The organism is Streptosporangium album (genome assembly GCF_014203795.1).
Lineage (GTDB): Bacteria > Actinomycetota > Actinomycetes > Streptosporangiales > Streptosporangiaceae > Streptosporangium > Streptosporangium album.
Window position 1 is genome coordinate 4,258,813 of sequence record NZ_JACHJU010000001.1, and the last position, 57,671, is coordinate 4,316,483.

At 70.9% G+C, this 57,671-nt stretch carries 50 protein-coding genes (2 of these 50 only partly in view); 35 read left to right on the forward strand and 15 right to left on the reverse strand.

Going from position 1 to position 57,671, the window contains the following annotated elements:
* Positions 1-202, forward strand: the end of a protein-coding gene (locus tag FHR32_RS20510) for a glycosyltransferase family 2 protein (RefSeq protein ID WP_312882512.1). It extends 692 nt beyond the left edge of the window; only the last 202 of its 894 coding nucleotides appear in the window; the start codon falls outside the window, past its left edge; it ends in the stop codon at positions 200-202.
* A 3-nt stretch (positions 203-205) separates the two neighbouring features.
* On the forward strand, positions 206-1,273 hold the full coding sequence (locus FHR32_RS20515) for a glycosyltransferase family 4 protein (RefSeq protein WP_184755771.1): 1,068 nt from the start codon (positions 206-208) through the stop codon (positions 1,271-1,273).
* Between the two features lie 76 nt (positions 1,274-1,349).
* Here the strand turns inward: FHR32_RS20515 and FHR32_RS20520 are convergent, their stop codons facing one another.
* Positions 1,350-2,342: a lysylphosphatidylglycerol synthase transmembrane domain-containing protein gene (locus FHR32_RS20520; protein ID WP_184755772.1), complete on the reverse strand. Its 993-nt coding sequence runs from the start codon at positions 2,340-2,342 to the stop codon at positions 1,350-1,352.
* A 189-nt stretch (positions 2,343-2,531) separates the two neighbouring features.
* Here FHR32_RS20520 and FHR32_RS20525 point away from each other — a divergent pair, with 189 nt between their 5' ends.
* From FHR32_RS20525 to FHR32_RS20555, 7 genes are all read left to right on the forward strand, one after another.
* Positions 2,532-3,371, forward strand: a complete 840-nt coding sequence (locus FHR32_RS20525; RefSeq protein ID WP_184755773.1) for a class I SAM-dependent methyltransferase — start codon at positions 2,532-2,534, stop codon at positions 3,369-3,371.
* Positions 3,368-4,294: a lysylphosphatidylglycerol synthase transmembrane domain-containing protein gene (locus tag FHR32_RS20530; protein ID WP_184755774.1), complete on the forward strand. Its 927-nt coding sequence runs from the start codon at positions 3,368-3,370 to the stop codon at positions 4,292-4,294. The genes FHR32_RS20525 and FHR32_RS20530 overlap by 4 nt, the downstream gene beginning before the upstream one ends.
* Positions 4,295-4,436: 142 nt before the next feature.
* Positions 4,437-5,504 carry a glycosyltransferase family 4 protein gene (locus FHR32_RS20535; protein WP_246466234.1) on the forward strand — a complete coding sequence of 356 codons (1,068 nt, stop codon included), beginning with the start codon at positions 4,437-4,439 and terminating at the stop codon, positions 5,502-5,504.
* A gap of 32 nt (positions 5,505-5,536) precedes the next feature.
* On the forward strand, positions 5,537-6,616 hold the full coding sequence (gene manB / locus FHR32_RS20540; protein WP_246466236.1) for a mannose-1-phosphate guanylyltransferase: 1,080 nt from the start codon (positions 5,537-5,539) through the stop codon (positions 6,614-6,616).
* A 33-nt stretch (positions 6,617-6,649) separates the two neighbouring features.
* Positions 6,650-7,561, forward strand: a complete 912-nt coding sequence (locus FHR32_RS20545) for a DNA-3-methyladenine glycosylase family protein (protein ID WP_312882513.1) — start codon at positions 6,650-6,652, stop codon at positions 7,559-7,561.
* Between the two features lie 295 nt (positions 7,562-7,856).
* On the forward strand, positions 7,857-10,442 hold the full coding sequence (locus FHR32_RS20550) for a bifunctional FO biosynthesis protein CofGH (protein ID WP_184755777.1): 2,586 nt from the start codon (positions 7,857-7,859) through the stop codon (positions 10,440-10,442).
* Between the two features lie 350 nt (positions 10,443-10,792).
* A complete protein-coding gene (locus FHR32_RS20555) occupies positions 10,793-11,047 on the forward strand; it encodes a hypothetical protein (RefSeq protein ID WP_184755778.1) in 255 nt (84 codons plus the stop codon).
* 117 nt (positions 11,048-11,164) lie between these two features.
* Here the strand turns inward: FHR32_RS20555 and FHR32_RS20560 are convergent, their stop codons facing one another.
* Positions 11,165-12,484, reverse strand: a complete 1,320-nt coding sequence (locus FHR32_RS20560; RefSeq protein WP_184755779.1) for a coenzyme F420-0:L-glutamate ligase — start codon at positions 12,482-12,484, stop codon at positions 11,165-11,167.
* Positions 12,481-13,476 (reverse strand): 2-phospho-L-lactate transferase, encoded by a 996-nt coding sequence (cofD, locus tag FHR32_RS20565; RefSeq protein ID WP_184755780.1) that lies wholly within the window; start codon positions 13,474-13,476, stop codon positions 12,481-12,483. Before cofD ends, FHR32_RS20560 begins: the two co-directional genes overlap by 4 nt.
* 316 nt (positions 13,477-13,792) lie before the next feature.
* Here cofD and FHR32_RS20570 point away from each other — a divergent pair, with 316 nt between their 5' ends.
* The 4 genes from FHR32_RS20570 (at position 13,793) to FHR32_RS20585 (ending at position 20,777) form a co-directional block, all read left to right on the forward strand.
* Complete coding sequence (locus FHR32_RS20570; RefSeq protein WP_184755781.1) at positions 13,793-15,859, forward strand: PAT1 family protein; 2,067 nt, start codon at positions 13,793-13,795, stop codon at positions 15,857-15,859.
* Positions 15,860-16,082: 223 nt separating this feature from the next.
* Positions 16,083-16,343, forward strand: a complete 261-nt coding sequence (locus FHR32_RS20575; RefSeq protein WP_012888122.1) for a WhiB family transcriptional regulator — start codon at positions 16,083-16,085, stop codon at positions 16,341-16,343.
* Positions 16,344-16,500: 157 nt separating this feature from the next.
* Positions 16,501-19,365, forward strand: coding sequence for a glycosyltransferase family 2 protein (locus tag FHR32_RS20580; protein WP_184755782.1), 2,865 nt, complete (start codon positions 16,501-16,503; stop codon positions 19,363-19,365).
* Positions 19,362-20,777 (forward strand): DUF5719 family protein, encoded by a 1,416-nt coding sequence (locus FHR32_RS20585; protein WP_184755783.1) that lies wholly within the window; start codon positions 19,362-19,364, stop codon positions 20,775-20,777. Before FHR32_RS20580 ends, FHR32_RS20585 begins: the two co-directional genes overlap by 4 nt.
* A gap of 53 nt (positions 20,778-20,830) precedes the next feature.
* Here the strand turns inward: FHR32_RS20585 and FHR32_RS20590 are convergent, their stop codons facing one another.
* Complete coding sequence (locus FHR32_RS20590) at positions 20,831-21,283, reverse strand: metallopeptidase family protein (RefSeq protein ID WP_184755784.1); 453 nt, start codon at positions 21,281-21,283, stop codon at positions 20,831-20,833.
* 168 nt (positions 21,284-21,451) lie between these two features.
* Here FHR32_RS20590 and FHR32_RS20595 point away from each other — a divergent pair, with 168 nt between their 5' ends.
* From FHR32_RS20595 to FHR32_RS20615, 5 genes are read left to right on the forward strand one after another with little or no spacing between them, the layout of a single operon-like run.
* Positions 21,452-21,820, forward strand: a complete 369-nt coding sequence (locus FHR32_RS20595; protein ID WP_043651503.1) for a DUF3499 domain-containing protein — start codon at positions 21,452-21,454, stop codon at positions 21,818-21,820.
* Positions 21,821-21,868: 48 nt separating this feature from the next.
* Positions 21,869-23,221 carry a phosphomannomutase/phosphoglucomutase gene (locus FHR32_RS20600; protein ID WP_184755785.1) on the forward strand — a complete coding sequence of 451 codons (1,353 nt, stop codon included), beginning with the start codon at positions 21,869-21,871 and terminating at the stop codon, positions 23,219-23,221.
* Between the two features lie 5 nt (positions 23,222-23,226).
* Entirely contained in the window at positions 23,227-23,400 is a 174-nt protein-coding gene (locus tag FHR32_RS20605; protein ID WP_184755786.1) for a Trm112 family protein, read from the forward strand.
* Positions 23,397-24,503, forward strand: a complete 1,107-nt coding sequence (locus FHR32_RS20610) for a bifunctional phosphoglucose/phosphomannose isomerase (protein WP_184755787.1) — start codon at positions 23,397-23,399, stop codon at positions 24,501-24,503. The genes FHR32_RS20605 and FHR32_RS20610 overlap by 4 nt, the downstream gene beginning before the upstream one ends.
* A 43-nt stretch (positions 24,504-24,546) precedes the next feature.
* Positions 24,547-25,476: a cation diffusion facilitator family transporter gene (locus FHR32_RS20615; protein ID WP_184755788.1), complete on the forward strand. Its 930-nt coding sequence runs from the start codon at positions 24,547-24,549 to the stop codon at positions 25,474-25,476.
* 106 nt (positions 25,477-25,582) lie between these two features.
* Here FHR32_RS20615 and FHR32_RS20620 read toward each other — a convergent pair whose 3' ends face one another.
* The 3 genes from FHR32_RS20620 to FHR32_RS20630 are packed head-to-tail and all read right to left on the reverse strand — an operon-like array spanning position 25,583 to position 27,809.
* Positions 25,583-26,242, reverse strand: coding sequence for a response regulator (locus FHR32_RS20620; RefSeq protein ID WP_184755789.1), 660 nt, complete (start codon positions 26,240-26,242; stop codon positions 25,583-25,585).
* Complete coding sequence (locus tag FHR32_RS20625; RefSeq protein WP_184755790.1) at positions 26,239-27,384, reverse strand: sensor histidine kinase; 1,146 nt, start codon at positions 27,382-27,384, stop codon at positions 26,239-26,241. The genes FHR32_RS20620 and FHR32_RS20625 overlap by 4 nt, the downstream gene beginning before the upstream one ends.
* 53 nt (positions 27,385-27,437) lie before the next feature.
* Positions 27,438-27,809 (reverse strand): MerR family transcriptional regulator, encoded by a 372-nt coding sequence (locus FHR32_RS20630; protein WP_184755791.1) that lies wholly within the window; start codon positions 27,807-27,809, stop codon positions 27,438-27,440.
* Between the two features lie 195 nt (positions 27,810-28,004).
* Here FHR32_RS20630 and ahcY point away from each other — a divergent pair, with 195 nt between their 5' ends.
* Together ahcY and FHR32_RS20640 are read left to right on the forward strand one after the other, a co-directional pair.
* Positions 28,005-29,432 carry an adenosylhomocysteinase gene (gene ahcY / locus FHR32_RS20635; RefSeq protein ID WP_184755792.1) on the forward strand — a complete coding sequence of 476 codons (1,428 nt, stop codon included), beginning with the start codon at positions 28,005-28,007 and terminating at the stop codon, positions 29,430-29,432.
* A gap of 62 nt (positions 29,433-29,494) precedes the next feature.
* Positions 29,495-30,736 (forward strand): adenosylhomocysteinase, encoded by a 1,242-nt coding sequence (locus FHR32_RS20640; RefSeq protein ID WP_184755793.1) that lies wholly within the window; start codon positions 29,495-29,497, stop codon positions 30,734-30,736.
* Here the strand turns inward: FHR32_RS20640 and FHR32_RS20645 are convergent.
* On the reverse strand, positions 30,731-31,366 hold the full coding sequence (locus tag FHR32_RS20645) for a DUF305 domain-containing protein (protein WP_184755794.1): 636 nt from the start codon (positions 31,364-31,366) through the stop codon (positions 30,731-30,733). The two genes, FHR32_RS20640 and FHR32_RS20645, sit on opposite strands and share 6 nt — an antisense overlap.
* 182 nt (positions 31,367-31,548) lie before the next feature.
* Between FHR32_RS20645 and FHR32_RS20650 the strand changes: the two genes are divergently transcribed.
* Positions 31,549-32,970 (forward strand): LVIVD repeat-containing protein, encoded by a 1,422-nt coding sequence (locus tag FHR32_RS20650; protein WP_312882514.1) that lies wholly within the window; start codon positions 31,549-31,551, stop codon positions 32,968-32,970.
* Positions 32,971-33,154: 184 nt separating this feature from the next.
* On the opposite strand, the gene FHR32_RS20655 is transcribed toward FHR32_RS20650, so the two are convergent.
* A complete protein-coding gene (locus FHR32_RS20655) occupies positions 33,155-34,195 on the reverse strand; it encodes an RDD family protein (RefSeq protein WP_184755796.1) in 1,041 nt (346 codons plus the stop codon).
* A gap of 181 nt (positions 34,196-34,376) precedes the next feature.
* Here FHR32_RS20655 and FHR32_RS20660 point away from each other — a divergent pair, with 181 nt between their 5' ends.
* The 7 genes from FHR32_RS20660 to FHR32_RS20685 all read left to right on the forward strand — a co-directional run bounded on the left by FHR32_RS20660 (position 34,377) and on the right by FHR32_RS20685 (position 41,258).
* Entirely contained in the window at positions 34,377-35,381 is a 1,005-nt protein-coding gene (locus tag FHR32_RS20660) for a LacI family DNA-binding transcriptional regulator (protein WP_184755797.1), read from the forward strand.
* A complete protein-coding gene (locus FHR32_RS20665) occupies positions 35,354-36,880 on the forward strand; it encodes a sugar ABC transporter ATP-binding protein (RefSeq protein ID WP_184755798.1) in 1,527 nt (508 codons plus the stop codon). The genes FHR32_RS20660 and FHR32_RS20665 overlap by 28 nt, the downstream gene beginning before the upstream one ends.
* On the forward strand, positions 36,864-37,832 hold the full coding sequence (locus tag FHR32_RS46745; RefSeq protein ID WP_312882516.1) for an ABC transporter permease: 969 nt from the start codon (positions 36,864-36,866) through the stop codon (positions 37,830-37,832). The genes FHR32_RS20665 and FHR32_RS46745 overlap by 17 nt, the downstream gene beginning before the upstream one ends.
* Before the next feature lie 18 nt (positions 37,833-37,850).
* Positions 37,851-38,798, forward strand: a complete 948-nt coding sequence (locus FHR32_RS46750) for a D-ribose ABC transporter substrate-binding protein (protein ID WP_312882517.1) — start codon at positions 37,851-37,853, stop codon at positions 38,796-38,798.
* Complete coding sequence (locus FHR32_RS20675; RefSeq protein ID WP_184755799.1) at positions 38,798-39,754, forward strand: ribokinase; 957 nt, start codon at positions 38,798-38,800, stop codon at positions 39,752-39,754. Before FHR32_RS46750 ends, FHR32_RS20675 begins: the two co-directional genes overlap by 1 nt.
* Entirely contained in the window at positions 39,751-40,140 is a 390-nt protein-coding gene (gene rbsD / locus FHR32_RS20680) for a D-ribose pyranase (RefSeq protein ID WP_184755800.1), read from the forward strand. Before FHR32_RS20675 ends, rbsD begins: the two co-directional genes overlap by 4 nt.
* 122 nt (positions 40,141-40,262) lie before the next feature.
* Positions 40,263-41,258 carry a stage II sporulation protein M gene (locus FHR32_RS20685; protein ID WP_184755801.1) on the forward strand — a complete coding sequence of 332 codons (996 nt, stop codon included), beginning with the start codon at positions 40,263-40,265 and terminating at the stop codon, positions 41,256-41,258.
* Positions 41,259-41,532: 274 nt separating this feature from the next.
* Here FHR32_RS20685 and FHR32_RS20690 read toward each other — a convergent pair whose 3' ends face one another.
* The 5 genes from FHR32_RS20690 to FHR32_RS20710 all read right to left on the reverse strand — a co-directional run bounded on the left by FHR32_RS20690 (position 41,533) and on the right by FHR32_RS20710 (position 47,064).
* The gene (locus FHR32_RS20690; RefSeq protein ID WP_184755802.1) at positions 41,533-42,900 is read right to left on the reverse strand and encodes a DUF58 domain-containing protein; all 1,368 of its coding nucleotides are present in this window, start codon (positions 42,898-42,900) and stop codon (positions 41,533-41,535) included.
* A 4-nt stretch (positions 42,901-42,904) separates the two neighbouring features.
* The gene (locus tag FHR32_RS20695) at positions 42,905-43,906 is read right to left on the reverse strand and encodes an AAA family ATPase (RefSeq protein WP_184756619.1); all 1,002 of its coding nucleotides are present in this window, start codon (positions 43,904-43,906) and stop codon (positions 42,905-42,907) included.
* Between the two features lie 73 nt (positions 43,907-43,979).
* The gene (locus FHR32_RS20700) at positions 43,980-45,140 is read right to left on the reverse strand and encodes a DUF4350 domain-containing protein (protein WP_184755803.1); all 1,161 of its coding nucleotides are present in this window, start codon (positions 45,138-45,140) and stop codon (positions 43,980-43,982) included.
* Positions 45,137-45,802: a DUF4129 domain-containing protein gene (locus tag FHR32_RS20705; RefSeq protein WP_184755804.1), complete on the reverse strand. Its 666-nt coding sequence runs from the start codon at positions 45,800-45,802 to the stop codon at positions 45,137-45,139. The genes FHR32_RS20700 and FHR32_RS20705 overlap by 4 nt, the downstream gene beginning before the upstream one ends.
* The gene (locus FHR32_RS20710; protein WP_184755805.1) at positions 45,787-47,064 is read right to left on the reverse strand and encodes a glycerophosphoryl diester phosphodiesterase membrane domain-containing protein; all 1,278 of its coding nucleotides are present in this window, start codon (positions 47,062-47,064) and stop codon (positions 45,787-45,789) included. The genes FHR32_RS20705 and FHR32_RS20710 overlap by 16 nt, the downstream gene beginning before the upstream one ends.
* A gap of 344 nt (positions 47,065-47,408) precedes the next feature.
* Between FHR32_RS20710 and mtrA the strand changes: the two genes are divergently transcribed.
* From mtrA to FHR32_RS20740, 6 genes are all read left to right on the forward strand, one after another.
* Positions 47,409-48,086, forward strand: a complete 678-nt coding sequence (gene mtrA, locus FHR32_RS20715) for an MtrAB system response regulator MtrA (protein ID WP_012888151.1) — start codon at positions 47,409-47,411, stop codon at positions 48,084-48,086.
* A 28-nt stretch (positions 48,087-48,114) separates the two neighbouring features.
* Entirely contained in the window at positions 48,115-49,854 is a 1,740-nt protein-coding gene (gene mtrB, locus FHR32_RS20720) for an MtrAB system histidine kinase MtrB (RefSeq protein WP_184755806.1), read from the forward strand.
* Positions 49,844-51,604, forward strand: a complete 1,761-nt coding sequence (locus FHR32_RS20725; protein ID WP_184755807.1) for an LpqB family beta-propeller domain-containing protein — start codon at positions 49,844-49,846, stop codon at positions 51,602-51,604. Before mtrB ends, FHR32_RS20725 begins: the two co-directional genes overlap by 11 nt.
* Positions 51,605-51,638: 34 nt before the next feature.
* Positions 51,639-52,343: a ComF family protein gene (locus tag FHR32_RS20730; protein WP_184755808.1), complete on the forward strand. Its 705-nt coding sequence runs from the start codon at positions 51,639-51,641 to the stop codon at positions 52,341-52,343.
* Positions 52,344-52,865: 522 nt separating this feature from the next.
* Positions 52,866-53,522, forward strand: a complete 657-nt coding sequence (hpf, locus tag FHR32_RS20735) for a ribosome hibernation-promoting factor, HPF/YfiA family (protein WP_184755809.1) — start codon at positions 52,866-52,868, stop codon at positions 53,520-53,522.
* A 95-nt stretch (positions 53,523-53,617) separates the two neighbouring features.
* Positions 53,618-54,322, forward strand: a complete 705-nt coding sequence (locus FHR32_RS20740; protein ID WP_184755810.1) for a response regulator — start codon at positions 53,618-53,620, stop codon at positions 54,320-54,322.
* Positions 54,323-54,374: 52 nt separating this feature from the next.
* Here the strand turns inward: FHR32_RS20740 and FHR32_RS20745 are convergent, their stop codons facing one another.
* Positions 54,375-55,556, reverse strand: coding sequence for a winged helix-turn-helix domain-containing protein (locus FHR32_RS20745; RefSeq protein ID WP_184755811.1), 1,182 nt, complete (start codon positions 55,554-55,556; stop codon positions 54,375-54,377).
* Positions 55,557-56,045: 489 nt separating this feature from the next.
* Between FHR32_RS20745 and secA the strand changes: the two genes are divergently transcribed.
* Positions 56,046-57,671: the 5' portion of a preprotein translocase subunit SecA gene (gene secA / locus FHR32_RS20750; RefSeq protein WP_184755812.1), read on the forward strand. Its footprint extends 1,182 nt past the window's final position; only the first 1,626 of its 2,808 coding nucleotides appear in the window; its start codon is at positions 56,046-56,048; the stop codon falls past the right edge of the window.

The following is a 57,671-nucleotide window of genomic DNA, read 5'->3' on the forward strand; positions in this document are numbered from 1 at the left end:
GGTCATGTACTTCAACCCGCTCAAGGTCCTCATGCCGCCGGCCATCTGGCTGATCTGCATCGGTATGGCCAAGGGGGTCTACGACAACGTCAAGTCGCCCTTCTACCTGGCCAGCAACACCGTCGTGATCTTCATCTCCGGCCTGCTCATCGGGTCGCTGGCGCTGCTCGCCGACCTCATCGTGCGTTCCCGGAGCGAGTAGGCGATGCGGATCGCGATCGTCGGGCCGACCCATCCCTACAAGGGCGGCGGGGCCGCGCACACCACCGAGCTGGCCCACCGGCTGCGCGCCGCCGGGCACGACGTGGTGATCGAGTCGTGGAAGGCGCAGTACCCCTCCTTCCTCTATCCCGGTCAGCAGACCGTCGACACCCCCGACGGCGCCCCGTTCCCGAACGTCCGCCGCGTCCTCGACTGGCGTCGCCCGGACGGCTGGATCCGCTGCGGGCGGCGGCTCGCGAGCGCCGACCTGGTGATCCTCACGGTGCTGAGCCCGGTGCAGGTCCCTCCCTACCTGGGCATCCTTTACGGCCTGCGCCGCCGGACCCGGGTCGTCGCGCTCTGCCACAACGTGCTGCCCCACGAGCGCAAGCCCTACGACGCCCCGCTGATGAAGGCGCTGCTGCGCCGGGTGGACGGGGTACTGGTCCACTCCGAGCCGCAGGCCGCACTGGCCCGCGGGCTCGGGCCCGCCCCGGTGACGACGGCCGAGATGGCGCCGCACCTGCCGGTCAAGGCCATCCGGCGGGGCGAGGTGGCGGAGGTGGCGGACCGGCTGCTGTTCTTCGGCCTGGTCCGGCCGTACAAGGGACTCGACCTGCTGATCCGCGCGCTGCCCGAGGGCGTCTCCCTGCGGGTCGCGGGGGAGTTCTGGGGCGGACTGGAGGAGACCAGGGCGCTGGTCGCCGGGCTCGGCCTGACCGACCGGGTGGAGCTGCGGCCGGGTTACGTGGCCGACGTCGACGTGCCGGGGCTGTTCGCCGACGTGGACGCCCTGGTCCTGCCCTATCGGAGCGGGACGGCCAGCCAGCAGGTGTGGTTCGGTCACGAGCACGGCGTGCCGGTGATCGCCAGCCGGGTGGGGACGCTCGGCGACCACGTCACCGACGGGGTGGACGGCCTGCTCGTCGAGCCCGGCTCGGTGGAGAGCCTGCGCGCCGCGCTGACCGCGTTCTACCGGCCGGGCGAGCCCGAACGGCTCCGCGCGGGGGTCAAGGCCGTCGACCCCGACCCCTACTGGGCCACCTACCTCAAGGCCCTGGTCGCGGACTGAAACCCCGTCCGGGGCCGGCGCGGGGGAAGGCCCACATGGCTCCTTCCGGCGGTGCGGGCCAGGCCGGAGGAGGACGTCAAACCGAAGGGCTCTGATCGGCGGGGGCCGGGACGGGCACGTCCGCGGCGGGCCGCCGCTTCCGGCCCCAGAGGTAGCCGATCCCGGCCCAGGCCAGGTCGGTGAGGGTGAAGGCCAGCCGGGAGACCAGGGCGACGACGACGACGGCGGCGGACGCGGCGCTCGGGACCCCGAGCCCGTGTGTCCCCTCGCCCAGCCCCGACATGAGGGCTCCGGCCATCGCGGCCTCGCGCACGCCCACCCCCGCCGGGACGACCGCGATCAGCAGGCCGGTGGCCCAGGCGACGGCGTAGGCTCCGGCGCCGAGCAGGTAGAGCGAGAAGTCGCCGGTCATGTCGCCCAGGACGAGCCAGGCGTGCAGGCCGTAGACCAGCCAGCCCAGGAGCGTCCAGGCGACGGCGGCGAGCAGCGCGCGGCCGGGCAGCACCCGCTCGACGGGCTCCTTGCGGGCGATCCGCAGCGCCAGGTTCAGTCCCCACGTCAGGACCTTCGGGTGCAGGCACACGATGATCACCGGGATGACCAGGGCGAAGTACCACATCCGCTCGGCCATCGACCGGGCGGTGAACGGTAGCGTGGCGGCGGCGAGGCCGACCGCGCAGCCAAGCGAGATCAGCAGGGCCAGGGAGGTGGCGCTGAAGGTGCGCCGGGGCGGGCAGCCGTGGTCGCGGCCCAGCTCCATCATCGCGGCGTAGGCCCAGACCGATCCCGGGACGTACTTGCCGAGCTGTCCGACGAACAGCACGCGCGCGGCCACCCGCAGCGGCAGCGGCGATCCGAGGCCGGCGACCACCCGCTGCCAGGCGACGAGCATGCATCCCGCCCCGGCCATCACCGCCGCCCAGGCCCCGGCGACCGACCACCACGACAGCTCGGAGAGCGCGGAGCGGGTCGCGTCCCAGTTCCTCGCCAGGCCGTAGGCCAGAAAACCGACGGCGAGGAGGGCGAGGAGCACCCGGAGCAGGCGGCTTGCCCGCAGGCGGCTCAGCATCCGCCCAGGGTATGACGCGGGCCTTACTCGGCGGTAGGGTCCCGGCTCGCCGGTACGCTTGGGCGGCGTACCAGGCGTACCAGGCGGACCCGCCGCGGTGAGCGCGGGGCTCCCGCACACGTCTCCGGCATGACGGACCGTGCGGGACGGGCGGTCCGCGCGGCGAACGAGGGAGTGGCAGGCGAGGCTATGGGCACGAAACGGGTGGCGCAGCTGGCGTACTCCGAGTTCCAGGCGGCGATGCTCGACGAGGCGAAGCGCCGTCGCAAGGCCGCGAAGATCGTGGCGGTGCTCGGCCACTTCCTCGGCCGCGACAAGGACGTCCTCGACGGCCTGACGGTCGCCGACATCGGCTGCTCGGCCGGGTTCATCGCCGACGAGCTCGCCGCCGCGGGCGCGAGGCGGACCTTCGGCGTGGACATCGACGTGCCCGGCCTGCGCAAGGCGGCCGAGCGGTTCGGCGAGCGGGTCGAGTTCCTGTGCGCCGACGGCACCGCGCTGCCCTTCCCCGACGGCTCCGTCGACGTTCTGGTCTTCAACCACATCTACGAGCACGTGGTGGACCCCGACGCGATCATGGCCGAGATGCGCCGGGTGCTCGCCGACGACGGCGTGCTCTACCTCGGGCTGGGCAACCGGCTCGGGGTGATGGAGCCGCACTACAAGCTGCCGTTCCTGTCCTACCTGCCGCCCGCGCTGGCCGACCGCTACGTCCGGCTGTCCGGCCGCGCCGACAGCTACTACGAGCGTTACCGGACCCGGCGGGGCCTGCGCAGGATGGTGCGGGGCCTGCGGGTGTGGGACTACACCTTCCCGGTGCTCGCCACCCCGGCGGCGTTCGCCGGCTCCGAGCTGTTCGGCGGCGTGGCCGGCCGCGTGGCCGGGGGCGTGCTGGCCCGGCTGCCCCGCGTCGTCCTGCGCGGACTGCTGCCGGTGGTGCCGACCTACCTGTGGGTGGCCACCAAGAGCGCCCGCCGCCCGGCCGGGGCGTCCCTGCCCCAGCCGCCCGATCCGGTCCGCCCCCTGTGAAACGGCTGGTCCGCGTCGCCTTCCTGCTCGTGGCGCTGGGGTTCGGCGCGTGGGCGGTGGCGAGCCAGTGGGAGAAGGTCCTGGCCGGGTTCGCCCGGCTGTCGGCGCCGGCGCTCCTGCTCTCCCTCGTCGCCGTGGTCGTCGCGCTGTGCGGCGGGATGATGACGTGGCGGGCGCTGCTGGCCGATCTCGGCTCGCCGCTGCCGTTCCGCCCGGCGGCGAAGGTCTTCTTCGTCGGCCAGCTCGGAAAGTACATCCCCGGCTCGCTGTGGCCGGTGCTCGCCCAGATGGAGATGGGCCGTGAGCTGGGCGTGCCCCGGTCGCGGAGCGCGGCGGCCTTCTTCCTGACGCTGCCCGTGCAGCTCGGCAGCGGGCTGATGATCTCGGGGGTGACACTGCTGGCCGCCCTGCCCGGATCCGCCGCGCCGTACGCCTGGGTGTTCCTGCTGATCCCGGTGCTCGTGGTGGTGTTCGAGCCGAAGGTGATCAACGCGGTCCTCGGGTTCGGACTGCGGAAGCTGAAGCGCGAGCCGCTGGAGCGCCCGCTCACCCGCCGGGGCATCCTCACCGCGCTGGGCTGGGCCCTGCTCGGCTGGACCGCGTACGGCCTGCACCTGGCGGCGATCATCCACGAGTTCGGGCTCTCGGGCGTCTCGATGGTCCTGTTCTCCATCGGGTCCTTCGCGCTGTCCTGGTGCCTGGGGATCATGACGTTCGTGGTCCCCGCGGGGGCCGGTGTGCGTGAGGCCGCCATGGTGGCCGTGCTGGCCCCGGTCCTGGACCGGGGCTCGGCGATCGCCGTGGCGCTCTGCTCCAGGATTGTGATCATCCTTGGCGATCTCGTCTGCGCCGGTGCCGCGGGCCTGTCCGCGCGCCGCGCCGTCGACGCCCGGCGCGACCCCGACCCGCGAAAAGCCGTGTGATTCGCCCCACGTTTCCGGAGGCTCTGGCAATAGAGTGAACAGGAGAAGAGGGACAACCGTCCCGCGATCCTGAGGGGAGCGATCCTTCTTGACGCCCCGAGTGCTCATCGACGCGGCCGCGGTTCCAGCTGATCGCGGTGCTTTGATTAGATATGTCGACGGCCTCGTCGCCGCACTGGACAGGGCCGGCGCCGATCTGGCCGTCGTCTGCCAGCGGGCCGACGCCCAGCGCTACGCCGCGCTCGCGCCCTCTGCCCGCATCCTGCCCGGGCCGGCGGGGATCACCAACCGGGCCGCTCGGCTCACCTGGGAGCAGACCGGTCTCCCGCTCCTCGCCCAGCAGACCGGCGCCCAGGTGATCCACGCTCCCTACTACTCCATGCCGCTCCGCTCCGGCCTGCCGACCGTGGTGACCGTGCACGACGTCACCTGGTTCACCGAGCCCTCACAGCACAGCGCGGTCATGGCCTCCTTCTTCCGCTCGGCGACCCGGACGGCCGTCCGGCACGCGGCCCGGGTGATCGTGCCTTCCAAGGCGACCAGGGACGAGCTGATCCGGGTGCTCGCCGCCGATCCCACCCGGATCGACGTCGCCTACCACGGGGTGGACCCGGTGCTGTTCCACCGGCCCTCCGAGCGGGAGGCCAGGCACGCCGCCGACCGGCTCGGCCTGCACGGTGCCCCCTATGTCGCCTTCCTCGGTCCGCTGGAGCCGCGTAAGAACATCCCCAACCTGATCCGGGGCTTCGTACGGGCCGTCCAGGACCTTCCCGACCCGCCGGCCCTGGTGCTGGCCGGAGGCGTGCGTGACGCCGACGTGGACGCCACGGTCGAGGAGGTGCCCTCCACGGTGAAGGTGCTCCGCCCCGGCTACCTCTCGTTCGCCGATCTGTCCGGGTTCCTCGGTGGCGCGGTCGTGGCGGCCTTCCCCTCGCGGGGCGAGGGCTTCGGTCTCCCGGTGCTGGAGGCGATGGCCTGCGGCGCTCCGGTGCTCACCACGCACAGCACCTCGCTGCCCGAGGTGGGAGGCGACGCCGTCGCCTACACCGAGCCCGACGACGCGGGCATCGCCGATGCGCTGCGGACACTGCTGACCTCGCCGGAGCGCCGCGAGGCCCTGTCGGCGGCCGGACTGGCCCGATCCAAGGAGTTCACCTGGGAAGCCTCGGCCGAAGCTCATCTGCTCTCGTATCAACGTGCTGTCGAATAGTGAGCTAATCTCGCGGGATGATGGAGACCCCTTTGCCGGAACTCGAGGCGATCCTCCTCGTCGGAGGACAGGGGACGCGTCTGCGTCCGCTGACGCTTGGCACGCCCAAGCCGCTGCTGCCCACAGCGGGGGTCCCCTTCCTTGCCCACCAGCTGGCACGGGCCCGCTCGTTCGGCGTCCGGCGCATCGTGTTCGCCACGTCCTACCGGGCGGAGATGTTCTCCGAGGCGTTCGGAGACGGCTCGGCGTTCGGGCTCTCCCTGGAATACATGACCGAGGAGACCCCGCTCGGCACCGGAGGCGCCATCCGCAACGCCGCCGAGGCGCTGACCTGCGGCCCCGACGCACCGGTGCTGGTGCTCAACGGTGACATCCTGTCCGGCCACGACATCGGCGACCAGGTCGCCCGGCATGTCGCCCGGCGGGCCGCCGTCACCCTGCACCTGACCGAGGTGGAGGACCCCACACGCTTCGGCTGTGTGCCGACCGACGACGAGGGGCGGGTCACCGCCTTCCTGGAGAAGACCCCGAACCCGGTCACCAACCGGATCAACGCCGGCTGCTACGTCTTCACCCGCTCGGTGATCGACTCGATCCCGGCCGGCGAGGTCGTCTCCGTCGAGCGCGAGACCTTCCCCGGCCTGATCGACTCCGGTGCCCTGGTGCTCGGTTACGCCGACGCCTCCTACTGGCTTGACGTCGGCACGCCCGCGGCCTTCATCAAGGGCTCCCACGACCTGGTCCTCGGCCGCCTGGCCTCGCCCGCCCTGCCCGGTCCTCCCGGTGAGTTCCTCGTGCTGCCCGGCGCCCAGGTCTCGGCCGAGGCCAAGATCGAGGGGGGTTCGGTGGTCGGTGCCCGCGCGGTCGTGGAGTCCGGAGCCCAGGTGTCCGGCAGCGTTCTGGGCGACGGCTGCGTGGTCCACGCGGGGGCCACCGTGGTCGACTCGGTGATCGGCATCGGTGCCCGCGTCGCCTCCGGAGCGATCCTGCACGGCGCCGTCATCGGCGACGGCGCGATCGTGGGGCCCGGCAACGAGTTGGTGGCCGGCAGCCGCATCTGGCCCGGCGTCGTGCTCCCCGAGTGCTCCGTCCGCTTCTCCAGCGACGTCTGACCCTCGAGCGGCCTGCGCGGGTGCGGTGAGAGCGTGCGCGAGACCGTCGTGAGGGAGCGGCAGTGGCGCTGGGAGGGACCGCTCGACCTTGAGCTGACCCTCCACCCGCACCGTCGTGGGAGCGGGGATCCCGCCTGGCGCAGGACGCCCGACGGGGCGATCTGGCGGACCTCCCGCACACCCGACGGGCCCGCGACGTTGCGGGTGCTCTCCCGGCGTGGGCATGTCGCGGGCACCGCCTGGGGGCCGGGAGCCGGATGGCTGCTGGAGACGCTTCCCGCGATGCTCGGCGTCGACGACGACGTCTCGGGGTTCGTTCCCGAGCACGCCGTGGTCCGCGACGCGGCCAGGCGCTATGAGGGGCTCCGGGTCGGGCGGACCTTCCGGGTTCTGGAGGCGCTGGTGCCCGCCGTGCTCGAACAGAAGGTCGTGACCGGAGAGGCGTGGCGGGCCTGGCGGTGGCTGCTCCTGCGGCACGGCGAGCCAGCTCCGGGGCCCGCGCCCGAGGGGATGAAGGTCTTCCCCGAGCCCGAGGCGTGGCGGTCGATCCCGTCGTGGGACTGGCATCGGGCGGGGGCGGAGGCCGTACGGGCACGGACCATCGTGAACGCCGCGTGGCATGCCGCGAAGCTGGAGGCGGCGGGGGACAGCGCCGAGGTGGACCGGTTGCTGCGGGCGCTGCCCGGGATCGGGGTGTGGACGTCGGCCGAGGTGCGGCAGCGGTCGCACGGCGACGCCGACGCGCTCTCGGTGGGGGACTGTCACCTGTCCTCGCTGGTCGGCTGGTCGCTGGCCGGTCAGAAGACCGACGACGCGGGGATGCTGCGGTTGCTCGCTCCCTACCGGGGACACCGGCACCGGGTCAGCAGGCTGCTGAAGCTGGGCGGTGAGCAGCCGCCCGCCCGGGGGCCACGGACGCCGGCACGCGACTATCGCTCGTTCTGATCCGGCCGGGCTCGGTGAGGGACTCGACGCTCCGCCAGTCACGGCTGTCGCGCGTGTCGGCTCCGACCAGCGGGGCGAGGACGGCGAGCGCGGTGAGGGCGAGAAGAAACCAGATCATTTTCGACTCCTGGCAACACGGGGGATGTCCTGGTGGATGCCTCCAATGTATGCACTTGCAAGTATTTACGTCTATCGAGAGTTGCTTGATGTAACGCTTTAGCAATTCTGAAGTATTGACTCTCGTGAACGGGCACCCGCTGCCGGTTTCGCGGGCGCTGCACCGTAATGTGCCCTCATGAGCGCTAACCCCACCGACACCGCGATGCGACGGGCCCTGGCCCGCGCCCGTGATGGAAAAGCTCTCGACCTGACCGAGGCCGTGGTGTTGCTGCACGCCCGGGACGCCCACCTCGACACCCTCCTCCAGCACGCTGGACGGGTCAGGGACGCGGGCCTTTCGGCGGTCGGCCGGCAAGGGATCATCACCTACAGCCGTAAGGTCTTCATCCCGCTGACCCGGCTCTGTCGCGACCGCTGTGGCTACTGCACGTTCGCGACCGCCCCGCACAAGCTGGAGAGCATGTATCTCAGCCCCGACGAGGTGCTCCAGATCGCCAGGCAGGGCGCGGCGATGGGGTGCAAGGAGGCGCTGTTCACCTTGGGCGACCGGCCGGAGGACCGCTGGCCCCAGGCTCGCGAGTGGCTGCACGCGCACGGCTACGACGACACTCTCTCCTACGTCCGCGCCATGGCCGTCCGGGTGCTGGAGGAGACCGGGCTGCTGCCGCACCTCAACCCCGGCGTCATGACCTGGCAGGACCTGCAGCGTCTGAAGCCGGTCGCGCCGTCGATGGGCATGATGCTGGAGACGACCTCGCGCCGGCTGTTCGAGGAGAAGGGGCAGCCGCACTACGGCTCGCCGGACAAGGACCCCGCGGTACGGCTGCGCGTGCTGGAGGACGCGGGCCGGACGAACGTGCCGTTCACCAGCGGCATCCTCATCGGCATCGGTGAGACGGTCGAGGAGCGCGCGGAGTCGCTGTTCGCGCTGCGCAGGGTGGCGCGTGAGTACGGCGGGCTCCAGGAGATCATCGTCCAGAACTTCCGCGCCAAGCCCGACACCGCCATGCGCGGCATGCCGGACGCCGATCTGCAGGAGCTGGCCGCCACGATCGCGGTGACCCGGCTGGTGCTCGGGCCCAAGGTGAGGGTGCAGGCGCCGCCGAACCTGGTCGACTCCGCGTACGAGCTGATGATCAGGGCGGGCATCGACGACTGGGGCGGGGTCTCCCCGCTGACGCCCGACCACGTCAACCCCGAGCGCCCCTGGCCCCAGATCGACGACCTCGCCGAGCGTACGGCCGCGGCCGGGTTCGCCCTGCGGGAACGGCTGACCATCTATCCCGAGTACGTGCTGGCCGGGGAGCCCTGGCTCGACCCCCGGCTCAACGCGCATGTGGCCGCCCTGGCCGATCCGGAGACCGGGCTCGCCCGCGAGGACGCGATCCCGGCGGGCCGTCCCTGGCAGGAGCCGGACGGCGGCTTCGTCTCCCTCGGCCGCACCGACCTGCACACCGCCGTGGACACCGAGGGCCGCACCAGCGACCGCCGTGACGACTTCGATCACGTCTACGGTGACTGGGACGCGCTCAGGGAGCGGCTCCCGGCGCCCGCCGTGCTGGTCGGGGAGGCGGGAGCGGCCCTGCGGCAGGCCGCCACCGACCCCACCCGGTTGACCGACACGCAGGCGCTCGCCCTTCTCGACGTCGCCGGTGACCACGGCGGCGCGGGGGCGGACGACGCGGCGCTGGAGGAGCTGTGCCGGATCGCCGACGACCTCCGCAGGGAGGCGGCCGGCGACGACGTGACCTACGTGGTCAACCGGAACATCAACTTCACCAACGTCTGCTACACCGGCTGCCGCTTCTGTGCCTTCGCGCAGCGCCGTACCGACGCCGACGCCTACACACTGAGCCTTGAGCAGGTCGCCGACCGGGCCTGGGAGGGATGGCAGGCAGGGGCCACCGAGGTGTGCATGCAGGGCGGCATCCATCCGGACATGCCGGGCAGCGCCTACTTCGACATCGCCCGCGCGGTCAAGGCGCGGGTGCCGGAGATGCACGTCCACGCCTTCTCCCCGATGGAGGTCATCAACGGCGCCAGCCGTACGGCCCTGTCCATCGAGGACTGGCTGGTCGCGGCCAGGGAGGCGGGGGTCGACTCGCTGCCGGGCACCGCGGCCGAGATCCTGGACGACGACGTGCGCTGGGTGCTGACCAAGGGCAAGCTGCCCACCGCCGAGTGGGTCGAGGTCGTCACCACCGCGCACCGGGCCGGCATCCCGACGACGTCCACGATGATGTACGGCCACGTGGACAACCACGCCCACTGGGTGCAGCACATCCGGCTGATCCGCCGCATCCAGGAGGAGACCGGCGGATTCTCCGAGTTCGTGCTGCTGCCGTTCGTCCACCACAGCGCGCCCATCTACCTGGCGGGGATCGCCAGGCCCGGGCCCACGGCGCGGGAGAACCGGGCCGTGCACGCGCTGGCCCGCATCCTTCTGCACGGCGCGATCGGCAACATCCAGTGCTCCTGGGTGAAGCTCCAGGACGATCTGTGCCGGCAGGTGCTCCAGGGCGGGGTCAACGACCTCGGCGGCACCCTGATGGAGGAGACGATCAGCCGGATGGCGGGGTCGGAGAACGGCTCCTTCAAGACGATCAGCGACATCGCGGCCATGGTCGCCCCCACCGGCCGGCCGCTCCGGCAGCGGACCACCTCCTACGGCGTGCCGGACGAGGGCCGGCTGGCCGCGGCGGCGGCGAGCGACGGAGTCTGCCAGAGCGTGCGGAACTTCGTCCCACTGGGGCGGTCGTAGGGCGCGGAGGACGGCCCTGTGGTCCACAGGGGTGGAGAGCTTTTCGGTGGAACCCGGGCCGTTCGGCCATCCCCGCGGGGCGCCCGCCGTACCTCGCGGAAGGCACAGGTAGATCATCGGTGTCTTTCCCGTCCCTCGGCCGGTTCCTGGCGTTTACGTAGTCGATGAACTACTCTTAGTGACGAAATCCTGCTTCCCCTTAGGTAGGAGTGCGTCAATGGACAGCCCGGACGGCCGAATCCTGATGCTCATCGTGATCGCCGCGATCCTGTTCGCCATCAGTCGCTTATAGTAATCGTCCATGCGCGTTTAGTCGCTGAATCCTGCTTCCCCCTGGTAGGAGTGTGCCCATGGACGGCTCGAACGGCCGGGTCCTGATCTTTGTCGTGCTCGCGACGGTCGTCTTCTTCGTCGGGCGGCGTTTCCAGCGCACGCTGGACGCCTGGGCGAACTGGGGCAAGGCCCTCCAGACGGTGGCCGAGGCGATGGCGAAGGTCCCGGACGCGAAGGCCGCGGCGTGGGCCGCGATCAGGAGGATGGTCGTGGTCGGCGCGGGGGCGCTGATCCTGGTCGCGGTGGTCCTGAACGCGATCCGGCGCGGTTGAGCACGACGGCTCTCCCGCGAGAGCGGGAGAGATCGTCCTGTCCGCGCTGCGCCAGGGGCGGCCGGATGGCCGCTACTTGGCGGCGGGGCGGTCCTCACACGTGCCCCCGCCGTACGGCTAGCGGACGGCGATGAAGTCGGCCGCCTGCCTGGGGGCGCGGTCGCGGGGCGGGGCGGCCGGGTGGCCGATGGCCACGGCGCCCATGGGGTCCCAGTCCGGAGGCAGGTCGAGCACCTCGCGGACCACGTCGCGGCAGAACATGGTGGAGGACACCCAGGCCGAGCCCAGGCCCTCCACCGCGAGCTGGACGAGGAAGTTCTGCACCCCGGCGCCCGTGGCGACCACGAACATCTCCCGCTCGGCGGCGTTGCGCCGGCTGTCGCGGTAGGTGTGCGAGCCGTCCATGACCAGGCAGGGAACGGCGAGATACGGTGCTGCGCGCAGGACGTCTCCCCGCCGGACCCGCTTGGCGATCGACTCCTCGGAGAAGCCGTCGCCGCGCAGGTCGGCGATCCAGGCCTCACGCATGGCGTCGAGCAGCTTCTCCCGGATCCCGGCCGACTCCAGCAGGACGAACCGCCACGGTGTGGTGTGGTGCGGTGCGGGGGCGGCGATGGCCGCGTCCACCGCCCGGCGGACCTTGGCCCCGTCCACCGGCTCACCGGAGAACTCGCGGATGGTCCTGCGGGCGAAGACCACGTCGCGGGAGCCGTACCGGAACATGTCCTCCTCGGACGGGCGGACCAGCTCGCGGATTCCCGGACCGTCCTCCTCGGTGGTGTATTCGGAGATACCCCGGATCACCGCGACGGGAGTCTGCGCGAGCTTGCCCTTGACCAGGTCTCCGGCGGCGGCGAACTCGTCGGCGACGGCGGTCAGGGTGACCTCGAGCGCGTTGCCGTGGTCGTCGGACAGGCCCCGGTAGTCGAGCGCGGGGGTCACCCCGGCCACGCCGACGGCGAGGTCGGTCTGGCCGTTGCGCCAGGGGCGGCCGAAGGTGTCGGAGACGACCACGCCGACCGACACGCCGAGCCGCTCCCGGATGCTCGCCCGGATGGCCGCGGCGGAGGCGTCGGGGTCGACGGGCAGCAGGACGACGGTGCCGGGTTCGGTGTTGGAGGCGTCCACCCCGGCGGCGGCCATGACGAACCCGTGCGTGGTCTGTGCGATCACCGTTTCACCCCGGCGGGCGACGACCCGCGTGGTCTCGGCCGCGATGGCCTCGCCGCGGCTGACGCCCCGGAGGGTCCTGCCCTCGGCCTTACTGGAGATCTTGGAGGTGACCACGAGGATGTCCCCGTCGCGCAGGTCGGGCGAGGCCGCGGCGATCAGCTCGCCGACGTCGTCGCCCTTCCGGACCTCGGGGATCCCCCAGACCGGGAAGATCACCAGCCTGCCGTCACCTCGGTCGTCCTGCCTGCGGTGGATCCTGCTCACAGCCCGTCCTCGCCCTGCGTTCCGGCCGGCTCTCCCCGCGAGGCCGACAGTTCGGTGGCCAGGTCGAGAGCCGCCCGTGCGATGGCGGCGGCGGACTCGACATCGTGCATGATCAGGGGACGGGACCGGACCCGGACTCCGTCGAGGCCGACTCCGTCGAGGCCGACTCCGTCGTCCTCCTCGGCGACCAGCCAGCCGTTCACCAGGGGCGAGCCGTACAGCTCCAGGACCGCCTGGGCGGTCGTTTCCACGCCGATCGCGGTCAGGCAGGCGTCCGCCATGCCGCGGACCGGGGCGCCGCCGACGATGGGGGAGACGCCGACGACCGTCTTGGACTCCAGGGCCTCGCGGATGCCCTTGATCTGCAGGATCGTGCCGATGCTGACCACCGGGTTGGACGGTGGCAGGATCACCGCGTCGGCGTCGGCGATGGCCTCCAGCACGCCGGGGGCGGGACGGGCCTGGTCCGCGCCGACCAGGATGATCTCTTCGGCGGGGACGGAGGCGCGCAGCCGTACCCACCACTCCTGGAAGTGGACGGCCCGGCGGCCCTGCTCGTCGGAGATGACCACGTGGGTCTCGGTCCGGTCGTCGCTCATCGGGATCAGCCGCACGCCCGGCTCCCAGCGTGCGCACAGCGCCTCGGTGACCGCCGACAGCGGGTAACCGGCCCGGAGCATCTGGGTGCGCACGATGTGGGTGGCGAAGTCACGGTCACCCAGGCCGAACCACTGGGGTTCGACGCCGTAGGCGGCCAGCTCCTCCTTGACGACGTGTGTCTCCTTCTGCCGGCCCCAGCCCTGGTCCTCGTCGATGCCGCCGCCCAGGGTGTACATCACGGTGTCGAGGTCGGGGCAGACCTGCAGGCCGTAGAGGGTGATGTCGTCGCCGGTGTTGCCGATGACGGTGATCTCTGATCCGGGGGCCGCGGCGAGCAGGCCACGCAGGAAGCGGGCGCCGCCGATTCCGCCGGCTAGGGACACGATGCGCATGCCGTCCAGTCTTCCACTGCCTCGGACGCGTCGGTTCGAAGGCCTCTGCCAGGGGCGGGGGCCACCTTGTCTTGATCGTTACGAGGGCTGTCTCCGCTGGCAGAGTTGCCTATGGCGGTTCGATAAATATACGACAATAAGGTGCAATGAAGCCCATATGGGATTCGCGGGGGTCCTGGGTCTCCCGACACTGAAGTCAGCCATGTGCAAAACTGAGCCGGGTTTACCTAAAGACCCGATGGGGGTAGTTGTGATCAATGTTGAAGCCGGACGGCTCCGAGGGCCGGCCGCGTGGCTCATGATCGCCATCGCGTCCATGAGTGTTCTCATCGGCATCGAGCGGCTGCTGTTCGGGGGATCCACCTCCTCGGCGGGTTCGTCCTTCGGCCTTCGCGCGTTCGGATACGTGGACGACCTCACCTCGCCGGTGACCGTGGTGCTGCTCGTGGGCGCGGTGTTGCTGGCCGGTCATCTCGGTCCGGTGATCAAGCGCATGAAGATGATGGTCTACGTCGCCGTGGGCATGCTCGGGCTCACCGCGCTGTTCGGCCTGGTCGGGCTGTTCGGGGGGCTCTTCAGCGGCGACGCGACCCTCGGACGGAAGGTGGAGTTCCTCCTTCTCAACGTTCCCGGCCTCGCGCTGGCCGTGATCGCGCTGCTCTACCTGCTGCCGAAGGCGGCCTCGGCCGCACCCCAGGTGGCCGGCCTCCGCGCCGAGGGCGGCTTCGGCCATCCCCAGGAGCAGCACGCGTATCCCCAGGGTGGCCACGCCCAGCCCGTCCCGCAGCAGGGCTTCCAGGCTCAGGGTTTCCCGTCCCAGGAGCAGGCCCCGCAGGGCGGCCAGGGATACCAGCAGGGCTACCAGTCCGTGGACCAGGCTTCCCAGCAGGGCTACCAGTCCCAGGACCAGGCTTCCCAGCAGGGCTACCAGTCCCAGGACCAGCACTTCCAGCAGCAGGGCTTCGCGTCGCAGGAGCAGGCTCCGCAGCAGGGCTACCAGCCTCAGGGGCAGGTCCCGCAGGGTGGTCACGCCCAGCAGGCCCAGTCCGCCCCGCAGCAGGGCTTTCCGCCCCAGGAGCAGGCCCCGCAGGGCGGCCAGGGATACCAGCAGGGCTACCAGTCCGTGGACCAGGCTTCCCAGCAGGGCTACCAGTCCCAGGACCAGCACTTCCAGCAGCAGGGCTTCGCGTCGCAGGAGCAGGCTCCGCAGCAGGGCTACCAGCCTCAGGGGCAGGTCCCGCAGGGTGGTCACGCCCAGCAGGCCCAGTCCGCCCCCGCCTCCGTTCCGCAGGTCCCCTACAGCCAGCCGGCGCTCCCGCCCGCCCGCAGCTCCGCCACGGCCTCCGACGGCTACGGCCAGCAGAGCCCGCACTCCTACGCCCCGCCGGCCGGTGACGGCTACTCCCCGGCCGCCTACGCGCCGCCGGTCGAGACCCATGCTCACGGCGGCCAGGCCGCCTCCTACGCTCCGGCGCAGCCGGCCTCGCAGGTTCCGCCCCCCGCCCCGGCCGAGACCTACACCCCGAGCCCGTACGTCGCCGCCGACGCCCAGCCCCCTGCACCGGTCGCACCGTATGACCCGCCGGTCACGGCGTACGACCCGCCGGTCTACGCCGCGCCCGCAGAGCAGCCGCAGCAGCAGGCCCCCGGCTACCCGGACTCCCAGCTTCCGGGCTACCCGCCGCCCGCCGCCGCGCAGTTCCCCGGCTACCCCCCGCAGCCCGAGCAGCAGCAGGCATCCTTCTACCAGCCGCAGTCCGAGACCTACCAGCCGCAGTCCGAGGCGCCCGCGCCGTACACGCCGGCAGACAGCCCGCAGCGGGCGGCCTTCGACGGCCAGGAGCAGTCGTCCTTCCCGCAGCCGCCGGAGAACTACGGTCAGCCGTTCACCGGCTACTCCGGCGCGGAGTTCGCCCGGCCGACCGAGCCGAACCTGCACTACCCGGCGCCGGGCCCGGTCGACCCCCGTTCCCAGCAGATGGCCCAGGCCTACCAGCAGGCGGAGACCTACCAGCAGCAGGCCCAGGGGACCGAGCCGCAGCTCCAGGTGCCGGAGTACGGGGCCTCGCCGCAGGGCGGGTCCTACGACGGCCCGTTCGGCCACCCGCAGACCTCGCCCGCCGCGCAGCCGTACCAGCAGCAGAGCGGTCACCAGTGGGACCCGCCGGCTGACGCGACGCTCCGGTTCGACCCCAGTTCCTACCAGGGCGATCCGCTCGGTGGAAACTCCTGGGACTCGCAGCCGGCCATAGACCCCACCGCGATCTACCGGCCGGAGCGCTCTGCTCAGGTCATGGGGGAGGAAAGCTCCGATAGAGAGAGGGTGGGCCCCGGTCAGGAGGAGAACATGTCCTGGTACGGTTCCGACCGCCGAGAGCACTGAACGGCCAGGCGGTCGTCATGATCGCTTGGCTCGTCTGCCGCCGTGGCAGGCACACGACACATCACCGGGGAGAGCAGGTCTTTCCCCGGATACCGGCATGCCGCTTGACGCCACACCGGGCACGCGCGTGTAATTACACACGTGTTGTTACGCCTTCCTCTGGGTGGGTAAGAGGGAGGCGTTCATAGGGGGGCTCCATTTGCGGGCGGCAGGGAGGTGTGCAGTGGCCGACCTGGTCATCGCACAGGACAGCATCGCTGAAGAGCAGCTTGGCTGGCAGGAACGCGCCTTGTGTGCGCAGACCGACCCGGAGGCGTTCTTCCCGGAGAAGGGCGGATCCACACGGGAGGCCAAGAAGGTTTGCCGCTCCTGCGAGGTCCGCGCCGAATGCCTTGAGTACGCGCTTGAGCATGACGAGCGGTTTGGCATCTGGGGTGGGCTTTCCGAGCGGGAACGTCGCCGGATCAAGCGTGAGGCAGTCTAAGAGGCGGTTGCGGCGCTCGCTGAGGGCGCTTGACGATATTCCGACGGGTCACGTGGCCACAGGTCACGTGACCCGTTTTCATGCATATGGCATAGCCGTACATAGTGTGTCGTATCGTTGTCGCGCCCACCGTCACCCCTCCTGAACCACGGGACGTATGTCCAGCACCGACTCTCCCCGTCTCCACCACAGCGTCACCGCGATCGTCGTCTCCCATGACGGTGCCCGCTGGCTGGGGGAGACCCTCGACGCGTTGCTCGCGCAGACCCGGCCGGTGGACCGTGCCGTCGGCGTCGACAACGGCAGCCGGGACGGCAGCGCCGCGCTGCTGACCGGCGTCCTCGGCCCGAAAGCCGTGCTCACCCTCCCGCGCTCGACGAGCTTCGGCCAGGCCGTGGCCAAGGTGCTCGACCGGCTGGGGCCCGCCGGCGGCCGGGAGTGGATCTGGCTGCTGCACGACGACTGCGCGCCGGACGCCAACGCGCTGCAGGCCCTGCTCCACGCCGCCGACGCCGATCCCAAGGCCGGAGTGCTCGGCCCCAAGCTCCGTGACTGGCTGGACCGGCGGATCCTGCTCGAGATCGGCGTCACCGTCGACCGGACGGGCCGCCGGGACACCGGGCTGGAGGCGCGCGAGTTCGACCAGGGACAGTACGACGGCGTCAGGGACGTGCTCTCGGTCTCCAGCGCCGGGATGCTGATCCGCCGGGACGTCTGGGACGAGGTGGGCGGGCTCGATCCCTTCCTGCCGCTGTTCCGGGACGACCTCGACCTGTGCTGGCGGGTCAGGGCCGCAGGGCACCGAGTGCAGAACGTCACCCAGGCGGTCGCCTGGCATGCCGAGGCCGCCACCCGGCGCCGTCGCCGCATCGTCGTCAGCGGCGACCATCCCCGTCGCCTGGACCGCCGCAACGCGATCTTCGTGGTGATGGCGAACCTGCCGTTCTGGCCGCTGATGTGGGCACTGGTCCGCAACCTCGCCGGCTCGACCTTCCGTACGCTGCTGTTCCTGATGGCCAAGCGGCCCGCCGACGCGCTGGACGAGATCGTCGCGCTCGGCTCGGTGCTCGGCCATCCTCGGCGGATGACCAAGGCCCGCCGGGCACGCGCCAAGGGCCGTAAACAGAACCACGCGGCGGTCAGACGGCTGCTCACCCCGCCGGGCGCGGGCTACCGGCGTCTCTCGGACCGGCTCCAGAGCTACCTGGCGGGGACCGGCTTCGTGGAGTCGGCGGGACGGCACCACGCCGTGACCTCCTCCCAGGAGGACGGCGAGGAACTGCTCACCGACGCCGGGGGGATGCAGCGGGTCTTCGGCAATCCGGGCGTGCTGCTCTTCCTCGCACTCGCCGTGGTCACGCTGATCGCCGAGCGCGGCCTGATCGGCGGCACCCGGCTGGGCGGCGGCGCGCTTGTCCCGGTGATCGGCGGATCCAGCGACCTGTGGGACCTCTACCTGGAGGGATACCACCAGGCGGGCCTGGGGAGTGACGCGTGGGCGCCGCCGTACGTCGCGGTGCTGGCCGCGCTGTCCACCGTGCTGCTCGGCAAGACCTGGCTCGCGGTCTCGGTGCTGCTGCTGGGCTCCGTACCGCTGGCCGGGTTCTCCGCCTACGTGGCGACCCGGTCGATGATCCCGGGCCGGTGGACCCGCATCTGGCTGGCCTCCTCCTACGCGCTTCTCCCGGTGGCCACCGGCGTGGTCGCCGCCGGGCGGCTCGGCACCGCCGTGGTCTTCGTGCTGCTGCCCCTCTACGCGGCGCTGGCCACCACCCTGCTCGCGGGCGACGGCCGCAGGGCCCGCCGCGCCGCGTGGGGGCTGGGACTCCTCCTCGCCGTCGGCACGGCCTTCGCCCCGCTGGTCTACCCGCTCACACTGGTCCTCGGCGCGCTGGCCGCGCTGGCCTTCCCCCGCAGAGGCGTCGCGCTCTCGGTGGTCATCGCGTTCGGCGTCCCGGTGGCGCTGCTGTTCCCCTGGCTGGTCCAGGTGCTCGGCGACCCGGGACGGCTCCTGCTGGAGGCGGGGTTGCACCAGCTCGCCCTGGTGGACGCCGCCCTGCCCGCCCAGTCGTTGCTGACGCTCAGCCCCGGAGGCCCCGGCATGCCGCCGCTCTGGGTGACCGGCGGTCTCATCTCCGCCTGCCTGGCCGCGCTGCTGATGCGCCGCAACCGGATGGTCATCGCGATCGGCTGGGGCGTCGCGCTCTTCGGCGTGCTGGTGGCGGTCCTGGTCAGCCGGACCCCGGTCACCTCTCTGAACGGCGATGCCGTGGCCCCGGCCTGGCCGGGCGTGCCGCTGGCCTTCGCCGCCACCGGCATGCTCGTGGTGGCGGCCCTCACCGCCGACCGGATCGTCGAGTTCCGGGCGGCCGGCGGGCTGCGCAGACTCACCGCGTTCGCCGTCGTGGCGATCGCCTTCTCCACGCCGCTGCTCGCGGCGGGCATGTGGGTCGTCAAGGGGGTGCAGGGCCCGATCAGCGGGAACGTGCCCGACGTGCTGCCCGCCCTGGCCGCGGTCAACTCGCGCGGCGGTGAGCGGACCCTGCTCCTGCGCACCAGGCAGGACGGCCTGACCTTCACCGTGCTGCGCGGCCGTCTCCCACTGATCGGCGAGTCCGACATCCCCATGCGGCAGGCGGCACGTGAGCGCGTCGGCGTCGCCGCCGCCGGGCTGGTCTCCGGCCGGGGCGCGGACGACGCCGATGTGCTGGCCACCTACGGCGTGCAGTTCGTCGCGGTGGCCCCGCCGATCAGCCCGGAGATCAGCCACGCGCTGGACTCCCAGCCCGCCCTGGCCAGGATGAGCCTGTCCCGGACGCTCGGGGTGTGGCGGCTGACCCAGCCGATCGCCACGCCCCCGGTCCCGGCAGGCGATCCCTGGCACGACCGCTGGCTCTGGGCCCAGGCCGCCATCCTGCTGGTCGTCTCGGTCCTGGCGGCACCCGGCTCGCGGTCGGGCTCCGCGGACGGCCACACCCTCCAGGATCCGTCCGAGCCCGTGAGAGAGCTGGCCCCCCGGTGAAATCACTGATCGAGAACCGGTTCAGCCTGCTCGCCCTGGTCCTGGTGGCGCTGCTCGCCCTGTACGGCGTGGCCTCCGCGACCCAGCCCGGGGCCGTCGCCCGGCCCGCACCCGGCCCGCAGAAGGTGCCCGTCGCCTCCGTGACGGCCATCTGCCCCGACCCCACCCAGGCCACCGTGGGCGTCGTCACCCCGCCGGGCGGCCAGGGGCCGGGCACCACGACGGTCGCCACCGGAGCCAAGTCCCTGGCGACCCTGGAGGTCCCCGGCAACCTCTGGCAGGAGAAGGCCCCCGAGAAATCGGGGCCGCTGACGGTGACGTCCACCGGGAGCATGGCCGCCGGCCTGGAGTCGGAGCAGACCCGCCGGGAGACCTCGGGGAAGCACCGGGGACTGGCCGGAGTGCGGTGCGTGGAGCCCGTGGCGAGCACCTGGCTGGTCGGGCCGGGCCCGGCGTCGGCCGACGTCACGATCCACCTCACCAACGCCGACTCCGCCCAGGCCGTCGCGGAGATCCTGATCTACTCGGGAGAGGGGCCGGTGACCGGCGGCTCCGGTGGCGTGCTCACCCTCAAGCCGGGCGAGAGCCGTACGGTCAAGGCCGGGGACCTGGCCCCCTCTCCGCTCGTCATGGCGGTCGAGGTGCGCACCAGCTCCGGCCGGGTGGCCGCCGCGGCTCGGGCGGTCATGAACGGCGGCCGGGGCGTCGACTGGCTGCCGGTCTCCGCCGCGCCGGCCACCCGCGTCGTGGTGCCGGGCATCCCCGGCGGCGGGGGCAGACGCGAGCTGCTCGTCGCCTCCGTCAGCGAGTCCGACACGCTGGTCGAGGTCAAGGCGCTCACCCCTGACGGGACCTACGCGCTCAAGGACCGCGAGCTGGTCGAGGTGCCCGCGGGGTCCGTCGCCACCCTCGACCTGTCGACCGGCATCAGCGGCCAGCCCTCCGCGCTCCTGCTCACCTCCGACACCCCGATCGTGGCCGGGCTGACCGTCACCGGGACCGGGAAGAAGGGGGACGTGGCCTTCACCGCCGGCGCCGCCCCGATCGACCTGGGCAGTGTGGTGGCCGACAACCGCACGGGCAAGAAGCAGAGCTCCCGGCTGCTGCTGACCGCGCCGGACACGGCCGGGAAGGTGAGCGTCCAGGTGCTGCCGCGCAAGGGCGAGGCCCCGGAGCCCTTCGAGGTGACCGTCACCGCCTCGCGCACCAAGGAGGTCAAACTGCCCAAGGTGGACGGGGCCTTCGCGGTGGTCGTGCTGCCCCTGCCCGGCTCCGGCCCGGTGTACGGCGGGCGGGTGATGGAGGAGCACGTCAAGGACGGGCTGCTGATGACCGCCCAGCCGCTGGCGGCCGCGCGCCTGTGGGCGCTGGTACCGCCGATCACCGAGTCCGTCTCGGCCGTGCTGCCCTGAGGCCGGTCCCGGACCCCGCGAGGCGTCCGGGACGGAGTCGCGCGGCGCCGGGGTCAGTCGCGGTCGTAGCCCGGGTCGACCGTCTCGGGTGCCAGCCCCAGAAGCTCGGCGACCTGCTCCACCACGGCGTCGTGCACCATGGCGCCGAGCTGGTCGCGGTCGCGGGCACGGGCCTCCAGGGGGCGCCGGTAGATGATCACGACGGCCGGCCGCTTGCCCGCGGCGGGCTCGGACCGGCCGAAGGGGATCGGCTCCCCGGTCAGCAGTCCGGGACCGTCGCTCAGCTCGCCGAGCGGCGGCACCTCCTCGACCGCGAACTCCACCGCTGCCAGCTGCTTGCTCCAGCGGGGCTTGAGCCGCTCCACGGCGTCCAGGACGAAGTCGTCGAAACGCTCGCTGCGGGACCTGGCGATCGGCACGTGGGAGGGCGCCAACGGGCCGCGCATGCCACGGCCGTGCCGGTCGCGTCTGCGGGGAGGGCGGGGACCGCCGGGTGCCGAACTCACGGGCCAAGCTTAGACGCGCCCGGAGGAACGCGGGGAAGAGGCCGGGGACAGAGGGCGTAAGCCGTACAGGCGGGTGGAAGATGGGACACGTGTCCGAATTGTGGCGACACGCTCGTTAAGAGCGCTCAGATAGTGGCGCCTCGGACGCTTACCGGATACGGTCCCACCGTGAGCCCCGTCCGCCGCTGTTCCCGCACCGCGTGCAGTCAGCCTGCCGTATTCACGCTCACGTACGTCTACGCCGATTCGACCGCCGTTCTCGGGCCCTTGGCGACGTACGCCGAGCCGCACTGTTATGACCTGTGTGCCGAGCATGCCGAGCGGTTGACCGCACCTCGTGGCTGGGAGGTCGTGCGCCTGCCCACCGACGGTGCGCCGCCGAGCACCGACGATCTGGAGGCCCTCGCCAACGCGGTCCGCGAGGCCGCCAGGCCCGCCCCGACGGGGGGCACCGAGCCCGTTGGCCAGGGGGTCGAGGTGGGACGCCGCGGTCACCTCCGGGTGCTCCGTTCCGCTCAGCCTCAGCGTGACCGCTGACCCGGATAGGCTGGGCTCAGCAGACATGACATAAAGGGCGGAGCTGGAGTGGGTGACCTCGCCAAGATCTTCAAGGCGTACGACGTCCGAGGCGTTGTGCCGGACGAGTTCGACGAGGAGACCGCAGAGGCGGTCGGCGCGGCCTTCGCGGAGGTGACCGGCGCCGGGACCGCCGTGGTGGCCCATGACATGCGCGCCTCCTCGGTGCCGCTGGCCGAGGCCTTCGCCCGCGGGGTGATCTCACGCGGGGCCGACGTCATCCAGGCGGGTCTGGGCTCCACCGACCTGCTCTACTACGCGAGCGGCAGCCTCGCCCTGCCCGGCGTGATGTTCACCGCGAGCCACAACCCCGCTCAGTACAACGGCATGAAGATGTGCCGGGCAGGCGCCGTGCCGATCAGCGGCGACACCGGTCTGGCCGAGATCCGTGACCGGGCGGCCGAGCTCCTGAAGTCCGGAGTCGGCGGCGAGGGCGGCGGGACCGTCTCCGGGCGGGACCTGCTGCGGGGCTACGCCGACCACCTGCGCACGCTGGTCGACCTGTCCGGCATCCGGCCGCTGAAGGTCGTGGTGGACGCGGGCAACGGCATGGGCGGCCACACCGTCCCCGTGGTGTTCGAGGGGCTCCCGCTGGAGACGACCGAGCTCTACTTCGAGCTCGACGGCAGCTTCCCCAACCACGAGGCCAACCCGATCGAGCCGGAGAATCTGCGCGACCTGCAGAAGGCCGTTCTCGACGTCGGCGCCGACATCGGCCTGGCCTTCGACGGCGACGCCGACCGCTGCTGGGTCGTCGACGAGCGTGGCGAGTCGGTCTCCCCCTCCACGATCACCGCGCTGGTCGCGGTGCGCGAGCTGGTCAAGCACCCCGGCGCCGCGGTCATCCACAACCTGATCACCTCGCGGAGCGTCCCGGAGATCGTGGCCGAGCACGGCGGGCGTCCGATCCGCACCCGGGTGGGTCACTCGTTCATCAAGGCCGAGATGGCCGGGACCGGCGCCGTCTTCGGCGGTGAGCACTCGGCCCACTACTATTTCAGAGACTTCTGGTACGCCGACTCCGGCATGCTGGCCGCACTGCACGTGCTGGCCGCGCTGGGCGGGCAGGACCGGCCGCTGTCGGATATCCTCGCGGACTACGCCCGCTACGCGGCCTCCGGAGAGATCAACAGCACGGTCGCCGACCAGGTGGAAGCGACGGCGCGGGTGCGCGAGCTGTTCGCCGGCCGCGACGGCGTCACCTTCGACGAGCTGGACGGCATGACCGTGTCCGGCCCCGGATGGTGGTTCAATCTCCGTCCGTCCAATACCGAGCCGCTGCTCAGGCTTAACGCCGAGGCGGCCGACGAGATTCAGATGGCAGCGATCAGGGACGAAGTCCTTGCTGTCGTGAGGAGCTGAACGAGTTGAAGATCGACGACTGGCTGCTGGAGATCCTGGCCTGCCCCAACTGCAAGTCCCCCCTGCGCGCCGAGCCCGAGGTGGACGAGCTGTTCTGCACCTCCGCCTCCTGCGGCCTGGTGTATCCGGTCCGGGACGACATCCCGGTGTTGCTGGTCGATGAGGCGCGGAAGTCGTGAACTGGGAGCCGGACCGGCTCGACGACCCCGAGCAGCTGGCCGACGGCGACCCGTCGGGCATGCTGCGCGCGGTGGCCGCCTCGGCGGCGCAGGTCCGCACCGCCCACCGCGTCACCCGCGAGACCGACCTGTCGGCGCTGGTCGAGGAGGGCCGGCCCCGGGCCCTCGTGGTCGCGGGCATGGGCGGTTCGGGCATCGCCGGTGACATCCTCAACGCGGTCTGCGGCCACGGCGCTCCGCTGCCGGTCGTGACCGTGCGGTCCTACCGGCTGCCCGGCTGGGTCGGCGCGACCGACGTGGTCATCGCGGTGTCGTTCTCCGGCAGGACCGAGGAGACGCTCGCGGTGGCGATGGAGGCCGTCCGCCGGGGCTGCCGCCTGCTCGCCGTGGGCGCGCCCGACTCCCCGCTGCAGGCGATCGCCAGGCAGGCGGGCGCGCCGTTCGTGCCCGTCACCGCCGGAGGGCAGCCGCGTGCCGCCGTCTGGGAGCTGTCGGTCCCGTTGGTCGTCATCGCCGCCGAGTTCGGCCTGACCCAGGCGGACGACGAGGTGTTCGAGAACGTCGCCGGACGCCTGGAGGAGATCGCGCACCGGTGCCGTCCGGCGAGTGAGTCGTTCATCAACCCGGGCAAGTCGCTGGCCATGGAGATGGCCGAGACCGTGCCGATGATCTGGGGGTCCTCACCGCTGGCCGCGGTCGCCGCCTACCGGTGGGCCTGCCAGCTCAACGAGAACGGCAAATACCCGGCCATCTGGGGCGAGATCCCCGAGGTCGACCACAACCAGGTGATGGCGTTCGAGGGCCCGCTGGCCACGCGCGACATCTTCGCCGAGGAGAGCAGCCGCTCGCTGCGGCTGTTCATGCTCCGCGACGTCGAGGAGCACCCGCAGGTGACGCGGTGGCGCGAAGTCTCGGTACGGCTGGCGGAGGACAGGGGAGTGCCGGTCACCCAGGTCGCCGCCGAGGGGCCACACCCGCTGGAGCGGCTCGCGACGTTGATCGGACTGGGCGACTACGCGAGTACGTACCTCGCGCTGGGGTACGGGATCGACCCGACCCCTGTGCCGGCCATCACAGAACTGAAGGCGAGAGTTTCCCCATAGGATTTCGTCTCGACTTTTACCGAATCAATGAGCGGAGGCTGCCGTGAGCGCGGGCGGCGGTACCAAGGCGATCATCGCGGCATTGTCGGCGAACCTCGCGATCGCGGTGGCCAAGTTCGTGGCCTTCCTGATCACGACGTCCTCGTCGATGCTCGCCGAGTCGATCCACTCCCTTGCCGACTCGGGTAACCAGGTGCTGCTGCTGGTCGGAGGGAAGAGAGCGGAGCGGAAGCGGACGCCGGAGCATCCGTTCGGCTATGGCCGGGAGCGTTACTTCTACGCCTTCGTCGTGGCGGTGGTGCTGTTCACGATCGGTGCGCTGTTCTCTCTCTACGAGGGCTGGCACAAGATCAGCGATCCTCATCCGGTGGAGACGCCCATCGTGGCCTTCGGCGTGCTGACCTTCGCGATCATCGCCGAGGGGTTCTCCTTCCGTACGGCGATCAAGGAGTCCAACACGGTCCGCGGGGATCAGTCCTGGGTGCAGTTCATCCGCAGGTCCAAGTCGCCGGAGCTGCCGGTCATCGTGCTGGAGGACCTGGGCGCGCTGGTCGGCCTGGTGCTCGCCCTGGCCGGCGTGGCCATGGCCGTGATCACCGGTGACGGTGTCTGGGACGGCGTCGGCACGATGGCGATCGGCCTCCTGCTCGCCGTCATCGCGGTCATCCTCGCGGTCGAGACCAAGTCCCTGCTGATCGGCGAGGGCGCGGGCCCGGAGGTCGAGAAGAAGATCTGCGAGGCCCTGGAGGGCACGCCCGAGGTCGCCCGGGTCATCCACATGCGCACGCTCCACCTGGGGCCGGAGGAGATCCTGGTCGCCGCGAAGATCGCGGTGGACCACGACGACACGGCGGCCGAGGTGGCCCGCGGGATCGACGAGGCCGAGCAGCGCATCCGCGCCGCCGTCCCGACGGCCCGCGTGATCTACCTCGAGCCCGACCTCGACAGATCCAGGGTCAACGGCTCGGCCTGAGCCCCTGACGCTCCGAAGGACCCCGGGCAAGGGACGACGCCCGGGGTCCTTTCGCGTGTTCGAAACACCTGGTTCAGGGGTGCGGCCGGTCGCATACGCGCCGGGCTCAGGCACGCGGGACGACGAGACCTGACTCGTAGGCGTGGATGACCGCCTGGGTGCGGTCGCGCAGGCCGAGCTTGGCCAGCAGTCGCGCCACGTGGGTTTTGACGGTGTGCTCGGTGACCACGAGGTCGGCCGCGATCTCGGCGTTGGACAGCCCCCGGGCGATCAGGCGCAGCACCTCCGCCTCCCGCGGGGTCAGCGGGCTGCCCGCCGGCGAGGGCCGCCGCTGCCGGGCGAACTCCGCGACCAGCCGCCGGGTGACCTGCGGGGCGAGCAGCGCGTCGCCGCGCGCCACCGTCCGGACCGCTTCCGCGAGATCGTTCGCCCGGACGTCCTTGAGCAGGAACCCGCTCGCCCCCGCGGTGAGCGCGTCGTACACGTAGTCGTCCAGGTCGAATGTGGTGATCATGATGATCCTGGTGGCCTCGGTCTCCAGGACCCGGCGGGCCGCCTCGATCCCATCCATCTCCGGCATCCGGATGTCGAGCAGGGCGACGTCGGGACGGGTCTCCCGTGCCAGCCGTACGGCCTGCGCGCCGTCGGGGGCGGTGCCCACGACGGTGAGGTCGGGCTGCGCCCTGAGCACGGCGGCGAACCCTCGCAGCACCACCGGCTGGTCGTCGGCGATCAGCACGCTGATCCGTCTGCCGGAACCGGTCATTCCAGGGGGAGTCCGGCCTGGATGAGGAAGCCGCCGGAGGGGCCGGGGCCGGCGTTGAACCAGCCGCCCAGGGCCAGGGCGCGCTCGCGCATGCCGACCAGGCCGTGCCCGTTGGAGGTCTCTCCGGAGGGGCCGGGTCCGTCGTCGGCGATCCGCAGCACCAGCAGGTCCGGACGGTAGGCGAGCTCGATCGAGACGCGGGCGCCGGGCGCGTGGACGCGGGCGTTGGTCAGCGCCTCCTGGACGATCCGGTAGGCCGAGACGTCCACGGCCTGCGGCACCGGCACCGCCTCGCCGACCACGTCCAGGTCGGCCGTGCCCTCGTGCCGCTCGACCAGTTCGGGGAGTCGCGCCAGCCCCGGTTGCGGCGCGGTCTCCGGCGCGGTGGTGACGTCGGCGCGGAGCACGCCGAGCAGGCGGCGCATCTCGGTGAGCGTGGTGCGCGCGCCGGCCGCGATCTCGGCGAACTCCTGCTTGGCCCGGTCGTCGAGCCCGTCGAGGGTGTAGGGCGCGGTCTCGGCCTGAACGGCGATCTTCGACACGGAGTGGGCCACGATGTCGTGCATCTCCCGCGCGATCCTGGCCCGCTCGGCCATCGCGGCCTGCTCCCTGAGCGTTCCCAAGCCGTCCGCGCGCATCTCCTCGATCTCCGCGCGGCTCAGGTGCAGGTTGGCGAGGAGGGTCAGGACGCAGACCATGGCCGTCCCCAGGAGGACGAAGGGGCTCATGATGCCGACGCCGGTGAACCAGCCGGCCACCGGGAACAGGATGACGACCGATCCGCCTGCGGCCCACGCCGCGCCGCGGTTCAACTGCCTGACGATCGTGTAGAAGGACAGCAGGCCGGACGCGGCTAACGCGACACCAGGCGTGATCCCGCCGGCGAGCAGGCCGGCGGCACCGACCAGCGTGAGCACGATCACCGACTTCGGGGCGATCCGGCGAGCCATGTGAGGCACCGTCACCAGGATGCCCATGACGACCTCGATCGCTGAGCTCCTCTCGAGGGGGAGCTCGATGAACAGGGCGAGACAGAGAGCACCACCCGCCACTATGTCCAGAAGCAGGAGCGAGGTGGGAACGGGGGGTTTCAGATCCTGTATGAAGGGTTCCTCGGAAGACAGCGGGGTGGTCGTGTCCATGCGGTGAATTGTCATGATCCGCGGGGCCGGTGTCGTCACTCCTGGGAGCGATCTCACGGGCGGCTCCGCGGGCCGTCTTGGACGCCCCGCGGGACGCCGCCCTGGAGCAGGCGCAGCGCCTTCTCCTTCTCGAAGTCCAGGGCGCGGCGCGGGGCCTGGAGGCGGCCGATCCGCAGTCCGAGATCCCGTACGGCCTGCGCGACGGTGGGTTCGCTCATCACCCGCAGCGCGAAGGCCAGCTCGGCGGGGGAGATGTCGAACCGCTTCTCCAGTTCGACGCCCTGGGCCACGGCCGACAGCTCCTCGGGGCCGAATCGCCGGTGTGATCCCTGCTCCCGGACCGGCGGGAGCAGGCCGAGCGCCTCGCGGTAGCGGAGCATCCGGGGGGACATGCCCAGCTTCCTGGCGGCCTCGGTGATCCGCATTCTCCAGCCTCTCCGCAGTTTCTTACATTCTTATGTCAGATTAGCCGTCCCAAAGATGCGCGGAGCCGTATCGCCACCTAAACTCACACCGTCGACTTTTCCGGTGGAGCGACGGACCGGGCCCGACGGCGGAGCCGGATCGCGAGGCCGGCGAGGGCATGAGTCGAGCGCGATCACCAATCAGAGGGGTAACACATGGACTTCAAGGTCGCCGACCTTTCGCTTGCGGACTTCGGACGCAAGGAGATCCAGCTCGCCGAGCACGAGATGCCGGGCCTGATGGCCATCCGCAAGGAGTACGCCGAGGCCCAGCCGCTGGCCGGTGCGAAGATCATGGGCTCGCTGCACATGACCATCCAGACCGCCGTGCTCATCGAGACGCTGGTCGCGCTCGGCGCCGAGGTCCGCTGGGTGAGCTGCAACATCTTCTCCACCCAGGACCACGCGGCCGCGGCCGTCGTCGTCGGCCCGAACGGCACCGCCGAGGCCCCCCAGGGTGTCCCGGTCTTCGCCTGGAAGGGCGAGACCCTCGAAGAGTACTGGTGGTGCACCGAGCAGGCTCTGGTGTGGCCCGGCGGCGACGGCCCCAACATGATCCTCGACGACGGCGGCGACGCCACCCTGCTCGTCCACAAGGGCGCCGAGTACGAGAAGGCGGGCGCCGTCCCCAGCGCCGGCGAGGACGACGCGGAGGAGTGGAAGATCATCCTTGATCTGCTCCGCCGTACGGTCACCCCCGAGAAGAAGTGGACCGAGGTCGCCTCGCGCATCAAGGGCGTCACCGAGGAGACCACCACCGGTGTCCACCGCCTCTACGAGATGTTCAAGGCCGGCTCGCTGCTCTTCCCGGCGATCAACGTCAACGACTCGGTGACCAAGTCGAAGTTCGACAACAAGTACGGCTGCCGCCACTCGGTCATCGACGGCCTCAACCGCGCCACCGACGTGCTGATCGGCGGCAAGGTCGCGGTCGTGGCCGGTTACGGAGATGTCGGCAAGGGCTGCGCCGACGCGCTGCGGGGCCAGGGCGCCCGTGTCATCGTCACCGAGATCGACCCGATCTGCGCGCTCCAGGCCGCCATGGACGGCTTCCAGGTGACCACGCTGGACGAGGTCGTCGGCATCGCCGACATCTTCGTCACCACGACCGGCAACTTCAACATCATCACCGCCGGCCACATGGCGAAGATGAAGCACAACGCCATCGTGTCCAACATCGGTCACTTCGACAACGAGATCGACATGGCCGGTCTGGCGAAGATCCCGGGCATCGTCAAGACCGAGATCAAGCCGCAGGTGCACACCTGGACCTTCCCCGACGGCCGCCAGATCCTGGTGCTCGCCGAGGGCCGTCTGATGAACCTGGGCTGCGCCACCGGCCACCCCTCGTTCGTCATGTCCAACTCCTTCACCAACCAGGTGATCGCCCAGATCGAGCTGTTCACCAAGACCGAGCAGTACCCGGTCGGCGTCTACGTGCTGCCCAAGCACCTGGACGAGAAGGTCGCCCGCCTCCACCTCGACGCCCTCGGCGTGAAGCTCACCACGCTCACCAAGGCGCAGGCGGAGTACATCGGCGTGGACGTCGAGGGCCCCTACAAGGCCGACCACTACCGCTACTGATCGACCGTTCCACCGGGCCCCCGCAGATCTGCGGGGGCCTTCGGGCAATCCGGGGGAGAAACGTGGACAGCGCGCTGGTGGCCGCGGGCGAGCGGCGGATCGGGTGGGCGGCGCGGTCGATGCCGGTGCTCACCGCCCTCGGTGAGCGGTTCGCGGCCGAGCGGCCCCTCGACGGGCTCCGGATCGCCGCGTGCCTGCATGTGACCGCCGAGACCGCGGTGCTCATGGGAGCACTGAAGGCGGGCGGAGCCGAGATCGCGCTGGCCGCCTCGAACCCGCTGTCCACGCAGGACGACGTGGCCGCCGCGCTGGGCGACTACGGCGTCGCGGTGCACGCGCGGGCCGGGGTGAACAGGGAGACCTACTACCGCCACATCCACCAGGCGCTCGACATCCGCCCGGACATCGTCCTCGACGACGGCTGCGACCTGGTCAACATCCTGCACACCGAGCGGACCGAGCTGCTGGAGACGGTCTCCGGGGGGTGTGAGGAGACCACGACCGGCATCATCCGGCTCCGGCAGATGGCCGCCGAGCAGGCGCTGAGGTTCCCCGTCGTGGCGGTCAACGACACCCGGACCAAGCGGATGTTCGACAACCGGTACGGCACCGGCCAGTCCACTCTCGACGGCATCATGCGCGCCACCAACACCCTGCTCGCCGGTAAGACCGTGGTGGTCGCGGGGTTCGGCTACTGCGGGCGGGGCGTCGCCGAGCGCGCCAGGGGGCTGGGCGCCCGGGTGGTGGTCACCGAGATCGATCCGGTCAAGGCGCTGGACGCCACGCTGCAGGGGTACGACGTGCAGACCATGGCCGGCGCGGCCCGGAGCGGAGACGTGTTCATCACGGTCACCGGCAACCGCGACGTGGTCAGGGGCGAGCACCTGGCGGTCATGAAGGACGGCGCGATCCTGGCCAACGCCGGCCATTTCGACGTCGAGATCGACGTCCGGGCCCTGGACGAGCTGGCGCAGGCCGTACATCCCGGCGTGCGTCCCAACACCGACGAGTACGTCCTCGCCGACGGCCGCAGGCTCCTGCTGCTCGCCGAGGGACGCCTGGTGAACCTGACGGCCGCCGAGGGGCATCCGGCCGCCGTCATGGACATGTCCTTCTCCGCGCAGGCGCTCGCGGTGGCGTGGCTGGCCCGTGAGCGGGCGGAGCTGGCGCCGGGTGTCTACGACGTGCCGCAGGAGATCGACGTCGAGGTGGCGCGGCTCAAGCTGGCGGCCGCCGGAATCGAGGTGGACGTCCTGAGCCGCGACCAGGAGAGGTATCTCCACTCCTGGCGGGTCGGCTCATAACGCCGCCAGCATCTCCTGCATCCTGCGGATCTCGGCGTTCTGGGTGGCGGCGACGTCGTTCGCCAGTTCCTCGATCTTGATGTGCGAGCCGCCGACCAGAACCTGCTCGGACATGGTGATCGCGCCCTGGTGGTGGGCGGTCATCAGCGTGAGGAAGAGCCGGTCGAAGTCCTTCCCGTCGGCGGCCTTGAGCGCCTCCATCTGGGCGGGGGTGGCCATGCCCGGCATGCCCGTGTGGCCGGCGTGGTGATCCGGCGCGCGCTGGCCCTGCTGCTGCAGCCAGGTCGTCATGTACTGGATCTCCGGCCCCTGGGCGTCCTTGATGCGCGAGGCGAGGCCCTTGAGCGCGGCCGAGTCGGCTCGCGAAGGAGCCAGGATCGCCATGTCGATGGCCTGCCGGTGATGGGTGATCATGTCCTGCGCGTACGTGATGTCCGCCGCGTTGGCGGTGGGAGCGGGTACGGCCGTGGCGGCCTCGCTCGGGCTGATCGTCCTGGCGGCCTCGCCCGGCCTGCCGGGCACGATGACCGGGGCGGTCGACTGCGCCTGCGGCGGCGGCGCCGGGTCGGCACTGCACGCGCCGAGGCAGAGGGCGGCGGCGGCGACCATGGCGACGAGCGCGACGCGCACCCGGTCTCCTTTCCGTAGCTGCTGTGACGAAAGACCGTAACCTGCGCCGACTACGGGAGTAAAGACGGCATATCGGAAAAACCTGCTGACACTATGACACCTTGCCTGGTCGGCCACTCAGGATGAACGATCAGGTTATTTATATGCCCTTTATGGGGCATATATGGCAAGGAGGTCTGCGAGTGTTCACCCCCCTCAGGAAGGGCCTGACCGGCCGGTTCCTGGTAGTAGCCGGTGTGGCGGCGGCGATGGCGTTGTCCTCGGTGCCCGCCCAGGCGACCGACATCCCCGCGCCCGGCGAGATCGTCATGAGCCCGAACGTCGAGCACGTGACCAACGTCCCGAAGCCGACCCCGCTGACGAACATCAACACCGATATCGCCTTCCAGGGCGACTACGCCTACGTCGGCAACTACAACGGCTTCTCCATCTACGACGTCAAGAAACCGAAGAAGACCTCGCTCGTCAGCTCGGTGGTCTGCCCGGGCAGCCAGATGGACATGGCGATCTACGGCAACCTGCTCTTCGGCGCGGTCGACTCCTCCCGCAGCGACGACTCCTGCAACAGCGTCTCGCAGAGCGCGTCGATCAAGGGGTCGTGGGAGGGCGTCCGAATCTTCGACGTCAGTGACAAGAAGAGTCCGAAGTACATCAAGGCCGTCGAGACCAACTGCGGTTCCCACACCCTGACGCTCGTCCCGGGCAAGGGCCGGGACCGGCGCAACGTCTATCTGTACGTCTCCTCCTACAGCCCCTCGGCGAACTTCCCCGACTGCCAGCCGCCGCACGACAAGATCTCGGTCATCAAGGTGCCGCTGGGCAGCCCGACGGAGGCGGCGGTCGTCAACACCCCGGTCCTGTTCCCGGACGGCGGCAACCCCGGTGAGCCGGACAAGGCGTACCCCTACCGCACGTCGGCGACCACCGGCTGCCACGACATCACCGTCTTCCCGGAGAAGAACATCGCCGCCGGGGCCTGCATGGGCGAGGGCGTCCTGATGGACATCTCCGACCCGGTGAACCCGAAGGTCACCGCGACGGCCCGGGACGACGAGAACTTCGCGTTCTGGCACTCGGCGACGTTCAACAACGCCGGCACCAAGGTCGTCTTCACCGACGAGCTGGGCGGCGGCGGCGCGGCCACCTGCAACGAGGCGATCGGCCCGAACCGCGGCGCCAACGGCTACTACGACATCGTCGACGGCAAGCTCGTGTTCAAGGGCTACTTCAAGATCCCGCGGCACCAGGCCGACACCGAGAACTGCGTCGCGCACAACGGCTCGCTGATCCCGGTCAAGGGCAAGGACATCATGGTCCAGGCCTGGTACCAGGGCGGCATCTCGGTCGTGGACTTCACCGACTCCGCCAACGCTCAGGAGATCGCCTTCTTCGAGCGCGGTCCCGACAGCACCGCCCCGGCGCTGAGCGGTGGATTCTGGTCCGCCTACTACTACAACGGTTACATCTACGGCAGTGACTTCAACCTGGGCTTCGACGTCCTGAAGATCAACGACCCGCGGACCAACAAGGCCAACGGCGTCAAGTACGACATCCTGAACACGCAGACCCAGGCCTCCTACCGTGACCACGGTAGCGACGACTGACCGTCTCTGAGACACGGGCGGCGGGAACCTCGGTTCCCGCCGCCTTTTCCATGCGCACGGCCCCCACGCGTGTACGGCGGCGGCTTTTCGCGCGTGTACGGCGGACGCCAACGGCATGTAAGACGGGTGCTCTCACGGGTCCGTAAGCGACGCCCGCACGGACCCGTGGGGCGGGTGCCGGAACTCAGGCGGGTGGGACGAAACCGCCGGCGGTGGGGGCGGGAGGCTGCGACGCGGGCGGAGCGGCCACCGTGCCGGGCGCGGGCTGTCCCTGTCCGGGGTGGAACCGCGGCGGGGCGGAGGCCGGCTGGGCCGGTGGCCCGTAGGGCGGCTGCTGATGCGACGGCGCCGAATAGGGCGGCGCCGAATAGGGCGGCGCCGAATAGGGCGGCGCCGGACGGGGCGGCTGCCGGTAGGGCTGCGCCAGGTGGGACGGCTGCCGGTAGGGCGACGGCGAGAAGTGCTGGGGCCGGGCGCCCGCCTGGTGCGCGAGCCGTAGATGATCGCGGCGGCGGCGCTCGGCCAGCACGGCGGTCAGGTAGGCGAACGGCGGCACCCCCGGGGGCGGGGGCGGGGAGACGAAAGCCGACATCTCGGTGGCGATGCGCACGCCCATCTCGTGCTGGACGGCGGGGGACAGGTCGTGCCAGCGCATGAGGTACTGCCTGGCGGTGGCGGCGATGTTCTCGGGCAGCCGGGACAGCTCCAGCGTCGCCGCCCACGCGGCGAGCGGCGCGGGCATCTCCAGCGGCGGGCCGTACTGCCGCGGGCCGCGCTCGGAGATCACCATGGTGCCCGCGAAGACGTCTCCGAGCCGCTTGCCCTTCTCGGAGATCAACGAGCTGATCAGGGCGGGAGCGCCGCTGAGCATCCAGAACTCCAGCACTCCGGCCAGTCCGCGGAACAGGGCCTGGCGGAACCGTTCCGGGCCGCCGTCGTCGCCGACCACCCGGAGCCCCAGGGCCAGCTTGCCGAGGCTGCGCCCTCGCGAGAGCGTCTCGAAGATCACCGGGTAGCCGACGAGCACGAGCACGGTGAGCACGATGTAGATCATCGTCAACAGCGCCCCGTCGGCGCTGAAGGCCAGGAGGCCGACCAGGAAGGAGGCGCCGAGCAGCGTCAGGATCTGGATCGCCATGTCGATGAGCAGTGCCGCGGCCCTGCTCGGAAGCTGGGCGACCCGGACTTCGACGACAACGGCCTCGCCGGTTACGACATCGGACACACCCAGCACCCTACCTGTGATGGGACGGAACGGGACGGGCTTCTCCTGCCCGGCCGTCCATGCTCCGGGCGCCGGGGAGGCCGATCGGGGCGGGATAACGCGTACTCCAGGGGCCCAAAGTTTGACTTGCGGTCATGTAATCGATTACATACCCTCATGTAATCGATTACATGGAGGGCCGATGGCGCGTATCAAGGATGTGGCCGCACATGCGGGTGTCTCTGTCGCCACGGTCTCCCGGGTTCTGAACGACAGCCCCTCGGTGACGGAGGAGACCCGGACCCGGGTCTACGCCGCGATGAGAGAGCTCAACTACGTTCCCAACGCGGTGGCGCGCTCGCTGCGCACCGAGGCGACCAGAACCCTCGGTCTGATCATCGGTGACATCGTCAACCCGTTCTTCGCCGAACTGGCGAGAGCGGTCGAGGACGCCGCTCGCGCGGCCGGCTATACGGTGATCATCGGCAATGCCGACGAGCGGGCCGAGGAACAGGACCACTACGTGCGGACCCTCCTGGAGCGGCGGGTGGACGGGCTGCTGATCTGCCCCACCGCCGAGGTCACGCCGCTGGTCGAGGAGGTCGCGCGATCCGGCGGGCCACTGGTCTTCCTGGACCGCGTCCTCCCCGGAGTGCACGTGCCGTCGGTCCGGGCCGACGGCACCGACGCCATCAAGGCACTGGTCGCCCACCTGGCAGGGCTCGGGCACCGGCGGGTCGCCTTCATCTCGGGACCGGCCAGGCTGTCCACCGGCAGGGAGCGCACGGAGGCGTTCCTCGCGGCGATGGCCGAGCACGGCCTGGAGATCCGGCCGGAATACGTCCAGGCCGGTGACTTCCGTTCGGGCAGCGGCCGTGCGCTCACCGCCAGGCTCCTCGACCTGCCGGAGCCGCCAGAAGTGATCTTCGCGGGTGACAACCTGATGACCCTCGGCGCACTGGACGAGATACAGGCCCGCGGCCTGCGCATCCCCGACGACGTCGCTCTGGCGTCGTTCGACGACGCGGCGTGGTTTCCGCACGTGAGCCCCCCGATAACCGCGATCAGCCAGCCCGCCGCCGAACTCGGCAGGTTGGGGGTGGGCGTCATCCTCGACCGCCTCGCCGGCCGGCCGGCCGGGTCGGTGATCCTCCCCGCCCTGCTGGTGGTCCGTCAATCATGCGGGGAAGAAAGGAACGGCTCGTGAACGACGAGATCCTCCGGGTCGAGGGGCTGCGCAAGGAGTTCCCGGGCGTGATCGCGCTGGACGGGGTCGACTTCAGCCTCCGGGCCGGTGAGGTCCACGTCCTGCTCGGTGAGAACGGCGCGGGCAAGAGCACGCTGATCAAGATGCTCTCCGGCGCCTACCACCCCGACGGAGGGCGGATCCTGGTCGACGGCGCTCCGGCCGAGATCCGCACCGCGGGCGACGCCGCGAAGCTCGGCATCGCCACCATCTACCAGGAGTTCAACCTGGTTCCCCAGCTCACCGTCGGGGAGAACCTCGCCCTCGGGCGCCCGCCCCGCCGGTTCGGCTTCGTCGACACCCGGCGGATGCACGAGCAGGCGCGGGACCTGCTGCGGCGGGTCGGCGTCGACGTCGACCCGCGCACCCCGGTCGCGAGGCTGGGCATCGCGCGCATGCAGATGGTCGAGATCGCCAAGGCGCTGGGCCTGAACGCCCGGGTGCTCATCATGGACGAGCCGACCGCCGTGCTCACGACGACCGAGGTCGAGCGGCTGTTCGCCATCGTCCGGCAGCTCCGCGACCAGGGGGTGGCGATCGTGTTCATCACGCACCACCTTGAGGAGATCCCGCAGCTCGGCGACCGGGTCACCGTCCTGCGAGACGGCCGCTCGGTGGCCGAGGTGCCGGCCACCACTCCCGAGAACGAGCTGGTCAGGCTCATGGTCGGCCGTCCGATCGACCAGCAGTACCCACGGGAACCGGCGGCGCCGGGCAGTCCTCTCCTGCAGGTGCGGGGGCTCCGCAGGGAGGGCGAGTTCGCCGACGTCTCTTTCGAGGTCCGTGCCGGTGAGGTCGTGGGCCTGGCCGGACTGGTCGGCGCGGGCCGTACCGAGGTCGCGAGGGCGATCTTCGGTGCGGACCCCTACGACGCGGGCGAGGTCCTGGTGGAGGGCCGCCCGCTGCCCAGCGGCGACGTGCACGCCGCCATGGAGGCGGGCCTCGGCCTGGTCCCGGAGGACCGCAAAGGCCAGGGGCTGGTGCTCGGCGCGGATGTGGCGGAGAACCTCGGCCTGGTCACGCTGCGGCGGGCCAGCCGTGGCGGGTTCGTCGACAGGCCGGGGCAGCGCAAGGCCGCCGGCGAGGTGGCCCGGCAGCTCGGGGTGCGGATGAGCGGTCTCACCCAGGAGGTCCGCACGCTGTCGGGCGGCAACCAGCAGAAGATCGTCATAGGGAAATGGCTGCTCGCCGACGCGAGAGTGCTCATCCTCGACGAGCCCACACGCGGTGTCGACGTGGGGGCCAAGGTCGAGATCTATCAATTGATCAATTCGCTCACCGCATCCGGGCATGCGGTGCTCATGATCTCCAGCGATCTCCCCGAGATCCTGGGCATGAGCGACCGCGTCCTGGTGATGGCCCGCGGCAGGCTCGTCGGGGAACTCGCCGCCGGTGACGCTACACAGGATTCGGTGATGGCCCTGGCCGTCACCGAGGTGGAGGATGCTCGTGTCCACTAACGTGCTGCGCCGGAAGCCGCCGGCGGCCGCGTGGCTGGGTGAGAACGGCGCGCTGGTCGCACTCGTCGTGCTCGCGGCCGCGCTGTCGCTGCTGTCGAGTGACTTCCTGGCGGTGACCAACCTGCTCAACGTGGGCGTGCAGGCGGCGGTCACCGCGATCCTGGCCTTCGGCGCGACCTTCGTCATCATCACCGGCGGCATCGACCTGTCGGTCGGCTCCGTCGCAGCCCTGTCGGCTATCGTGCTGGCCTGGACGGCGACGGACACGGGCCTGCCGTGGCCGCTGGCCGTGGTGATCGCCCTCGCCGTCGGACTCGCCTGCGGGCTGGTCAACGCCGCACTGATCGCGTACGGCAAGCTGCCGCCGTTCATCGCCACGCTGGCCATGCTGGGCGTGGCCCGCGGTCTGGCCCTGGTGATCTCGCAGGGCAGCCCGATCGCGATGCCGGAGACCGTCTCCCACCTGGGCGACACCATCGGCGACTACCTGCCGGTCCCCGTCATCGTCATGCTGCTCATGGGCGTGATCACGGCCGTGATCCTGAATCGGACCTACAGCGGGCGCGCGATGTACGCCATCGGCGGCAACGAAGAGGCCGCCCGGCTGTCCGGTATCAACGTCAACCGGCAGAAGCTCATCACCTATGCCCTGGCCGGGCTCTTCGCCGCGGTCGCGGGCGTCGTCCTGGCCAGCCGCCTGGCCTCGGCCCAGCCTCAGGCGGCCGCCGGCTACGAACTGGACGCCATCGCCGCCGTCGTCATCGGCGGGGCGAGCCTGTCCGGCGGCAAGGGCCGGGCCTTCGGCACATTCGTCGGCGCGCTCATCCTCGCGGTGCTGCGCAACGGCCTCAACCTGCTCTCTGTCTCCGCCTTCTGGCAGCAGGTCGTGATCGGAGTGGTGATCGCGCTCGCGGTCCTGCTCGACACCCTGCGCCGCCGCGCAACCAACTGAAACCATCGGGGGAACATCGTGAAACGCACCATCAGCCTTGTCGCCGCCGGCGCCGCGCTCGCCCTGGGCCTGACGGCCTGTGGCTCGGGCTCCTCCGCCGGAGGGTCCTCGGCGGCAGGAGGAGACGTGAAGATCGGCATGTCGGTCTCCACCCTGAACAACCCCTACTTCGTCCAGCTCCGCAAGGGCGCCGAGGACGAGGCCAAGAAGCAGGGGGTCGCGCTGACCGTCACCGACGCCCAGAACGACGCCTCCCAGCAGGTGAACCAGGTCCAGAACTTCGCCAGCCAGAGCATGAAGGCGATCATCATCAACCCGGTCGACTCCGACGCCGCCGGCCCCGCGGTGAAGGCGGCCGAGCGCTCCAAGATCCCGGTGGTCGCCGTCGACCGCGTGGTCAACGGGGCCACCGTGGCCCAGACCGTGGCGTCCGACAACGTCGCCGGCGGCAAGCTGGCCGCCCAGGAGCTGGCCAAGCAGATGGGCGAGAAGGGCAAGGTCGCCGTCCTGCAGGGCGTGCCCGGCACCTCCGCCTCCCGTGACCGCGGCCAGGGCTTCACCGAGGGCATCAAGGCCTACCCGAACATCCAGGTGGTCGCCCAGCAGCCCGCCGACTTCGACCGGACCAAGGGTCTGGACGTCATGACCAACCTCCTTCAGTCCAACCCCGGCGTCACCGGGGTGTTCGCCGAGAACGACGAGATGGCCCTGGGCGCCATCAAGGCGCTGGGCGCGAAGGCGGGCAAGGAGATCAAGATCGTCGGCTTCGACGGCACCCCCGACGGGCTCAAGGCCATCCAGGCGGGCACGCTGAACGCCAGCATCGCCCAGCAGCCGCAGCTCCTCGGCCAGCAGGCCGTGCAGGGCGCGCTCAAGGCGGCCAAGGGCGAGAAGGTCGAGACGACGGTGGCCGTGCCGGTCAAGGTCGTGACCACCGGCAACGTCGCAGAGTTCGCGGGCTCGTGATGAGCGTCCACAGCGACGACGTCGAGCGCGTCCCCCCCGAAGACGTCCACCGGCCGCGCCCGGACGACCCGGCGGAGCCGTACGAAATGATCGTCGTGGGCTCGGTCAACGCCGACCTGGTGGTCCGCGTCGACCGGCGTCCCCGGCCAGGCGAGACGGTGATCGGCTCGGACCTGGTCATCTATCCCGGCGGAAAGGGAGCCAACCAGGCCGTGGCGGCGGCCAGGCTCGGCGCCCGGGTGGCCCTGCTCGGCAGGGTCGGCTCCGATGGCAACGGCGACTTCCTGCGCAAGGCGCTGGACGGCGACGGGGTGGATCTGAGCCGTCTCACCGAGACTCCGGGGCCGACCGGCGTCGCCCTGATCACCGTGGGGGCCGACGGGGACAACAGCATCATCGTGTCACCCGGGGTCAACGCGTTGCTCAGCGAGGACGACATCGCCGCGGCGGCCGACCTGCTGGCCTCGGCGCGGGTCGTCTCCCTGCAACTGGAGAGCCCTCTCGCCACGGTTGCGGCCGCCGCCCGGACGGCGGCCCGGGTGGTCTTCAACCTGTCGCCTCCCGCAGTGGTCCCCGACGACCTGCTCGCGGCCTGCGATCCGCTCGTCGTCAACGAACACGAGGCCGCACTCCTGCTGGGCGAGCACGGCACTCCCCGTCAGCAGGCGACGGCCCTTCTCGCCCTCGGCCCACGCTCGGTGGTGCTCACGCTGGGAGCCGACGGCGCGGTCGTCGCCGAACCCGGCGGGGTGACGACGGTGCCGAGCCCCGCGGTGGACGTCGTCGACACCACCGGCGCCGGCGACGCGTTCACCGGGGCGCTGGCCTGGCGCCTGGCCAGAGGCGACGACCTGGCCGGCGCCACCGCCTTCGCGGTCCGGGTGGGCGCCGCCTCCGTACGGAACCCCGGCGCGCAGAATTCTTATCCGCATCTGGAGGATCTGGAGACCCTGTGAAACGTGCCGGAATCCTCAACGCCGCCCTGTCCGGCGCGCTCGCCCGCCTCGGCCACACCGACGAACTGCTCATCTGCGACAGCGGAATGCCGCTGCCCCGGGGAGTCGAGGCCGTCGACCTCGCCTTCCTGCCGGGCGTTCCGTCGTTCGCCGAGGTGCTGGACGGGATCCTCTCCGAGCTCGTCGTGGAGGCGGCGACCGCGGCTCAGGAGGTCCGGACGGCCAATGCCGGGTGCGATGCCCTGCTCAGCGCCCGGCTGCCCGGCCTGACCTACGTCCCGCATGAGGAGCTCAAGCGCCTGTCCCACTCCAGCCGGCTGGTCGTGCGGACCGGGGAGGCGCAGCCGTACGCCAACGTGCTGCTGCGCTGCGGGGTCGCCTTCTGACCGTCCCGGCCCCGCCGGGACGCTGATCCGGCACTGGCCGGCGGCCTCCGCACGGCCGGCCCTCCCGCTTCCGGGCCGCCGGACCAACGCGGCGGTGACGGAGAAGTGGATACGCTTCCCGAGTGGACATCGACGCCTTCGTCAGCGCGCACCGGCCGGTCTGGGACCGCCTGGAGGACCTCATCCGGCGCCGGAGGTCGCTGGACGGCGCCGAGATCGACGAGCTCGTGGACCTCTACCAGCGGGTCGCCACGCACCTGTCCATCGTGCGGTCGGGATCGGCCGACCCGATCCTGGTGGGCCGGCTGTCCGCGCTGGTCGCCCGGGCCCGGTCGGCGGTGACCGGCGCGCACACCCCCGCCTGGCGGGAGTTCGTCCGCTTCTTCGCGGTCTCCTTCCCGGTGGTCGCCTACCGCGCCCGCTGGTGGTGGCTCGCCACGACGGCCGCGTTCGTCCTGGTCTCCGTGGTCGTCGCCGTCTGGGTGGCGGGCGACCCCGCCGTCCAGTCCGCGATCGCCACGCCCGAGGAGATCACCCAGCTCGTCGACCACGACTTCGCCGACTACTACTCCGAGCATCCCGCGGCCTCGTTCGCCGGGCAGGTCTGGGTCAACAACGCCTGGGTCTCGATGCAGGTCATCATCATGGCCATCCTGCTCGGCCTGCCGATCCCCTACATCCTCTGGGAGAACGCGGCCAACGTGGCCGTCTCCGCCGGGCTGATGGCCTCGCGCGGCAAGCTCGACATCTTCTTCGGCCTGATCACCCCGCACGGCCTGCTGGAGCTGACCGCGGTGTTCCTCGCCTCGGCCGTCGGCATGCGCCTGGGCTGGACGGTCATCGCCCCCGGTCCCCGCAGGCGCGGTGAGGTCCTCGCCGAGCAGGGCAGGGCCGTCATGAGCGTGGCCCTCGGCCTGGTCGTGGTGCTGTTCGTCTCCGGGCTGATCGAGGGGCTGGTCACCCCCTCAGGCCTGCCCACCTGGGCGCGGATCGGCATCGGAGTGGTCGCCGAGGCCGCCTTCCTCGGCTACGTGATCTACTTCGGCCGCCGGGCGCTGGCCGCCCAGGAGACCGGGGACATGGAGCACGCCCCCGACCTCGCGCCGAGCGCCGGGTAGCGCCGAACCCGCCAGACGCTGCTCGGGAGGCCGGTCTTCAACTGTGTCAGGGGCCTCATGCGGTTGCGCGGTCATCGGTCTCCCCCCTCTGCCGTCCAGCCCCAGGGTCTACGGGGCCGGCCCAGCGAAGACACCAGATCACAGCAACTGCCCGTGGCGCTTATCGACCATGACGGTGCAGAAAAACAGCGCGGGGCTTGTCCTCCATCGTCGTGGCTGTTCGGTGGGTCCTCATCGGACACGGCACGTCCGCCGGGGCGGGCCGCGTCCGCCGTCAGAGGCGGCCCGCGGCCTTCAGCGCCAGGTAGGCGTCGGCCAGGGCGGGGGCGAGCTGCTCCGGAGCGGCGTCCACGACCTCCACGCCCTGGCGGCGCAGCCGGGCGGTGATCCTGCGCCGGTCGGCGTTCTGCTGCTCGGCCGCCGCGGCGTTGTAGACCAGCTCGGAGGTGCCGCGCCCGGCCGCCATCGTGGCGACCTGAGGGTCGGAGACGGCGGCCAGGAGCACCAGGTGCCGTGCGGAGAGCTGGGGGAGCACGGGCAGGAGCCCCTCCTCCAGCGACGCCGAGTTCAGGTCGGTCAGCACGACGACCAGGCAGCGCCGCTTGGCGCGGGCCAGGACGGCGGCGACCATGCCGGCCGAGTCGGCCTCGACGAGCTCGGCCTCCAGCGGGGCCATGGTGTTGACCAGCGACGACAGCGTCTCGGTACGGCTGGCGCCGGACAACCAGGCGCGCACCGCGCGGTCGTGGGCCAGGAAGTCCACCCGGTCACCGGCACGGGTGGCCAGCGCGGCCAGCAGCAGTGCCGCGTCCATCGACCAGTCCAGCCGGGGCCAGCCGGGTACGGCCGCCGCCGGGCCGTACAGGCCGCCGGTCCTGGGCATCTCACCGGCCAGCGGGATGGGAGCCGTCCCCACCCGGCCGGCCGAGGTGCGCCCGGTGTCCAGGACGATCAGCACCCGCCGGTCGCGCTCGGGCCGCCAGGTGCGGACCACGACGTCGTTGCGGCGGGCGGTGGCCCGCCAGTCGATCGAACGGACGTCGTCGCCGACCACGTACTCGCGGAGCGAGTCGAACTCGGTGCCCTGCCCCCTGACCATCGACGGATGCCGGCCCTCCAGCTCCCGCAGCCGCGACAGCTTGGCGGGCAGGTGCTTGCGGCTGAGGAACGGCGGCAGCACCCGGACCGACCACGGAACCCGGTGGGATCCCTGGCGGGCCGCGATGCCCAGCGGGCCCAGCGTGCGCACCGTGACCGTGACCGCCTCGCGGTCGCCCCGGCGGGTGGGGGTGAGCGTCGTGACGAGACGGCGGCGCTCGCCGGGGGGCACGTCAAGCGGCAGATGCCGCGGCGTGGCCCCCGCCGAGGGAGGCCAGGCGTCCCGCAGCAGGCCCCGGGCCCGGCGGGACCCGGGGTTCTCCACGATCAGCTCGACCGTGGCCGACTCGCCGAGCCGTACCAGCCGGTCGCCCGCGCGGGTGAACCGCAGCGGCCGCACGCCCGCGGCCAGCAGCAGGTCCACCGCGATCAGCGCCAGCAGCAGCAGAGCCACCCCGGCCACGGCCGGCCCCGGCTGGGGCGCGAACAGCACGGCCAGCGTGCCGAGCAGGGCCAGCAGGGCGGCCCGTCCTGTCAGTGCCATCGTCTCAGCGGGGGACGGGGACGGAGGCGAGGATGGCGTCGATCAGGCCGTCGGCGGTCGCGCCCTCCAGCTCGGCCTCGGGGCGGAGCTGGATCCGGTGCCGCGTCGCGGGCCTGGCCAGCGCCTTGACGTCGTCCGGGGTCACGTAGGAGCGGCCGGACAGCCAGGCCCACGCCCGCGCCCCGGCCAGCAGCGCGGTGGCGCCACGCGGCGAGACGCCGAGCTGGAGCGACGGCGACTGGCGGGTGGCCCTGGCGATGTCCACGATGTAGCCGAGCACCTCGGGGCCGGCGTGCACCTGGCTGACCGCGGCGCGGCCGGCGTCCAGGTCGGCGATGGTGGCCACGGCCTTGACGTGCGACAGGTCACGCGGGTCGAAGCCCAGCGCGTGCCGTTCCAGCACCGCGATCTCCTGGTCGCGGGGCGGCAGCGGCACGGTCAGCTTGAGCAGGAACCGGTCGAGCTGCGCCTCGGGGAGCTGGTAGGTGCCCTCGTACTCGACCGGGTTCTGGGTGGCGGCCACGATGAACGGCTCGGGCAGCTTGCGCGGCTTGCCGTCCACGCTGATCTGCCGCTCCTCCATCGCCTCCAGCAGCGCGGCCTGCGTCTTGGGGGGCGTGCGGTTGATCTCGTCGGCGAGCAGCAGGTTGGTGAAGACCGGGCCCTGGCGGAACTCGAACTCCGACGTCTTCGCGTCGTAGATCAGGGAGCCGGTGACGTCACCCGGCATCAGGTCGGGGGTGAACTGCACCCTTTTGAAGTCCAGCGAGAGCGCCGCCGCCAACGTCCTGACCAGCAGGGTCTTGGCGACGCCCGGCACGCCTTCGAGGAGCACGTGCCCCCGGCAGAGCAACGCGATCACCAGCCCGGTGACCACGGCGTCCTGGCCGACGACGGCCTTGGAGACCTCGGCGCGCAGGCTCCCCAGCGCCTCCCTGGCGGTGTTGGCATCGGGGGCCGTCCCGGCGGCGAAGGGCGTCCCCACCCGGCCGCCGTCCTGTGGCATGGTCACGAGGACTCCTCCGCCGACTCCGGGAGCACGGTGCCGCCGTTCCCGACGGCCTGCTCGCTACGCTCGCTCACGACTCTCTGACCTGCCTCTCCAACATGTCCAGGTATGCGGCCAGGGCTATCAGCCCGGCCTCGTCAGCCGGTGGCGGGCCGTACAGGGCGGCGCCCACGTGGAAGCCCGCCTGTCCGGTCCGTTCGGCGATAGCGTCGACCTTCGCCTCCGGGCCGGCCGCCGAGGGCAGCCCGAGCCGGGGGGTGACCCGGTCGACGAAACCGGCGCGCAGGGCGACGGCGGCCCGGTCACGGGCGCGCCTGGCCCGGTAGAGCCTGGCCCGGCCCTCCACGGTCTCGGCGGCCCTGACCACGACGGGCAGCCGCTCGGCCACCACCGGGCCGAGCCGGCGGCCCTGCCAGAGTGCCAGCAGAAGGACCACGAAGGCCAGTTGCACCACGGCCCATCTGACCCCGTCGGGGATCAGGTCGTAGAAGCTCCGCTCTCCCGTGCCCTGCTCCGTGGTCTCCGGGGCCACCAGCCAGATCAGCAGGGGCCTGGCCCCGGCCAGGTTCATCGCCAGCGCGGCGTTGCCGTCCTCGGCCAGCCGCAGGTTGGACATGAACCGGCCGTCGCCCACAGCCGTGATCGTCCTGTCCCCGTTCGGGTAGCTGACCAGGGTGGGCGCGCCGTCGGCAGGGTAGCAGCCGACCGCCCCCGAAGGGGCGGTGAAGGCCGTGCCGCCCGTGAAGGCGCTGCCCGCCCTGGTCGCCGCCCGCAGCGCGCACCGGGGCTCGCGGGAACGGGGCCGGGCCGTCTCGGTGGAGCCGATGCCGGGGGTGAGCAGGTCCTCGTACCGCTGCGCGCCGATCACGATCCGGTCGGCGGACAGCGCGCCGAGCCGCCGGGCCTCGTCTCTGTCGAGGAAGGAGGTGTCGCTGAGCAGCAGCGCGCTCTCGCCGGAGTCGGCGGCCTCCGCCTCGGCGACCGAGGTGACGCGCCTGACCTCCACGCCGTGGGCCCGCAGGAGCTGGGCCAGGCCCTTGCCGCCGGACAGCGAGGTGTCGGCGGGATCCAGGGGCCGGCTCTCGCCGGAGCCGCCGAGCAGCACGCCGACGACGGCGCCGGCGACCACGATGAGCGCGACGAGGAGGATGCCCCGACTGCCGCGCCACAGGCTCGCGGCGGTGGGCGAGGTGGATGTCGGCCCCGTCTCCGGAACGGCGGCGAGGTTCACGAGGAGACCGTCCCCGTCATGGCGCCGAGCGTCGGACGGGCCGTGCGCAGGCGTTCGTCGAGGTCGCGCAGGACCCCGTAGGCCTCGGCGGTGCCCGGCACCTCGCCGTAGGTCACGTCGTCGAACACCCGCGCCGCGGCGGCCAGTTCGGCGGCGAATTCGGGCAGCGCGCGTCCGGCCTCGGCCGCGAGCTCGTCCGCGGTACGGCCGGGTGTGGAGTCGACGATGACCCGGTCCTCCAGATCTCGTGCGAGGGCCCGCAGCCGCTCGCGTACGGCCTCGGCCCACCGTCCCTCGGCGGCCAGCCGTTCGGCGGTCTCGCGATGTTCGGCGGCGGTGCGGCGGCGGTCTCCGAAGATCCCTTCCTTGCGCGTGGTGCCGCCCCTGACGGTCCTGTGCGCGATCATGACCACCGCGACGACGGCGGCGACGACGATCATCGCCAGGACGATCCGCGCGGCCACGCTGCCGACCACACCCACGGACTCCTGGTCCAGCAGGTCGCCGAGGAACTGGTTCACGGCCCGCATGACGCGGTCGACGAGGGACTCCTTGGCGTACTCGGACCTGAGGAGCTCTGCGGCCGCCTCGCGCCGGGCCTGCTCACGGCCGATGTCGATCGGGGCCGCCAGGAGCGCCGGGTAGGTCAGGACGGGGACCACGGAGCTCCCCGACCGGCCTGTTCGCTTGGGCCCGGCCCGGCGGGTGTGATGGACGGGTCCCACAGGTCGTCGGCCGACGCGTGCACCCAGCCCTGCCGTTGCTGCTCGATCGCCGCGGTCTGCAGCACCAGGTCGAACGCCTCGGCGCGCATCCGCCGGTCGGCGTAGAGCAGGCCGTGGACACCGGCCTGGAAGGGGTAGGTGATCATCGCGCCGATGGTGCCGCCGACGGCGATCAGGATCGCCGTGCTGATCTGCGAGGCGGTGGAGGCCCCGCCGAAGAAGCCGATGTAGGTCCCCGCCAGGGTGAAGGGGAGGGAGAGCAGCGTGGCGGTGAGGCCCGCGATGAGCTGGGTCAGCAGCAGGATGCCGAGCGTCCGCCAGAAGCCGCCGTTCACGAGCGTCCACGACCTGCGCAGGGAGGCGAGGACGCCGCGCCGCTCCAGCACCGCCACGGGCGCCGCGAGTGCCAGGCGGGTGGTGATGAAGAGCGCGTAGGCGAGGAAGCCGAGCCCCAGCACCGCGGTCAGGAGGAACGCCGACCCGAAGTCGGCACCCGCCGAGATCACCGCCAATACGAGCAGGACGGCCAGCACCAGTGGCAGCAGCATGACCAGCGCGCTGACGACCACCAGCCCGAACAGCGTGGGGATCCGGCCCCGGGTCAGCCTCCACGCCTCGCCCACCGTCGTCCTGCCGCCGAAGACCGCCCGGCCCAGGATCCGGGTCAGCACGCCGGTGAGCAGGGTGACCGCGACGAACTGCACCGCGTAGGAGATCAGCGTCCCGCCGTACTGGGAGAGGAAGTCCACGTTCTGCGAGCCGTCCGGCGTGCCGGAACCGTTCAGGTCCGCCCCCATCTCGGCGAGCACGACCGACTGGCCGATCGCCACCGGGATCGCTCCGACCGCGGCGACGACCGCCGACAGGCCCAGGACGGTCTTGGGGTTGGAGCGGATCAGCTTGATCGCGCCGTCGAGGATGTCACCGAGGCCGAGCGGGCGCAGCGGGATGATCCCCGGGCGCAGCGCGGGGGGCGGCATGCGGTAGCCGTAGGGCTGCCCGCCGTACGGGCCTGACTGGTATGGCGGTATCTGCCCGCCATGGGGCTGCTGAGGGGGTGGGGGTGGGGGCAGGGGCTGCTGCGGGGGCGGCGCGCCGGGCGCGGTCCACGGCGATCCCGAGGCGTTGCCGTAGGGCGGAGGTTGGTTGGACGCCCAGCCGGATGGCGTGCCGGGAGTGGAGCCGTGACCGTCTGACATATCCCAATCCTGACATGTGGACACACCGATTGTGGTGATGGGGAGATCACACCAGGGTTTCACCCGGCACGAGATCGACGGAGATGACGGAGGGATGGCCGAGACACCGTCGTTTACACCAGACTGGGAACGTGACCACCTCCGCTTGGCGTTCGCAGTCGCCAGGGCCGGAGTCGGTCATGCAGGGGGGACTGCCGCATGCTTTAGGTTGCGTGTGCCTAAAATTCGGCCTTTGGATGGCTGGCCGTTGGCTGGTGTCATCCAGTAGCCGGACAAGGGTAATCTTCGACCACCGTGCCGTTTATCCCAAAGACTCCCAAACTGCGTAAAACGAATGAGGGGCCATGAAAGGACGCGTGCTGGTCGTCGACGACGACGCCGCTCTCGCCGAGATGCTCGGCATCGTGCTGCGCGGGGAGGGTTTCGAGCCTTCCTTCGTCTCCGACGGGGACAAGGCGCTCGACGCGTTCCGCGACACCCGGCCCGATCTGGTCCTGCTCGATCTGATGCTGCCGGGTGCCGACGGCATCGACGTGTGCCGCCGCATCCGTGCCGAGTCCGGCGTGCCGATCGTCATGTTGACGGCCAAGAGCGACACCATCGACGTCGTCCTCGGCCTGGAGTCGGGAGCCGACGACTACATCGTCAAGCCGTTCAAGCCCAAGGAGCTGGTGGCCCGGGTGCGGGCGCGGCTGCGCCGCACCGACGAGCCGACGCCGGAGATCCTGCAGATCGGCGACATCACCATCGACGTCGCCGGGCACTCGGTCAAGCGGGACGAGGAGACCATCAACCTCACCCCGCTGGAGTTCGACCTCCTGGTCGCGCTGGCCCGTAAGCCGCGCCAGGTCTTCACCCGCGAGGTCCTGCTGGAGCAGGTCTGGGGATACCGGCACGCGGCCGACACCCGCCTGGTCAACGTGCACGTCCAGCGGCTCCGCGCCAAGATCGAAAAGGACCCCGAGCACCCCGAGATCGTCGTGACGGTCCGCGGGGTCGGCTACAAGGCAGGCCCGGCCTGACCTGCGCGGGTCCCCCCGGGAGCCGGACATGTCCTCGCTGCAGAAGAAACGCCGCCGCACCCCGCGTCAGGTGATGCGGGGTGTCCGCAGGCGCGCCCGTCGCGCGGCGGGGGGCGTGCGCCGGGTCTGGCGGCGCTCCCTGCAGCTCCGCGTGGTCACCAGCACGATGGTCATCTCCATCGCGGTGGTCGCCGTGCTCGGCGTCTTCCTCATGCAGCAGATCATCTCGACCACGCTGGAGGCTCGGGAGCGCGCGGCGAAAAGCGAGGCGCAGGCCGACAGGATCGCGGTGCTCAGCTACCTGAACCAGCCGCCCGGCGACGCCTCCAAGCCGTCCGTCGACTCCGGTGACGGGCTCCAGCGGGGCGGGGACAGCCTGTTCAGCCAGGCGATCTACGCTCTCGCCGGGCGTGCCGGATCCGCCCCCCGCTACTCGGTGCTCGCCCGCAACGACAACCGGCCCGGGGAGTTCTACGGCACCCCGAACATCGACCCGAGGAGCATCCCGGCCAGCCTGCGCAACGAGGTGTTCAAAAAGGAGTCCGGCGAGGACAGCACCCACTACGGGGACCTGTACTACGAGGACCGGAACGAGCCGGTGCGGGGCGTGGTCGTCGGCACCCGCCTCGACACCTCCGGCACCATGCTGGACGACGGATACGAGATCTACCATCTGATCCCGCTGGACAAGGAGGAGGAGACCCTCAACTCGGTCCTGCGGATGCTCGTCGTCGTCGGGGTGGCACTGGTCCTGCTGCTGGCCGCCATCGCCTCCCTGGTCACCCGCCAGGTGGTCACGCCGGTACGGCTGACGCGCCAGGCCGCCGAGCGGCTGGCCGCCGGACGCCTGGACGAGCGGCTGAAGGTCCGGGGCGAGGACGACCTGGCCCGCCTGGCCACCTCCTTCAACGAGATGGCCGCCAACCTGGCGTTGAAGATCCACCAGCTTGAGGAGCTCTCCCACGTCCAGCGGCAGTTCGTCTCCGACGTCTCGCACGAGCTGCGCACCCCGCTGACCACCGTGCGGATGGCCGCCGACCTGCTCTACGACGCCCGCGAGGACTTCGACCCGATGGCCGCCCGTTCGGCCGAGCTGATGCAGAACCAGCTCAACCGGTTCGAGTCGATGCTCGCCGACCTGCTGGAGATCAGCCGCTACGACGCGGGCGCGGCCGAGCTGGACGTCGACCCGGTGGACGTCAGGGACGTGGTGCTGCGCGCCGTGGCCGACTCCGAGGCGCTGGCCGAGCGCCACTCCACCCGGTTCGACCTCCGCCTGCCCAGCGAGCCCTGCATGGCCGAGATGGACAGCCGCCGGGTCGAGCGCATCCTGCGCAACCTGCTGTTCAACGCGATCGAGCACGGCGAGGGCCGGGACATCATCGTCTCGGTCGGCGCGGACCGGGACGCGGTGGCGGTGGCGGTACGAGATCACGGGGTGGGACTCAAACCGGGCGAGGAGAACCTGGTCTTCGACCGGTTCTGGCGGGCCGACCCCTCGCGTGCGCGGACCATCGGCGGCACCGGCCTGGGCCTGGCGATCTCCCGTGAGGACGCGATGCTGCACGGGGGCTGGCTCCAGGCATGGGGGTCGCCGGGGGAGGGGTCGCAGTTCCGGCTCTCGCTGCCCCGGACGGCCGGTTCGCCGCTGCGCGGTTCGCCGCTCTCGCTGGTCCCGCCGGAGGTGGAGATGCGGCGGGCCTGGCGGGGACACATGACCCCGGTGCTGTCGCCGGCGATCGCGGACGGGGGGAACGATGCGGTCTAAGACAGGGAGACGGGTGGGCGCGGTCGGCCTGGCCGTCGCGCTGGCCTGGGGTGGGGCGGCGTGTTCGGTCATCCCCACCGGGGGCAAGGCCATCGCGGTGGACAACGAGCGCAAGGGCAACCCGCTGGGTGAGCCGTACGTGCGGGTGATCGCCATGCCGCCGAGCGCCGGCTGGTCGGCCGAGGAGGTCGTCACCGGGTTCAGGGCCGCGATGGCGAGCGTCGACGACCCCAGCCGCGAGGTCGCCCGTAAATACCTCACCGACGACTTCGCCAAGAAGTGGAACCCGCGGAGCAAGGTGACGGTCTACAAGCAGGACGAATACGTGCCGGCGGACGAAGGAGAGAAGGAGAGCCGGGTCACGCTCAAGGGCACCTGGACGGCGACGATCGACCAGGACGGCCGTTACTGGCCGATGAACACCACCCTGAACGAGCCCTTCACCCTTGTGAAGGGGCCGAACGGGTGGCGGATCAGCTCGGCGCCCGACGGGCTGATGCTGTCGGAGGCCGACGTCGACCGCGCCTACCTCAAGGTGGACCTCTACTTCCTGGACTCGGCGTGGAAGGGCCTGGTGGTCGACCAGGTCCGGGTGCCCATCGACCCCTCCTCCAACTTCGCCAAGACGACGGTCGAGCGGCTGCTCAAGGGGCCGAGCAGCCTGCTGCGGAAGGCGGTGAACTCCGCCTTCCGGCCGGGCACCGAGCTCATCGACGTCACCACCGAGGACAACCGCGTCGTCGTCAACCTGACCAAGCCGGTCGACTCCGACCGGGTCGTCCCCATGTCGGCCCAGCTCGCCGCGACGCTCTCCGAGCTCACCAACGGAGGCTGGGGCTTCGAGGTCAGGGTGAAGGGCGAGCCCTACTACTCCGACACCACGCTGCAGATCGAAGCCCAGGCGCAGTCGGACTTCGACCCCTGGATGACTCCCGGCGAGGTCCACCCCTACTACCTGGCCGGCGGCGCGCTCTGGCTGCTGGGCAGGGAGAACGTCGGCCGTCAGGTGCAGGGCGGGATGGACGACACGCGCACCCGCCCGGCGATCAGCTACCAGGGACAGGTGGCGGTGCTGTCGAAGGACGGTGCGAAGATCTCGGTCGCGCCGCTCGCCGCGGGCGGGCAGTGGCGGGACTGGATCACCGGCGGCTCCCTCACCCCGCCCTCATGGGACCGCTACGACACGTTGTGGACGGTCGACCGGCCCAGTGACCACTCCTCGGCGGTGCTGCGGATGGGGAACGACGGAAAGCAGTACCGGGTCACGGCGCCCGACCTGGACACGGTCTACGTCACCTCGCTCAAGGTCGCGCGGGACGGGGTGCACATCGCGGTGGTGGTCAAGGACGGCATGGAGGAGCAGGTCAAGATCGGTACGATCGTCGGCCGGGACGGCGACACCAGGATCACCGACCTGCAGTCCGTGGTGTCCGGCGACGGCGGCCAGACGATCAAGGACATCGCGTGGAAGGACGGCAGGTCCCTCTACGTGCTCACCGGCAAGTCCGAGCTGCTGGAGGCCTCGGCCTCCGACGAGCCCAAGTCCCTGGCCTCCAACTCCCGGATCGAGACCATCACCGCTCTGGACGGCTCCCTGCTGGCCGGGGCCAAAGACGACAACGGCAACCGCCAGGTCCTCTCCTGGAACCGCAACTCGGCGAAGTGGGAGCCCGTGGTCAAGGACGAGAGGGGATCCACGGCCTTCGCGGAGAAGGACGGCCCCTCCTCCCCCGCCTACCCGCTGGGGTGAGCTGTTTGTCGGTGGCGCCTGGCACCGTGGACCTGTGCCGACAGCCCTGCTCGATCTGGTCCTGCCGCCCCGCTGCGCCGGATGCGACGCCTCCGGGGCCCTCGTCTGCGCCCGCTGTACGGCGGAGCTGCACGGCGAGCCCGCGCGCCGGATGCCCACCCCGGTCCCGCCCGGCCTGCCCGATTGCTGGTCGGCGACCGGCTACACGGGCGCCGCGCGACGGACGATCATCGCCTACAAGGAGCGCGGCCGCACCGCGCTGGCCCCTTCCCTCGCCGGGGCCCTCGCGCTGACGATCGCCACCGCGGTCGGCGACCGGCCGGTCGTGCTCGTCCCGGTGCCGAGCGCCCGCTCCGCTGTGCGGCGGCGCGGGCACGACCCGGTGGCCCGGCTGGCGGAGCTGGCGGCGGGCTGCCTGCGCGCGGCCGGGTGGCCGGTGACCGTGGCGGGAGTCCTCTCCCAGCGTCGCAGGGTCGCCGACCAGGCGGGCCTGAGCTCGCTGCAGCGGGCCGCGAACCTGTCCATGGCATTCAGGGTTGCGACCGGCCGAAACGGGTCTGCAGTGAGATCCTGGAGCGGCATGGGGCCGGTTGTGCTGGTGGACGACATCATCACCACCGGTGCGACGCTCGCCGAGGCGGCCAGGGCACTGGGCGAGGCGGGCGTGACGGTTCCGTTCGCCGTCACCGTCGCCGCGACACGCCGGAAGAGGGAAGTTCCTCCCCGTTACGGAGGGTGAGGGGCGGGCGGGCGATCGGTCTCACCGCGGAGCCACACCTCTCTGTCCCCGTTGTGGACTCGTGGCTGTTCACCATGTTCGGAAAGTTCTCGCGTGCAGCCGTATCACACGGCCGGATCGGCCTTTCCGGCCGCCCGCGGACGGTGAGTGATCACGCAAAGTGATCCATCGGCCGGTGTCCAGGCTGACATTCGGCCGGGATGCGGATAGCGTCTGAGCCATGGCACCCGCTCGGGTCCGTGGTTGCGCCGGACCGACTCCCGTAAGAGAGCCGGCCCGGTTAGCCGATGCCAGCCGCAGGCCAAACGGTCCACGTAAGACGACTTTTCGTCGGTCGATCACGGTGCGGCTTAGAGGTAAGTCCTGCCTTCCCGGGGAGCCAGATGTTCCTCGCCAGAAGAGAAGGGCATGTAGTGGCAAAGAGCTGCGAAACCCTCAGCAGGCGGATGTGGGGACGAAGACCAGGTCGGCCGAGCGGGTGCCGCAGCACTACCATCGCCGAGGTTCGAAGGGGGTCCGTGCATGGACATCATCGTCAAGGGTCGGCACACCGGAGTGAGTGACCGATTCCGCGACCATGTGAACACCAAGCTGGCCAGGATCGAGCGTCTGGACCACAAGCTCATCAGCGTCGACGTGGAGGTGACCAAGGAGAGTAATCCGCGAATCACCGGACAGCGCGAGCGGGTCGAGCTCACCATTCACTCGCGTGGTCCCGCCGTCCGGGCCGAGGCCACGGCCGACGACCGCTTCGCCGCCCTCGACATCGCCCTCGGAAAACTCGAAGGAAGGCTCCGGCGCCTCGCTGACCGGCGCAAAGTCCACCACGGCAGCCACTGCCCCCCGTCCGTCGCCGAGCTGACCGCCACCGCCCTCGCCGAGACCCTCGAGTCCGCGCCCGCACGGCTGTTCGCCGGCGCCAGGCCCGATCAGGACTCCCAGGACGGCTCTCCCGAGGACAAGGCCATCGTCCCGATCCAGATGGACGGTGACGGGCCGCTGGTGGTCCGGGAGAAGACCCACCGGGCCGATCCGATGACCATCGATCAGGCCCTCCTCGAGATGGAGCTGGTCGGGCATGACTTCTACCTGTTCCGTGACAAAGAGAGCGGCCAGCCGAGCGTCGTATACCTGAGGCAGGGCTACAACTACGGCGTGCTGCGTCTCGTCGAACCCTGATCGACGCGTTTGAAGATCCTCTCCGACCAACCCGAGGACCCGTCAACCCGTGTAATCATTGCGGTCCAACGGCTCTGGCCCCCCGAGGAGGAGGCGTGACGGAACCCGACGAGGCGACCCGCCCTGTCAGGAGCGGTGACCCGATCCGCGTGCTGATCGTCGACGATCACGCGCTGATCCGGCGCAGCCTGGAAATGGCCCTGGCCGCGGAGACGGACATCGAGGTGGTCGGCGAGGCGAGCGACGGCCAGGAAGCGGTCGAGCTCGCCGACCGTCTCACCCCCGATGTCATGCTCATGGACGTCCGGATGCCCCGGAGGAGCGGCATCGAGGCCACCCGCGAGATCAAGGCCTCGGTGCCGAGCACGCGGATCATCATGCTGACGGTGAGCGACGAGGAGGAGGACCTCTTCGAGGCGATCAAGGCGGGCGCCACCGGTTACCTGCTGAAGAACGTCCAGCTCGACGAGGTCCCCGAGGCCGTGCGCGGTGTTCACGAGGGACAGTCGCTGATCAACCCGGCGATGGCTGCCAAGCTCATCAGCGAGTTCGCGAACATGAGCCGCAAGGAGGCCGAGCGGCCTCCCCAGCTCCCCGTCCCCCGCCTGACCGAACGGGAGATGGAGGTGCTCCGCCTGGTGGCCAAGGGGATGAACAACCGCGAGATCGCCAAGCAGCTGTTCATCTCCGAGAACACCGTGAAGAACCACGTCCGCAACATCCTGGACAAGCTCCAGCTCCACTCCCGGATGGAAGCGGTGGTCTACGCGGTCCGCGAGCGGATGCTCGAGATCACCTGACGCGCCGGGTGCGGCGCCCCGGAGCCGGGGCGCCGCACCCGCGAGTCGGGGGTCAACGGGCCAGGGCGTCCTGGAGGGGCGCCGACAGGTGCGGGTCCACCCGGTCGACGCGGACGCCGTCGCAGCCCACCCAGCTCGCGGCCTCCCACAGGGCGTCGGCCAGCAGGCCGGCCCCCCTGCGCTGGTTGACGCCGGGCTCCAGGCTGACCTGGCGGCCGACCAGGGTGGAACCCTCGCGTGCCGGGTCGACCCGGCCCACCAGCCGGCCTCCGGCGAGGACGGGCATCGTGAAGTAGCCGTGGACGCGTTTCTCCCTGGGGACGTATGCCTCAAGGCGGTGGTTGAAGCCGAACACGCGGGCGGTCCGGGCGCGGTCCCAGACGAGGGAGTCGAACGGCGACAGCAGGGTCGTGCGGTGGCGGCCACGCGGATCGGTCTCCAGGGCGGCGGGATCGGCCCACGCGTTCGCCGCCCGGTCGGGCCAGCCGGAGACCCGGACCGGGGTGAGACCGGCGCCCCCGTCGAGCAGCGCACCGTCGAGAAGGGTGGCCGCGGCGGGTTTGAGGCGGAGGAAGTCGACGAGGTCGGCCCGGGTGGCCACGCCGAGGGCGCGGCCCGCGATCCCGGCGAGGCGGGCGACGCACTCGGCGTCGGAGGGGTCTTCGGCCAGGAGGTGGGCGGGGATCGCGCGTTCGGCCAGGTCGTAGACGCGGCGCCAGCCTACGCGGCGGGTGCAGACGACCGCGCCGGTGTCCAGCAGCCACTCGATGGCGATCTTCGAATCCGACCAGTCCCACCACGGGCCGCCCTTCTTGGCGCCCCCGATGTCGGCGGTGGTGATGGGGCCGTTGTCGCGGACCTGCTCCAGAATCTTGTCCACGCTGTCGGGAAGCTCGTGCCAGCGGTACTTCCTGGCGCGGAAATACCTGCGCCGGAAGGCGTAGAGCGGCCAGTGGTCGATCGGCAGGACGCACGCGGCGTGACACCAGTATTCGAAGGCCTGGGCCGGATCGTCCCAGTAGGCGCGCTCGACATCCTGCCTGCCGACGGCACCGAGGCGGGCGTAGGCGACGAGCTCGTGGGAGCGGGCCAGAACGGAGATCGTGTCGAGTTGGACGGCTCCCAGCCGGCGCAGTGTCGCGGGGGCGCCGCCGCGCCGGACGTCGGCGCCCAGGAGGCCCTGGGCGCGGAGGATGATCCGGCGTGCCTCGTCGGCGGAGAGCGTGACCGTCATGATCGGCCTGCGGGGAGGCGGGGGAGGCCGCAGAGGACGGGGAGGGAGCCCGGCGGGCGGCGGAACGTCAGCATGACGCAGAGGGTAGCGCGCCACACCGACAAAAGAGCTACGCCGGTGTCATTCGGGCCGGCTCTCGTGGGGTGGCCGGTACGGCGCGCGCGGGTTGTCGAGGACGGCGCCCTGCCCGTATGGGCCACCTGAGGCGCGTCGTCCACCGTCGCGGTGTCTTCCTCCAGAGTGCGACGCCGGGGGGCGACGCGCCGTATGCTCAGCCTCTTCACGATGCGCGTTTGCAAACTGACATACCCTTTAGGGTGGTCACTACTCCCTATAAAAAGGGCGTGAGGAACTCCGCAGACGCCCGATGCGTCTTTCAGGGTGGCTGTGCCTGGTGGTAGAACCGCCTACGATGGCAGCGGAGAACCGTGTCTCGTCCTCATCCGGGCCGGTCCGGCCACGGAAGACCTGCGAGGAGCTTTACCTAAAGTGCCAGCCTTTCTCGATAAGATTCTTCGCGCAGGCGAAGGCAAGCTTCTGCGTAAGCTCAAGCGCATCGCCGACCAGGTCAACTCCATTGAGGACGACTTCAAGAGCCTGACCGACGCCGAGCTCCGTGCGCTGACCGCCGAGTACAAGGAGCGTCACGCCACGGGTGAGTCGCTCGACGATCTGCTCCCCGAAGCCTTCGCCACCGTCCGCGAGGCCTCCCGGCGTGTGCTGGGCAAGCGCCACTTCGACGTGCAGATCATGGGCGGGGCCAGCCTGCACATGGGCAACATCTCCGAGATGCGCACCGGTGAGGGCAAGACCCTCACCTGTACGCTTCCGGCCTACCTCAACGCCATCTCCGGCAAGGGCGTCCACGTCATCACGACGAACGACTACCTGGTCAAGGTCGGCGCGGACGAGATGGGCCGCATCCACCGCTTCCTCGGCCTCGAGGTCGGCGCGATCCTGGCGAACATGGCCCCTGACGAGCGCCGCAAGCAGTACAACGCCGACATCACCTACGGCACGAACAACGAGTTCGGCTTCGACTACCTGCGCGACAACATGGCCTGGTCGCTGGAGGAGTGTGTCCAGCGCGGCCACAACTTCGCCATCGTCGACGAGGTCGACTCGATCCTCATCGACGAGGCCAGGACGCCGCTGATCATCTCCGGCCCCGGAGAGCAGTCCGGCAAGTGGTACGCCGAGTTCGCCAAGATCGTCCCCCGGCTCCGCAGGGGCACCGAGGGCAAGGACGGCGAGGAGAACACCGGCGACTACGCCGTCGACGAGAAGAAGCGCACCGTCGGCATCTTCGAGACCGGTGTGGAGAAGGTCGAGGACTGGCTCGGCATCGACAACCTCTACAAGCCCGAGCACACCCACCTGGTGGGCTTCCTCAACAACGCGTTGAAGGCCAAGGAGCTCTACAAGAAGGAGAAGGACTACATCGTCGTCGACGGTGAGGTCCTGATCGTCGACGAGTTCACCGGTCGAGTCCTGCACGGCCGCCGTTACAACGAGGGCATGCACCAGGCCATCGAGGCCAAGGAGAGCGTGAAGATCAAGGACGAGAACCAGACTCTCGCCACGATCACGCTGCAGAACTACTTCCGCCTCTACAAGACGCTCTCCGGCATGACCGGCACCGCGGTCACCGAGGCCAACGAGTTCCACCAGACCTACAAGCTCGGCGTCGTCCCGATCCCGACGAACCGGCCGATGATCCGCAAGGACCAGGCCGACGTGGTCTACAAGACCGAGGACGCCAAGTTCCTGGCCTGTGTCGAGGACATCAAGGAGCGCTACGAGAGGGGCCAGCCGGTCCTGGTCGGCACCACGAGCGTGGCCAAGTCCGAGCGCCTGTCCAAGGAGCTCAAGCGCAAGGGCATCCAGCACGAGGTCCTCAACGCCAAGCACCACGCCCGTGAGGCGGCGATCATCGCCGAGGCGGGCCGCAAGGGCGCGGTCACCGTCGCCACCAACATGGCCGGTCGAGGCACCGACATCATGCTCGGCGGCAACCCCGACTTCCGTGCCGACATAGAGCTGCGCAACCGCGGCCTGGACCCGGTGGAGACCCCCGAGGAGTACGACAAGGCCTGGGCCGAGGCGCTGGAGAAG

What these genes read in the sequence shown, in the direction of transcription:
- FHR32_RS20690 (WP_184755802.1), bottom strand. Translation starts at nt 42,900, where the DNA reads ATGGCACTGACAGGACGGGCCGCCCTGCTGGCCCTGCTCGGCACGCTG.
- FHR32_RS20630 (WP_184755791.1), bottom strand. Translation starts at nt 27,809, where the DNA reads ATGCGGATCACCGAGGCCGCCAGGAAGCTGGGCATGTCCCCCCGGATG.
- mtrB (WP_184755806.1), top strand. Translation starts at nt 48,115, where the DNA reads ATGTCCTCGCTGCAGAAGAAACGCCGCCGCACCCCGCGTCAGGTGATG.
- FHR32_RS20550 (WP_184755777.1), top strand. Translation starts at nt 7,857, where the DNA reads ATGAGCGCTAACCCCACCGACACCGCGATGCGACGGGCCCTGGCCCGC.
- FHR32_RS20710 (WP_184755805.1), bottom strand. Translation starts at nt 47,064, where the DNA reads ATGTCAGACGGTCACGGCTCCACTCCCGGCACGCCATCCGGCTGGGCG.
- FHR32_RS20520 (WP_184755772.1), bottom strand. Translation starts at nt 2,342, where the DNA reads ATGCTGAGCCGCCTGCGGGCAAGCCGCCTGCTCCGGGTGCTCCTCGCC.
- FHR32_RS20660 (WP_184755797.1), top strand. Translation starts at nt 34,377, where the DNA reads ATGGCGCGTATCAAGGATGTGGCCGCACATGCGGGTGTCTCTGTCGCC.
- cofD (WP_184755780.1), bottom strand. Translation starts at nt 13,476, where the DNA reads ATGCGCATCGTGTCCCTAGCCGGCGGAATCGGCGGCGCCCGCTTCCTG.
- FHR32_RS20555 (WP_184755778.1), top strand. Translation starts at nt 10,793, where the DNA reads ATGGACGGCTCGAACGGCCGGGTCCTGATCTTTGTCGTGCTCGCGACG.
- mtrA (WP_012888151.1), top strand. Translation starts at nt 47,409, where the DNA reads ATGAAAGGACGCGTGCTGGTCGTCGACGACGACGCCGCTCTCGCCGAG.
- ahcY (WP_184755792.1), top strand. Translation starts at nt 28,005, where the DNA reads ATGGACTTCAAGGTCGCCGACCTTTCGCTTGCGGACTTCGGACGCAAG.
- FHR32_RS20515 (WP_184755771.1), top strand. Translation starts at nt 206, where the DNA reads ATGCGGATCGCGATCGTCGGGCCGACCCATCCCTACAAGGGCGGCGGG.
- hpf (WP_184755809.1), top strand. Translation starts at nt 52,866, where the DNA reads ATGGACATCATCGTCAAGGGTCGGCACACCGGAGTGAGTGACCGATTC.
- FHR32_RS20665 (WP_184755798.1), top strand. Translation starts at nt 35,354, where the DNA reads ATGCGGGGAAGAAAGGAACGGCTCGTGAACGACGAGATCCTCCGGGTC.
- FHR32_RS20695 (WP_184756619.1), bottom strand. Translation starts at nt 43,906, where the DNA reads ATGCCACAGGACGGCGGCCGGGTGGGGACGCCCTTCGCCGCCGGGACG.
- FHR32_RS46745 (WP_312882516.1), top strand. Translation starts at nt 36,864, where the DNA reads ATGCTCGTGTCCACTAACGTGCTGCGCCGGAAGCCGCCGGCGGCCGCG.
- FHR32_RS20675 (WP_184755799.1), top strand. Translation starts at nt 38,798, where the DNA reads ATGAGCGTCCACAGCGACGACGTCGAGCGCGTCCCCCCCGAAGACGTC.
- FHR32_RS20570 (WP_184755781.1), top strand. Translation starts at nt 13,793, where the DNA reads ATGAGTGTTCTCATCGGCATCGAGCGGCTGCTGTTCGGGGGATCCACC.
- FHR32_RS20525 (WP_184755773.1), top strand. Translation starts at nt 2,532, where the DNA reads ATGGGCACGAAACGGGTGGCGCAGCTGGCGTACTCCGAGTTCCAGGCG.
- FHR32_RS20625 (WP_184755790.1), bottom strand. Translation starts at nt 27,384, where the DNA reads ATGGACACGACCACCCCGCTGTCTTCCGAGGAACCCTTCATACAGGAT.
- FHR32_RS20580 (WP_184755782.1), top strand. Translation starts at nt 16,501, where the DNA reads ATGTCCAGCACCGACTCTCCCCGTCTCCACCACAGCGTCACCGCGATC.
- FHR32_RS20725 (WP_184755807.1), top strand. Translation starts at nt 49,844, where the DNA reads ATGCGGTCTAAGACAGGGAGACGGGTGGGCGCGGTCGGCCTGGCCGTC.
- FHR32_RS20745 (WP_184755811.1), bottom strand. Translation starts at nt 55,556, where the DNA reads ATGACGGTCACGCTCTCCGCCGACGAGGCACGCCGGATCATCCTCCGC.
- FHR32_RS20620 (WP_184755789.1), bottom strand. Translation starts at nt 26,242, where the DNA reads ATGACCGGTTCCGGCAGACGGATCAGCGTGCTGATCGCCGACGACCAG.